The 57671-nt window shown below is 43.9% G+C and carries 55 protein-coding genes, 9 tRNA genes and 1 pseudogene; 61 read left to right on the plus strand and 4 right to left on the minus strand.

Annotation, left to right across the window (positions count from 1 at the left end; translation table 11 throughout):
- The first annotated feature begins 14 nt into the window (after window positions 1-14).
- The 26 genes from O3620_RS07295 (at window position 15) to purH (ending at window position 19632) form a co-directional block, all read left to right on the plus strand.
- Window positions 15-88 (plus strand) — tRNA-Pro (locus O3620_RS07295).
- 5 nt (window positions 89-93) lie between these two features.
- Window positions 94-167 (plus strand) — tRNA-Met (locus tag O3620_RS07300).
- 13 nt (window positions 168-180) lie between these two features.
- Window positions 181-254 (plus strand) — tRNA-Ile (locus tag O3620_RS07305).
- 12 nt (window positions 255-266) lie between these two features.
- Window positions 267-356: transfer RNA gene (locus O3620_RS07310), tRNA-Ser, on the plus strand.
- Window positions 357-375: 19 nt separating this feature from the next.
- Window positions 376-449 (plus strand) — tRNA-Met (locus tag O3620_RS07315).
- A gap of 5 nt (window positions 450-454) precedes the next feature.
- A tRNA-Phe gene (locus O3620_RS07320) sits at window positions 455-527 on the plus strand.
- Between the two features lie 20 nt (window positions 528-547).
- A tRNA-Gly gene (locus tag O3620_RS07325) sits at window positions 548-618 on the plus strand.
- 34 nt (window positions 619-652) lie between these two features.
- Window positions 653-726 (plus strand) — tRNA-Ile (locus O3620_RS07330).
- 9 nt (window positions 727-735) lie between these two features.
- Window positions 736-823, plus strand: a tRNA-Ser gene (locus O3620_RS07335).
- Between the two features lie 72 nt (window positions 824-895).
- The gene (gene mreC / locus O3620_RS07340) at window positions 896-1711 is read left to right on the plus strand and encodes a rod shape-determining protein MreC (RefSeq protein ID WP_371601593.1); all 816 of its coding nucleotides are present in this window, start codon (window positions 896-898) and stop codon (window positions 1709-1711) included.
- Window position 1712: 1 nt separating this feature from the next.
- Window positions 1713-2213, plus strand: coding sequence for a rod shape-determining protein MreD (gene mreD / locus O3620_RS07345; RefSeq protein ID WP_002894318.1), 501 nt, complete (start codon window positions 1713-1715; stop codon window positions 2211-2213).
- Between the two features lie 96 nt (window positions 2214-2309).
- Window positions 2310-3524: a peptidoglycan hydrolase PcsB gene (gene pcsB / locus O3620_RS07350; RefSeq protein ID WP_009660204.1), complete on the plus strand. Its 1215-nt coding sequence runs from the start codon at window positions 2310-2312 to the stop codon at window positions 3522-3524.
- A gap of 124 nt (window positions 3525-3648) precedes the next feature.
- Window positions 3649-4614 (plus strand): ribose-phosphate diphosphokinase, encoded by a 966-nt coding sequence (locus tag O3620_RS07355; protein ID WP_002894321.1) that lies wholly within the window; start codon window positions 3649-3651, stop codon window positions 4612-4614.
- 314 nt (window positions 4615-4928) lie between these two features.
- A complete protein-coding gene (locus tag O3620_RS07360) occupies window positions 4929-5498 on the plus strand; it encodes an LPKTxAVK-anchored surface protein (RefSeq protein WP_002920495.1) in 570 nt (189 codons plus the stop codon).
- 94 nt (window positions 5499-5592) lie between these two features.
- Window positions 5593-6435, plus strand: coding sequence for a class B sortase, LPKTxAVK-specific (srtB, locus tag O3620_RS07365; protein WP_002916811.1), 843 nt, complete (start codon window positions 5593-5595; stop codon window positions 6433-6435).
- 179 nt (window positions 6436-6614) lie between these two features.
- Entirely contained in the window at window positions 6615-7787 is a 1173-nt protein-coding gene (locus tag O3620_RS07370; protein WP_002920494.1) for a pyridoxal phosphate-dependent aminotransferase, read from the plus strand.
- Window positions 7780-8553: a DNA repair protein RecO gene (gene recO / locus O3620_RS07375; protein ID WP_002920493.1), complete on the plus strand. Its 774-nt coding sequence runs from the start codon at window positions 7780-7782 to the stop codon at window positions 8551-8553. Before O3620_RS07370 ends, recO begins: the two co-directional genes overlap by 8 nt.
- Window positions 8554-8558: 5 nt before the next feature.
- Window positions 8559-9557: a phosphate acyltransferase PlsX gene (gene plsX / locus O3620_RS07380; RefSeq protein WP_002920492.1), complete on the plus strand. Its 999-nt coding sequence runs from the start codon at window positions 8559-8561 to the stop codon at window positions 9555-9557.
- 2 nt (window positions 9558-9559) lie between these two features.
- A complete protein-coding gene (locus O3620_RS07385) occupies window positions 9560-9808 on the plus strand; it encodes an acyl carrier protein (RefSeq protein WP_002898839.1) in 249 nt (82 codons plus the stop codon).
- Between the two features lie 153 nt (window positions 9809-9961).
- The gene (purC, locus tag O3620_RS07390) at window positions 9962-10669 is read left to right on the plus strand and encodes a phosphoribosylaminoimidazolesuccinocarboxamide synthase (RefSeq protein WP_002905710.1); all 708 of its coding nucleotides are present in this window, start codon (window positions 9962-9964) and stop codon (window positions 10667-10669) included.
- A gap of 19 nt (window positions 10670-10688) precedes the next feature.
- Window positions 10689-14423 (plus strand): phosphoribosylformylglycinamidine synthase, encoded by a 3735-nt coding sequence (locus O3620_RS07395; RefSeq protein WP_002920490.1) that lies wholly within the window; start codon window positions 10689-10691, stop codon window positions 14421-14423.
- Between the two features lie 98 nt (window positions 14424-14521).
- Window positions 14522-15964: an amidophosphoribosyltransferase gene (gene purF / locus O3620_RS07400; protein WP_002922794.1), complete on the plus strand. Its 1443-nt coding sequence runs from the start codon at window positions 14522-14524 to the stop codon at window positions 15962-15964.
- Between the two features lie 39 nt (window positions 15965-16003).
- Window positions 16004-17026 carry a phosphoribosylformylglycinamidine cyclo-ligase gene (gene purM, locus O3620_RS07405; protein ID WP_002917939.1) on the plus strand — a complete coding sequence of 341 codons (1023 nt, stop codon included), beginning with the start codon at window positions 16004-16006 and terminating at the stop codon, window positions 17024-17026.
- The gene (purN, locus tag O3620_RS07410; RefSeq protein ID WP_002917937.1) at window positions 17023-17574 is read left to right on the plus strand and encodes a phosphoribosylglycinamide formyltransferase; all 552 of its coding nucleotides are present in this window, start codon (window positions 17023-17025) and stop codon (window positions 17572-17574) included. The genes purM and purN overlap by 4 nt, the downstream gene beginning before the upstream one ends.
- Window positions 17575-17618: 44 nt before the next feature.
- Window positions 17619-18083 (plus strand): GNAT family N-acetyltransferase, encoded by a 465-nt coding sequence (locus tag O3620_RS07415; protein WP_002917936.1) that lies wholly within the window; start codon window positions 17619-17621, stop codon window positions 18081-18083.
- A 1-nt stretch (window position 18084) separates the two neighbouring features.
- Window positions 18085-19632, plus strand: coding sequence for a bifunctional phosphoribosylaminoimidazolecarboxamide formyltransferase/IMP cyclohydrolase (gene purH / locus O3620_RS07420; protein ID WP_002917935.1), 1548 nt, complete (start codon window positions 18085-18087; stop codon window positions 19630-19632).
- A 136-nt stretch (window positions 19633-19768) separates the two neighbouring features.
- Here purH and lytF read toward each other — a convergent pair whose 3' ends face one another.
- On the minus strand, window positions 19769-21718 hold the full coding sequence (gene lytF / locus O3620_RS07425; RefSeq protein WP_002917933.1) for a murein hydrolase LytF: 1950 nt from the start codon (window positions 21716-21718) through the stop codon (window positions 19769-19771).
- Between the two features lie 321 nt (window positions 21719-22039).
- On the opposite strand from lytF, the gene purD reads away from it, so the two are divergent.
- The 9 genes from purD to purB all read left to right on the plus strand — a co-directional run bounded on the left by purD (window position 22040) and on the right by purB (window position 30955).
- Window positions 22040-23299 carry a phosphoribosylamine--glycine ligase gene (gene purD / locus O3620_RS07430; protein WP_371601594.1) on the plus strand — a complete coding sequence of 420 codons (1260 nt, stop codon included), beginning with the start codon at window positions 22040-22042 and terminating at the stop codon, window positions 23297-23299.
- Between the two features lie 59 nt (window positions 23300-23358).
- Window positions 23359-24552, plus strand: coding sequence for a hypothetical protein (locus tag O3620_RS07435; protein WP_002894352.1), 1194 nt, complete (start codon window positions 23359-23361; stop codon window positions 24550-24552).
- Window positions 24553-24571: 19 nt separating this feature from the next.
- Window positions 24572-25060, plus strand: a complete 489-nt coding sequence (purE, locus tag O3620_RS07440; RefSeq protein WP_002917921.1) for a 5-(carboxyamino)imidazole ribonucleotide mutase — start codon at window positions 24572-24574, stop codon at window positions 25058-25060.
- A complete protein-coding gene (gene purK, locus O3620_RS07445; protein ID WP_002917919.1) occupies window positions 25047-26141 on the plus strand; it encodes a 5-(carboxyamino)imidazole ribonucleotide synthase in 1095 nt (364 codons plus the stop codon). The genes purE and purK overlap by 14 nt, the downstream gene beginning before the upstream one ends.
- 5 nt (window positions 26142-26146) lie before the next feature.
- Window positions 26147-27403, plus strand: a complete 1257-nt coding sequence (locus O3620_RS07450; protein ID WP_002911344.1) for a DUF262 domain-containing protein — start codon at window positions 26147-26149, stop codon at window positions 27401-27403.
- Complete coding sequence (locus O3620_RS07455) at window positions 27387-28460, plus strand: DUF3696 domain-containing protein (RefSeq protein WP_002911345.1); 1074 nt, start codon at window positions 27387-27389, stop codon at window positions 28458-28460. The genes O3620_RS07450 and O3620_RS07455 overlap by 17 nt, the downstream gene beginning before the upstream one ends.
- Entirely contained in the window at window positions 28460-29167 is a 708-nt protein-coding gene (locus tag O3620_RS07460) for a hypothetical protein (RefSeq protein ID WP_235787843.1), read from the plus strand. Before O3620_RS07455 ends, O3620_RS07460 begins: the two co-directional genes overlap by 1 nt.
- A gap of 28 nt (window positions 29168-29195) precedes the next feature.
- Entirely contained in the window at window positions 29196-29423 is a 228-nt protein-coding gene (locus O3620_RS07465; protein WP_002911347.1) for a hypothetical protein, read from the plus strand.
- Window positions 29424-29659: 236 nt separating this feature from the next.
- Complete coding sequence (gene purB, locus O3620_RS07470) at window positions 29660-30955, plus strand: adenylosuccinate lyase (RefSeq protein WP_002911348.1); 1296 nt, start codon at window positions 29660-29662, stop codon at window positions 30953-30955.
- A gap of 181 nt (window positions 30956-31136) precedes the next feature.
- Here the strand turns inward: purB and O3620_RS07475 are convergent, their stop codons facing one another.
- Complete coding sequence (locus O3620_RS07475) at window positions 31137-31703, minus strand: NAD(P)H-dependent oxidoreductase (protein ID WP_002911349.1); 567 nt, start codon at window positions 31701-31703, stop codon at window positions 31137-31139.
- The gene (locus O3620_RS07480) at window positions 31700-32296 is read right to left on the minus strand and encodes a TetR/AcrR family transcriptional regulator (protein WP_002911350.1); all 597 of its coding nucleotides are present in this window, start codon (window positions 32294-32296) and stop codon (window positions 31700-31702) included. Before O3620_RS07480 ends, O3620_RS07475 begins: the two co-directional genes overlap by 4 nt.
- Window positions 32297-32512: 216 nt before the next feature.
- On the opposite strand from O3620_RS07480, the gene dhaK reads away from it, so the two are divergent.
- From dhaK to dhaM, 3 genes are read left to right on the plus strand one after another with little or no spacing between them, the layout of a single operon-like run.
- Window positions 32513-33502 (plus strand): dihydroxyacetone kinase subunit DhaK, encoded by a 990-nt coding sequence (dhaK, locus tag O3620_RS07485; protein WP_002911351.1) that lies wholly within the window; start codon window positions 32513-32515, stop codon window positions 33500-33502.
- Window positions 33503-33512: 10 nt separating this feature from the next.
- On the plus strand, window positions 33513-34091 hold the full coding sequence (dhaL, locus tag O3620_RS07490) for a dihydroxyacetone kinase subunit DhaL (protein WP_002911352.1): 579 nt from the start codon (window positions 33513-33515) through the stop codon (window positions 34089-34091).
- Window positions 34091-34465 carry a dihydroxyacetone kinase phosphoryl donor subunit DhaM gene (dhaM, locus tag O3620_RS07495; protein ID WP_002894380.1) on the plus strand — a complete coding sequence of 125 codons (375 nt, stop codon included), beginning with the start codon at window positions 34091-34093 and terminating at the stop codon, window positions 34463-34465. The genes dhaL and dhaM overlap by 1 nt, the downstream gene beginning before the upstream one ends.
- A 327-nt stretch (window positions 34466-34792) precedes the next feature.
- Here the strand turns inward: dhaM and O3620_RS07500 are convergent, their stop codons facing one another.
- The gene (locus O3620_RS07500) at window positions 34793-35509 is read right to left on the minus strand and encodes a GntR family transcriptional regulator (protein WP_002901967.1); all 717 of its coding nucleotides are present in this window, start codon (window positions 35507-35509) and stop codon (window positions 34793-34795) included.
- Window positions 35510-35615: 106 nt separating this feature from the next.
- Here O3620_RS07500 and O3620_RS07505 point away from each other — a divergent pair, with 106 nt between their 5' ends.
- From O3620_RS07505 to O3620_RS07615, 23 genes and pseudogenes are all read left to right on the plus strand, one after another.
- Window positions 35616-37436 carry a beta-galactosidase family protein gene (locus O3620_RS07505; protein ID WP_371601595.1) on the plus strand — a complete coding sequence of 607 codons (1821 nt, stop codon included), beginning with the start codon at window positions 35616-35618 and terminating at the stop codon, window positions 37434-37436.
- Entirely contained in the window at window positions 37433-37909 is a 477-nt protein-coding gene (locus O3620_RS07510) for a PTS system mannose/fructose/N-acetylgalactosamine-transporter subunit IIB (protein ID WP_002898809.1), read from the plus strand. Before O3620_RS07505 ends, O3620_RS07510 begins: the two co-directional genes overlap by 4 nt.
- Before the next feature lie 25 nt (window positions 37910-37934).
- A complete protein-coding gene (locus O3620_RS07515) occupies window positions 37935-38840 on the plus strand; it encodes a PTS mannose/fructose/sorbose/N-acetylgalactosamine transporter subunit IIC (RefSeq protein ID WP_268689171.1) in 906 nt (301 codons plus the stop codon).
- Window positions 38827-39651, plus strand: a complete 825-nt coding sequence (locus tag O3620_RS07520; RefSeq protein ID WP_011836304.1) for a PTS system mannose/fructose/sorbose family transporter subunit IID — start codon at window positions 38827-38829, stop codon at window positions 39649-39651. Before O3620_RS07515 ends, O3620_RS07520 begins: the two co-directional genes overlap by 14 nt.
- Before the next feature lie 11 nt (window positions 39652-39662).
- Complete coding sequence (locus O3620_RS07525) at window positions 39663-40067, plus strand: PTS sugar transporter subunit IIA (RefSeq protein WP_002920484.1); 405 nt, start codon at window positions 39663-39665, stop codon at window positions 40065-40067.
- A 311-nt stretch (window positions 40068-40378) separates the two neighbouring features.
- Window positions 40379-41557 carry an SIS domain-containing protein gene (locus tag O3620_RS07530; RefSeq protein ID WP_002920483.1) on the plus strand — a complete coding sequence of 393 codons (1179 nt, stop codon included), beginning with the start codon at window positions 40379-40381 and terminating at the stop codon, window positions 41555-41557.
- A 14-nt stretch (window positions 41558-41571) separates the two neighbouring features.
- Window positions 41572-42609 carry a tagatose-bisphosphate aldolase gene (lacD, locus tag O3620_RS07535; protein ID WP_002920482.1) on the plus strand — a complete coding sequence of 346 codons (1038 nt, stop codon included), beginning with the start codon at window positions 41572-41574 and terminating at the stop codon, window positions 42607-42609.
- Between the two features lie 24 nt (window positions 42610-42633).
- Window positions 42634-43680, plus strand: a complete 1047-nt coding sequence (locus O3620_RS07540) for an aldose epimerase family protein (RefSeq protein ID WP_002911359.1) — start codon at window positions 42634-42636, stop codon at window positions 43678-43680.
- A 556-nt stretch (window positions 43681-44236) separates the two neighbouring features.
- Entirely contained in the window at window positions 44237-45235 is a 999-nt protein-coding gene (gene ruvB / locus O3620_RS07545; RefSeq protein ID WP_002911366.1) for a Holliday junction branch migration DNA helicase RuvB, read from the plus strand.
- On the plus strand, window positions 45232-45801 hold the full coding sequence (locus tag O3620_RS07550) for a nucleotidyltransferase family protein (RefSeq protein ID WP_002911367.1): 570 nt from the start codon (window positions 45232-45234) through the stop codon (window positions 45799-45801). The genes ruvB and O3620_RS07550 overlap by 4 nt, the downstream gene beginning before the upstream one ends.
- A gap of 275 nt (window positions 45802-46076) precedes the next feature.
- Entirely contained in the window at window positions 46077-46499 is a 423-nt protein-coding gene (locus O3620_RS07555) for a low molecular weight protein-tyrosine-phosphatase (protein ID WP_002920481.1), read from the plus strand.
- Complete coding sequence (locus tag O3620_RS07560; RefSeq protein ID WP_002920480.1) at window positions 46492-46917, plus strand: MORN repeat-containing protein; 426 nt, start codon at window positions 46492-46494, stop codon at window positions 46915-46917. The genes O3620_RS07555 and O3620_RS07560 overlap by 8 nt, the downstream gene beginning before the upstream one ends.
- The gene (locus O3620_RS07565; RefSeq protein WP_371601673.1) at window positions 46907-48712 is read left to right on the plus strand and encodes an acyltransferase family protein; all 1806 of its coding nucleotides are present in this window, start codon (window positions 46907-46909) and stop codon (window positions 48710-48712) included. The genes O3620_RS07560 and O3620_RS07565 overlap by 11 nt, the downstream gene beginning before the upstream one ends.
- A gap of 21 nt (window positions 48713-48733) precedes the next feature.
- A complete protein-coding gene (locus O3620_RS07570; protein ID WP_371601596.1) occupies window positions 48734-49006 on the plus strand; it encodes a TIGR04197 family type VII secretion effector in 273 nt (90 codons plus the stop codon).
- A gap of 1 nt (window position 49007) precedes the next feature.
- The gene (locus O3620_RS07575) at window positions 49008-49367 is read left to right on the plus strand and encodes a hypothetical protein (RefSeq protein WP_002922755.1); all 360 of its coding nucleotides are present in this window, start codon (window positions 49008-49010) and stop codon (window positions 49365-49367) included.
- A complete protein-coding gene (locus O3620_RS07580) occupies window positions 49358-50962 on the plus strand; it encodes a virulence protein (protein ID WP_371601597.1) in 1605 nt (534 codons plus the stop codon). Before O3620_RS07575 ends, O3620_RS07580 begins: the two co-directional genes overlap by 10 nt.
- 10 nt (window positions 50963-50972) lie before the next feature.
- Window positions 50973-51581, plus strand: coding sequence for a hypothetical protein (locus O3620_RS07585; protein WP_371601598.1), 609 nt, complete (start codon window positions 50973-50975; stop codon window positions 51579-51581).
- Complete coding sequence (locus O3620_RS07590) at window positions 51578-52210, plus strand: hypothetical protein (protein WP_371601599.1); 633 nt, start codon at window positions 51578-51580, stop codon at window positions 52208-52210. The genes O3620_RS07585 and O3620_RS07590 overlap by 4 nt, the downstream gene beginning before the upstream one ends.
- Window positions 52211-52328: 118 nt before the next feature.
- On the plus strand, window positions 52329-52856 hold the full coding sequence (locus O3620_RS07595) for a hypothetical protein (protein WP_371601600.1): 528 nt from the start codon (window positions 52329-52331) through the stop codon (window positions 52854-52856).
- 159 nt (window positions 52857-53015) lie between these two features.
- Window positions 53016-53633 (plus strand): hypothetical protein, encoded by a 618-nt coding sequence (locus O3620_RS07600; RefSeq protein ID WP_371601601.1) that lies wholly within the window; start codon window positions 53016-53018, stop codon window positions 53631-53633.
- 349 nt (window positions 53634-53982) lie between these two features.
- Complete coding sequence (gene adhE / locus O3620_RS07605; protein ID WP_371601602.1) at window positions 53983-56637, plus strand: bifunctional acetaldehyde-CoA/alcohol dehydrogenase; 2655 nt, start codon at window positions 53983-53985, stop codon at window positions 56635-56637.
- Between the two features lie 81 nt (window positions 56638-56718).
- A pseudogene (locus tag O3620_RS07610) lies at window positions 56719-56823 on the plus strand (shikimate dehydrogenase); the annotation flags it as partial.
- An 82-nt stretch (window positions 56824-56905) separates the two neighbouring features.
- Window positions 56906-57586 (plus strand): DUF6796 family protein, encoded by a 681-nt coding sequence (locus O3620_RS07615; RefSeq protein WP_371601603.1) that lies wholly within the window; start codon window positions 56906-56908, stop codon window positions 57584-57586.
- Window positions 57587-57671 lie beyond the last annotated feature (85 nt).

Raw genomic sequence — 57671 nt, forward strand, 5'->3', positions numbered from 1 at the left:
TAATAACTTAAGTTCGGGAAGTAGCTCAGCTTGGTAGAGTACTTGGTTTGGGACCAAGGTGTCGCAGGTTCGAATCCTGTCTTCCCGATAGATGGCGGTGTAGCTCAGCTGGCTAGAGCGTCCGGTTCATACCCGGGAGGTCGGGGGTTCGATCCCCTTCGCCGCTATAATGATCTTGTCGGACCTTTAGCTCAGCTGGTTAGAGCTCTCGGCTCATAACCGAGTGGTCGTAGGTTCAAGTCCTACAAGGTCCATAGTGTTATCTTGGAGGATTACCCAAGTCCGGCTGAAGGGAACGGTCTTGAAAACCGTCAGGCGTGTAAAAGCGTGCGTGGGTTCGAATCCCACATCCTCCTTAGGGACGAATAGTATTAACGCGGGATGGAGCAGCTAGGTAGCTCGTCGGGCTCATAACCCGAAGGTCGTAGGTTCAAATCCTGCTCCCGCAATAGTTGGCTCGGTAGCTCAGTTGGTAGAGCAATGGATTGAAGCTCCATGTGTCGGCGGTTCGATTCCGTCTCGCGCCATACATTATCATAGTGGTGATGCGGGTGTAGTTTAGTGGTAAAACTACAGCCTTCCAAGCTGTTGTCGCGAGTTCGATTCTCGTCACCCGCTTTGAACGAAAGTTCATACCAAGTTTTTTGAACTTGGGCGCGTAGCTCAGGTGGTTAGAGCGCACGCCTGATAAGCGTGAGGTCGGTGGTTCGAGTCCACTCGTGCCCATTAAATATTGGAGAATTACTCAAGAGGCTGAAGAGGACGGTTTGCTAAATCGTTAGGTCGGGTAACCGGCGCGGGGGTTCGAATCCCCCATTCTCCGTATAATGAGGAGTTTAGCATTTGCTATCTCCTTTTCTTATACTTTCTCGTCCTGTTTAGTGAGGTTTTTCTGATGAATCGATTTAAAAAGTCTAAGTTTTTGATTTCTTTTTTTGTATTAGTTGTTGCAATGACGATACTCATCCTATCTACCTCTTCTAGTTGGTTTGTATCAACTACTTCAAATATTATTTCATTGGTAGATAGACTTGTTGGCTCTCCTTTTGCTTTTGTAGCTGATAAAAAAGAAGAAATGTCAGATTTGATGTCTACTTATAGAGAGAATCAGCAGCTCAAGAAAAATCTTTATGAGGTTGAGGAAAAGGCTGGGAAGGTAGATTCCTTAGAAGATGAGAATGAGCAGTTGCGAAAACTTCTGGAATTTAAAGAGGCTGATAAAAATCAAATACAAATTGCCAGCGAAGTGATTGCCCGTACGCCAGCATCCTGGAAAAATGAGCTGACTATTGACAAGGGGACATCTGATAATGTGACAGATGCTATGCTAGTAGTCGCTAATGGTGGTCTGGTCGGAAGTGTTTCTGAAACTAGTAGTCAGTCTAGCTTGGTTTCTCTACTGACTAACGAGGAAAACTCAACTAAAATTTCTGTTAGAATTCAAACGAAGTCTGGTCCAGTTTATGGGATTATTACGGGTTATGATGAAAAAAACTCTGCTTATATCATCAGTCAGTTAAATAGTGCTGAAGATATAAAAGAGGGAGATGAGGTGGCAACCAGTGGCTTGGGTGCTTATAATGCAGAAAATATTCCTGTCGGTAAGGTACTTTCCATGTCTGAGGCTAAGGATCAGTTAAACAAGATTGTTCTGGTTAAGCCGGCTGCGGATTTGTCGGATATCCGTGCTGTAATGTTGGTAGGGAACTGATATGAGAGATATTAAAGAACATCTTTTGACTCCTATTATTTTATTTTTTGTTTTATTGATCGACGGGCAGATTTCGACTTTTCTGGCTAATATTCTGCCTTTACAATGGCATTTAGTCAGTCATTTTATCTTTATTTTCATGCTTTTTGTTTCCATCAACCTCTCTAGAAACTACAATATTCTCTTATTTTGCTGTTTGGGGTTGATTTATGATGTTTACTATTTTCATACCATCGGTATTGCTCTTATTCTTTTTCCTCTTTTAAGTCTCTTGGTTTGTCAGTCAAGTTCGACTATGCTTTTAAATAAATTTACTCGCTTTTTATCTGTTTTGATTCTTGTATTTTTATTTGAATTAACCAGCTTTGCTTTTGCGGTATTTTTGAATCTTTCTAGTCTGAATTTACAGGATTTTGTTCTTAGCATTTTAGTACCGACTATCCTTCTCAATGGCCTGATATTCCTCATTTTTCAGCCTATTTTCGAAAAAATGTATTTATGATAAACAAGAAATAAAAATGTAATAAAGGCGTAACATATGATACAGCATTTTCTGGTATACTAGTTAATGTCTTATAAGAAGGAGTGTATTATTTTTATGAAGAAAAAACTACTCACATCAATTTTATTGAGTACGGTTATCCTTTCACAAGGAGCTGCACTTGTGAGCGTTAAAGCGGAGACAACTGATGAAAAGATTGCTGCACAAGACAGCAAGATTAATAGTTTGACAGAGCAACAACAATCAGCTCAGGCACAAGTTAACGAGATTCAAGGCCAAGTATCTGCTATTCAAAAGCAACAAGAAGAGCTTAAAGCAGAAAATGAAAAATTGTCTGCTGAATCTGCAAAACTTTCTGCAGAGATTGACGAACTGTCTAAAAATATTGTTGCTCGTAATGAGTCACTTGCAAATCAAGCACGCAGTACTCAAACAAATGGAACTGCTACTAGCTACATCAATACAGTTGTAAATTCTAGCTCTATCACAGAAGCTATTTCTCGTGTAGCAGCTATGAGCGAAATTGTTTCAGCAAATAATAAAATGCTGGAACAACAAAAGAAAGATAAAGAAGTAATTGCTGAAAAGCAAGTTGCGAATAATGAAGCTATCAATACTGTAATTGCTAACCAAGAGAAGTTAGCTGATGATGAGCAAGCTTTGGCAACAAAACAAGCTGAACTGAAAGCAGCTCAGGCAAGTCTTGCAGCTGAAAAAGCGACTGCTGAAAACGAAAAGAATTCTCTTCTTGAAGAAAAAGCAGCAGCTGAAAAAGCAGCAGCTGAAGCGGCAGCTCGTGAAGCAGCTTATAAAGCAGAGCAAGAATCAAAACGTCAAGCAATTGAAGCTTCAGGAAATACTACCCTGCAAGCTCAGGTTCAAGCAGTTGTTAATTCAGCTCCAGCAGCTGAAGCAGCGGCTCCAGCAGCACCTGCAGTAACTCAATCTGTTGCCCGTGCGAATAGACCAGTTTATAGTTCATCTGCATCTTCTTATCCAGTAGGTCAATGTACTTGGGGTGCTAAGACATTAGCTCCTTGGGCTGGCGATTACTGGGGTAATGGCGGACAATGGTCTGCAAGTGCAGCAGCAGCCGGCTTCCGTGTTGGTTCACAGCCAGAAGTTGGAGCGATCGCATGTTGGACTGACGGTGGATACGGACACGTTGCAGTAGTAACAGCTGTTCAATCTACTACAAGCATCCAAGTATCAGAAGCAAACTACCTTGGACAACAATCAATCGGTAACTACCGTGGATGGTTTAATCCAACAACTGCACAAGGTACAGTTTCATATATTTATCCGAACTAATCAGTAAAAAGCGCCTCTGGCGTTTTTTATTTTTAATTGAAAAATCAACTGAAAAAAGTTACAATGGTAGTTGGGAAAAGTTGTAATTGGACAATGAAAGACGATTTAGAATCTGGAGGGAATCATGTCTTTTTCTGATTTAAAACTCTTTGCTCTTTCTTCTAATCAAGAATTAGCGCAGCGTGTTGCTCAAGAGATTGGATTGCCACTTGGGAAATCAACTGTTCGTCAGTTCTCTGATGGAGAGATTCAAGTGAATATTGAAGAATCTATTCGCGGGAAACACGTCTTTATTTTGCAGTCTACCAGTTCGCCAGTCAATGATAATTTGATGGAAATCTTGATTATGGTAGATGCTTTGAAACGGGCTAGTGCTGAATCCATTAATGTTGTCATGCCTTACTATGGCTATGCTCGGCAGGATCGCAAGGCTAGAGCTCGTGAGCCAATTACATCTAAATTAGTTGCTAATATGTTGGAAATTGCTGGTGTGGATCGGATGCTGACTATTGACTTGCACGCAGCGCAAATTCAGGGCTTCTTTGACATTCCAGTGGATCATTTGATGGGTGCACCTTTGATTGCAGATTACTTTGAGCGCCGTAATATGACAGGAGGAGACTATGTGGTAGTCAGTCCTGACCATGGTGGTGTGAGTCGGGCTCGTAAGTTAGCAGAGTTTCTGAAAACCCCGATTGCCATTATTGATAAGCGCCGCAGTGTGGACAAGATGAATAGCAGTGAAGTCATGAACATCATTGGTAAGGTAGAAGGAAAAACTTGTATCCTAATTGATGATATGATTGATACAGCAGGAACTATCTGCCATGCAGCTGACGCTCTCGCTGAAGCAGGGGCTGTAGAAGTCTATGCTAGCTGTACTCATCCAGTCTTGTCTGGTCCTGCTATGGATAATATTCAAAAATCAGCGATTAAAAAATTGGTTGTGCTGGATACGATTTATCTGCCTCAAGAGCGCTTGATTGATAAGATTGAGCAGATTTCAATTGCGCATCTTTTAGGAGAAGCCATTGTCCGTATTCATGAAAAGCGGCCACTGTCACCCTTGTTTGAAATAGGCAAAAAATAATCTGAGATATATGGCTGGGATACTTGATTTCTGGCCTCTTTTTTATTTTATTCCTACTATCTTTTTTAAAAAAAGTCCAACATTCACTTTAAAAGAAAACTCAAATTACTTGATGTTTCAAATATAAATAAATGACCATTTAAATAGTTTGTAAATTGACAATTTGTCTCATCCCTTGGTATTATTTAGTTTTAAAAATTTTTATGTAGTAAAATTCTTGACTTTTTTAAGAGTTCGAACTATACTTAGTAGTAGGTAATATTAGGTAACGGGGAGTTACAATTATTTTTGAAAAGTAACGAGGAGATGAGATAATGAAAAAGGTTTTGCTTTCAAGTGCTGTGGCCATTTCACTTTTCGCGGCTGCTGCACCAGTATTTGCTGAGGGTACAGCCAGTCTTTGGGTTAATGACATTGATAATAATGAAGTTCCCCAAGGCAGTACGGACTCAGAATCTAATAAAGTTATGGATGAATTGCAGGCCTATAGAGATGCACAATCAGCTCTGGATCAGCAAGTTGCTGAAGCTAAGAAAGCTCCGGTTGGCAAAAGTGCTGTGATGGAGGATCAAGCTGGTAACAAAGTTCTTGTTATTGGTGAGGGAGAGTCGGCTAATGCGGATCAGCCTTCAGTGGCACCATCTACTACAGATCCATCTACACCGGCTTATTCGGCAGCACCTTACTCCACAGCCTCTTCATCAGTTCCGACTTTTCCAGCACCGTCTCAATCTTCGGCGGCATCCTCTTCAGCAGCAGGTAAAAAGAAGGCTAAAAAATCAGAAAATAAAGCAAAAAAAACTCCGGAAGCAAAAGAAGAGAATAAGGAAAATGAGGAGAATTCTGAAGAAAAGTCACTTCCTAAGACAAGTGCAGTCAAATAATTTTGTCTTTAATTTGTGCTAACGCCTAAATATCACTGAGCCTTTGTTCGGTGATATTTTTTGTAAAAAATGAAAAATAAAGGATTTTTAGATTATGCAAGAAAAAGATAGGAGTCAAACTTCGAATAAGAAACAGCTCCTTGTTGTTGGCATCTGCCTCCTGCTGATTGTTCTGGTTATTTTTTCTGTTTTTTATTCTTTCCGTTCATCAGCATCAGGTAGCAAGCTTCGAGTTTCGCATCCTAGCAGGATTGAAACGTCAAGCTCATCTGCATCTTCAAGTCAGACAGAAAAGGAATATTTAGCAGAGCGTTTTGCTAAACTGAAGGCTGTCAATTCAGAAACGATAGGCTATGTCTATGCTCCTGGTACACAGTTGGATGAGCCAGTGGTGCAAACGAAAGATAATGCGACTTATCTGCTGAAGACTTTTGAAGGAAAGCAAGAGCCCTATATGGGAGCGGTCTTTATGGATAAGGACAATCATAAAGATTTCAGCGATCGTCTGACTTGGCTTTTCGGGCATGCTCGGGGCAGCAAGGCAGGAGATCATCGCATGTTTAATGATGTCAACTACTATGATCGTCAGGATTATTTTGACAAACATAGGTATGTCGTGATTGAGACTCCTGAGCGTAAGTATTATTATCAAGCTATGGGACTGGTCATCGTGCCGGAAGAGACAGCTTTTTATCGGACGGAGTTTAAGGATGACGAGGACTTTACGACTCAGCTTAGAAATATCTATGAGGCTGCTCGTACTAAGGATCCTAAGATACAGATTAAGGCGAGTGACCGGTATTTGGTTCTCTCAACCTGCCGTGAGGAAGATGATACGATTCGTTCTAACCTTTATTTGCGGCAGATTCCTGATTCAGAACTGCCAGATTTTCTGGCCAAGCATGGCAAGGAATTGACCTATACTCCGACTCGTTGATTGGCCAGTCACGTGAGATGTGGCTATATCCATTATTTGGCAGTAAAGAATTTTAAGGCAAGGAAAAAGGAACTGAGTGCAAGCTTAGTCCTTTTTTCGGCATCGGAAATTATGTAATAGCTTTTGCTATGCTTCTGCATTTATAGTATAATAGTTCTATTGAGCGGCTGGAGGTATGTATGGATTTAAGTAAGAAATTTAATAAAAACTTAGAAAAAATAGAAATTTCGCTGATTCGTCAGTTCGACCAATCAATTTCTGCAATTCCGGGAGTTCTTCGGCTAACCTTAGGGGAGCCGGACTTTACAACACCGGATCATATCAAAGAAGCAGCAAAGGCAGCTATTGATGCTAATCAAAGTCACTACACTGGTATGAGCGGTCTCTTGGAGATGCGTCAGGCGGCCAGCAGCTTTGTGAAAGAAAAGTACAATCTGCACTATCGACCAGAAGATGAGGTCTTGGTCACGATTGGGGCAACAGAGGCCTTGTCGGCTACACTGACAGCCATTCTAGAAGAAGGAGACAAGGTCTTGCTGCCAGCTCCTGCTTATCCAGGCTATGAGCCCATTGTCAATTTAGTAGGGGCGGAGATTGTCGAGATTGATACAACGGCCAATAACTTTGTCCTCACTCCAGAGATGCTGGAAGCGGCTATTTTAGAACAGGGCGAGCAGCTAAAAGCGGTCATTCTCAATTATCCAGCCAATCCGACCGGCGTGACTTATTCGCGGGAGCAGATCAAAGCTCTGGCGGATGTCCTAGGAAAATACCAAGTCTTTGTGGTCTGCGATGAGGTCTATTCTGAGCTGACCTATACAGAGCAGGGACATGTTTCCATCGCGGAGTATCTGCCAGACCAAACCATCGTTATCAACGGCCTGTCTAAGTCTCATGCCATGACTGGCTGGCGGTTGGGCTTTATCTTTGCTCCAGCAGTTTTCACTGCCCAGCTGATTAAGAGCCATCAGTATCTCGTAACAGCGGCCAATACTATGGCTCAGTTTGCAGGCATTGAAGCCCTGACAGTTGGGAAAGATGATGCGGAGCCAATGAAGGCTGAGTATATTCAGCGTCGCGATTATATCATAGAGAAAATGGCTGAGCTAGGCTTTAAGATTATCAAACCAGATGGGGCTTTTTATATTTTTGCTAAGATACCAGACGGTTATAATCAAGATTCTTTCGCCTTTCTGCAGGATTTTGCAGAGAAGAAGGCTGTGGCCTTTATCCCGGGGGCGGCTTTTGGTCAATACGGGGAAGGCTATATCCGTCTGTCCTATGCGGCTAGTATGGAGACGATTCGAGAAGCTCTGAAGCGCCTCAAGGACTACATGGAGGACTATGCTTAAATCTCTAACAAGTCAAGGTCTGGTTCTCTATAACCGCAATTTCCGTGAGGATGATAAGCTGGTCAAGATCTTTACGGAACAGGCTGGCAAGCGTATGTTTTTCGTCAAGCATGCTGGGAAATCTAAGCTAGCACCCGTCATTCAGCCTTTGACTGCGGCGAACTTACTGATGAAAATCAATGATGATGGTCTTAGCTATATCGAGGACTATCAAGATGTGGTCACCTACCATCGCATCAATGAGGATTTATTCATCATGGCCTATGCCAGTTATGTGGCAGCCTTGGCAGATGCCAGTCTTCAGGACAATCAGCCGGATCCGGCGCTCTTTGCTTTTCTGCAGAAAACCCTGGAGCTGATGAATAATGGTCTGGACTATGAGGTGCTGACCAATATCTTTGAGATTCAGATTTTATCACGTTTTGGAGTTTCGCTGAACTTCCATGACTGTGCCTTTTGTCATCGGACAGGTCTGCCTTTTGACTTCTCTTTCAAATATAGCGGAGTCCTTTGCCCTGATCATTACCATCAGGATGAACGGCGCTGTCATCTGAATCCTAATCTTCCTTTTCTGCTGGATCAGTTTCAGGCAGTCCGCTTTAGCGAATTGGAGACCATTTCTTTGAAGCCAGATATTAAAAAGCAGCTGCGGGATTTTATCGATCTGCTCTATGATGAATATGTCGGCATCCATCTCAAATCCAAAAAATTTATAGATTCTCTGGGGGACTGGGGAAGCATTTTAAAAGATAAGAACGAGGAATAAATCGAATGAAAAAAATAGCTGTTGATGCTATGGGAGGGGACAATGCCCCTCAGGCTCTAGTCGAAGGAGTCAATCAAGCAGTACAGGAGTTTTCGGATATTGAAATTCTCCTTTATGGCGATGAGGCGAAAATTAAGCCTTATCTGACTGCTGGTGAGCGGGTCCGCATCATCCACACGGAGGAAAAGATTGACTCGGACGACGAGCCGACCAAGGCCATTCGTCAGAAGAAAGAGGCTAGTATGGTGCTGGCAGCCAAGGCTGTGAAGGCAGGGGAGGCAGATGCCATGCTGTCTGCTGGAAATACTGGAGCGCTTTTGGCGGCAGGTTTCTTTATCGTAGGGCGTATTAAGAACATTGACCGACCGGGTCTCTTATCTACTATGCCAACGGTTGGAGGTCAGGGATTTGATATGCTGGATCTGGGAGCCAATGCTGAAAACACAGCCCATCATTTACACCAGTATGCGACTTTGGGTTCTTTCTATGCTGAAAATGTCCGAGGAATCAAGAAGCCACGGGTGGGGCTCTTGAATAACGGAACAGAAAGCAGCAAGGGCGACCCTCTGCGCAAGGAAGCCTATGAGCTTTTAGCTGGGGATTCAACACTTAACTTTATCGGCAATGTAGAAGCGCGTGATTTGATGGATGATGTGGCGGATGTTGTCGTTGCAGATGGCTTTACTGGTAATGCAGTTCTGAAATCAATTGAAGGAACTGCTATCAGTATCATGGGTCAGCTGAAGAAGTCTATTTTAGGCGGTGGTCTCAAGGCTAAATTGGGAGCTTGGCTGCTCAAGGACAGCCTGCGAGGACTCAAGAATAGTCTGGACTATTCTAGTGCAGGCGGTGCAGTTCTATTTGGCTTGAAAGCGCCTGTTGTCAAAACGCATGGCTCTAGCGATGCTAAGGCTGTTTATAGCACGATTCGTCAGATTCGGACCATGCTGGAAACAGATGTTGTTGGTAAATCGGTCATTGAATTTTCAGATGCAAAGGAGTAACCATGAGCGAAAAAGAAATTTATGCAAAAATTGTCGAAATCATTCAAGAACATGACAGCAGTAAGCTGCATGTCACTCCAGAGTTGAATTTGAAAGAAGAACTGGGAGTGGACTCTGTTGATTTGATGGAATTTATCATCAATCTGGAAGAAGCTTTTGATATTGAGATTCCTGATGAGGATATGGATAACTTCAAAACAATTTCCGATGTGGTGGCTTATATCCATGAGAAACTGAAGAAGCAACATTAAAAATCAAAGATCGGTATCTTCCGGTCTTTTTTCGTATCTTGGAAAGGAAACGATTTCTTTAACTGGATACAGAAAGTTTATACGGAATTTCTTGTAAAATGTATTCAAAGATGATAAAATGAGGGTATAAAACCACGAAAGGCGAATATTAAAATGTCTAATAAGTTATTATATTCGGGAAAAGCTAAGGATATTTTCTCTACAGATGATGAGCAAGTCATTCTGGCACGCTACAAGGACCAGGCAACGGCTTTTAATGGAGTCAAGAAGGAGCAGATTGCTGGTAAAGGAGTGCTCAACAACCAGATTTCATCTTTTATTTTTGAGAAACTCAATGCAGCTGGTGTGGCGACGCATTTCATTGAGAAGGTTTCGGATACAGACCAGTTAAATAAAAAAGTGGAGATTATTCCTTTGGAAGTGGTGCTGCGCAATTACACAGCGGGTTCTTTTTCCAAACGTTTTGGAGTAGAAGAGGGCATCGCGCTTGAAACTCCGATTGTGGAATTTTACTACAAAAATGATGATTTGGATGATCCTTTCATCAATGACGAACATGTGAAATTCTTGAAGATTGCCAGCGATCAAGAAATTGCCTTTTTGAAAGAGGAGACTCGTCGGATTAATGAACTCTTGTCAGACTGGTTCCGCCAAATCGGACTGAAATTGATTGATTTCAAGTTAGAGTTCGGCTTTGACAAAGATGGCAAGATTATTCTGGCAGACGAATTTTCACCAGACAATTGCCGTCTCTGGGATGCGGAAGGCCATCACATGGATAAGGACGTTTTCCGGCGTGGCCTTGGTGAACTGACAGATGTCTATCAGGTTGTTTGGGAAAAATTACAGGCGATTAAGTAAGGGCAGGGTGTGAAAAATCATGGACAAGCGTATTTTTGTAGAGAAGAAGAGCAACTTCGGTGTGAAGTCACAGAGCTTGGTGAGAGAGCTGACGCATAATCTTCAGTTGAAAACATTGTCAGATCTTCGGATGATTCAAGTTTATGATGTCTTTCATCTGGCAGAAGATTTGGTCGCTCGGGCTGAAAAGCATATTTTCTCCGAGCAGGTGACAGATAGATTGCTGACCGAGGAAGAAGTAGATGCTGCACTTGCAGAGACAGCGTTTTTTGCCATCGAAGCGCTGCCGGGTCAGTTTGACCAGCGGGCAGCCAGCTCTCAGGAGGCTCTCTTTTTGCTCGGCTCTGGGACAGATGTTCTGGTGAGGACCGCTCAGCTTTATTTGGTCAATAAAGACATCTCAGACAGCGAGTTGGCAGCAATCAAGAAATACTTGCTGAATCCAGTTGATTCACGCTTTAAAGATATTGAGCAGCCGATCCAGCTGGAGCAATTCTCCGAGTCTGACAAGACCATTCCGGTTCTGGACTTCTTTAAGGACTATACGGAAGCGGACTTTAAGGCCTACAAGCAGGAGCATGGTCTGGCTATGGAAGTGGCAGATTTGCTCTTTATTCAGGACTATTTCAAGTCGATTGGCCGTTTCCCGACGGAGACCGAGCTTAAGGTTTTAGATACTTACTGGTCCGACCACTGTCGACATACGACTTTTGAGACGGAGTTGAAGAAGATTGATTTTTCGGCTTCCAAGTTTGAAAAGCAACTGCAGGCCACTTATGATAAATACTTGGCTATGCGCGATGAGCTGGGACGTGGGGACAAACCGCAGACTCTCATGGATATGGCGACTATTTTTGGGCGCTACGAGCGAGCCAATGGCCGTCTGGATGACATGGAAGTGTCTGATGAAATCAATGCCTGCTCAGTCGAGATTGAAGTGGATGTAGATGGTGTCAAGGAGCCTTGGCTGCTGATGTTTAAAAATGAAACCCACAACCACCCAACAGAAATTGAGCCCTTTGGTGGGGCTGCGACCTGTATCGGCGGAGCCATTCGTGATCCGCTTTCTGGCCGTTCTTACGTTTATCAGGCTATGCGGATTTCTGGTGCGGGCGATATTACTCAGCCGATTTCTGAAACGCGAGCTGGCAAGCTCCCTCAGCAGGTTATTTCTAAAACAGCAGCGCATGGCTATTCTTCTTATGGGAATCAAATTGGCCTAGCAACGACCTATGTCCGTGAGTATTTCCATCCAGGATTTGTAGCCAAGCGGATGGAGCTGGGTGCTGTTGTCGGTGCAGCTCCTAAGGAAAATGTTGTCCGTGAAAAACCAGCAGCAGGTGATGTGGTCATCTTGCTGGGAGGTAAGACAGGCCGTGATGGTGTCGGCGGAGCTACTGGCTCGTCCAAGGTGCAGACAGCTGCGTCTGTGGAGACGGCGGGTGCGGAAGTCCAAAAAGGAAATGCTATTGAGGAGCGCAAGATTCAGCGCCTCTTCCGCGATGGCAATGTGACTCGTCTCATCAAGAAATCCAATGACTTTGGGGCCGGCGGTGTCTGTGTGGCTATTGGCGAATTGGCAGACGGGCTGGAAATTGACCTTGACAAGGTACCGCTCAAATACCAAGGACTTAACGGTACAGAAATCGCTATTTCCGAGTCACAAGAGCGGATGGCAGTAGTGGTTCGTCCAGAAGATGTGGAACAATTTATCGCTGCGGCAGCTAAGGAAAATCTGCTGGCAGTTGTTGTGGCTAAAGTGACAGAAAAGCCAAATCTGATTATGCACTGGAATGGGGAAACCATCGTTGATATTGAGCGGAGTTTTCTGGATACCAATGGTGTGCGCGTGGTTGTGGATGCCAAGGTTGTGGATGCTCAAGTAACATTGCCAGGGCAGGATGTAACTTCTGAAGCAAGTCTGGAACAGGACCTCAAGAGCTTACTCAGCGACCTCAATCATACCAGTCAAAAGGGGCTGCAGACGATCTTTGACAGTTCTGTTGGCCGCTCTACTGTTAATCATCCTATCGGCGGGCGCTACCAAATCACGCCGACTGAGGCTTCTGTGCAGAAACTGCCAGTTGAGCATGGCAAGAATGAGACGGTCTCTGTGATGGCGCAAGGTTACAATCCTTATGTGGCAGCTTGGTCTCCTTACCATGGAGCAGCTTATGCAGTGATTGAAGCGACAGCTCGCTTGGTTGCTGCTGGTTCGGACTGGTCCAAGGCTCGCTTCTCTTATCAGGAATACTTCGAGCGGATGGACAAGCAGGCCGAGCGTTTTGGACAGCCGGTCTCTGCTCTGCTTGGTTCGATTGAAGCCCAGATTCAGCTAGGTTTGCCGTCTATTGGTGGTAAGGATTCCATGAGCGGAACTTTTGAAGAATTGACCGTACCGCCGACCTTGGTAGCTTTTGGAGTGACTACTTCAACTGCTGGGCGCATCCTGTCTCCAGAGTTTAAGGCGGCAGGAGAGTCTATCTACTATTTGCCAGGACAGGTCCTGTCTCAGGATATTGACTTTGACTTAATCAAGAATAACTTTGAAAATTTTGCGGCCATTCAGACCAGGTATCAGATTACAGCCGCCGCCGCTGTTAAATACGGTGGTCTGGCAGAGAGTCTGGCCTTGATGAGCTTTGGTAATCGTATCGGTGCCCAAGTGGATGTTGCTGACTTGCCTTCCGTTTTGCAGGCCCAGTTGGGCGGATTCGTCTTTACCAGTCCGAAGCAGGATATTCCAGGTGCAGTGAAGATCGGTCAGACCAAGTCAGACTTTACACTGATTGTCAATGGTGTCCAGCTTGAGGGAGCAGAGCTTTTGGCAAGCTTTGAAGGCCGACTAGAGTCTATCTACCCGACAGAATTCAAACAGGAAACAGTTATTGAAGAAGTGCCGGCTCTTGTCGCTGATACAGTTATCAAAGCCAAAGAGACAGTAGCGGAGCCGTTGGTTTATATCCCAGTCTTCCCTGGAACCAACTCAGAATACGATTCAGCCAAAGCCTTTGAAGCAGCTGGAGCCAAGGTCAATCTAGTTCCGTTCGTTACTTTGGATGAAGCAGCCATTGTTCAGTCCGTTGACACCATGGTTGACAACATTGACAAGGCAAATATCATCTTCTTTGCAGGCGGCTTCTCTGCTGCAGATGAGCCAGATGGGTCAGCTAAGTTTATTGTCAACATCCTTCTCAACGAGAAGGTTAAGAAAGCCATTGATGCTTTTATCGCTCGCGGCGGTCTCATCATTGGTATCTGTAATGGATTCCAGGCTCTGGTAAAATCCGGTCTTCTTCCTTATGGAAACTTTGAAGAAGCAGGGGCTAGCAGTCCTACTCTCTTTTACAATGATGCCAACCAGCATGTGGCTAAGATGGTTGAAACCCGCATTGCCAATACCAACTCGCCTTGGCTGGCTGGTGTGCAAGTGGGAGATATCCATGCCATTCCGGTTTCACATGGTGAAGGGAAATTTGTCGTGACGGCTGAGGAATTTGCTGAGCTGCGCGATAATGGTCAGATTTGGAGTCAGTATGTAGACTTTGACGGTCAGCCGAGCATGGACAGTAAGTATAATCCAAACGGCTCTCTCTACGCTATCGAAGGAATTATGAGTAAGAACGGCCAAATCATCGGGAAGATGGGGCACTCAGAACGTTATGAAGACGGTCTTTTCCAAAATATTCCAGGTCAGAAAGACCAGAAATTGTTTGAAAGCGCCGTTCGTTATTTCCAAGCGAGTCACGAATAAAGCTGGCTTGCAAGAGCAAGCAATCAAAGAAGGAGTCTGCTTGGCCTGTTAGGCCAGGTTTTCTCCCTTTTACAAGACAAAAGAATTTAGGTAAAACAATGACATACGAAGTAAAGTCACTGAATGAAGAGTGCGGTATTTTTGGAATTTGGGGTCATCCACAGGCGGCTCAGGTCACCTATTTCGGACTCCATAGCCTGCAACACCGCGGTCAAGAAGGAGCTGGCATCCTGTCAAACGACCATGGAAAGCTCAAACGCCACCGCGATTTGGGATTGGTTGCAGAGGTCTTTAAAAACCCAGCAGATTTGGATAATCTGACAGGAGAAGCAGCCATCGGCCACGTCCGCTATGCAACGTCTGGTGGGGCCTCCATCAACAATGTCCAGCCTTTCTTCTTCAGTTTCTATGATATGCAGATGGGCTTGGCGCATAATGGTAATCTGACAAATGCCCATTCACTGAGACGGGAGTTGGAAAAGAAAGGTTCCATCTTTGCCAGCTCGTCTGATACGGAAATTCTCATGCACTTGATTCGCCATAGCGAGCAGGAAAATTTCTTAGATAAGCTTAAGGAATCCTTGAGACGAGTTCAGGGGGGCTTTGCCTATCTCATCATGAGAGAGGAAAAGCTCTACGCCGCGTTGGATCCTAATGGCTTTCGTCCTTTGTCCATCGGCCGCATGAAAAATGGGGCCTGGGTCGTTTCTAGTGAAACCTGTGCTTTTGAAGTGGTGGGTTCCGAATGGGTGCGCGACCTTGAGCCGGGGGAAATCGTGATTATCGATGATGAAGGAGTGACCTACGACAGCTATACGACAGATACCCAGCTGGCTATTTGCTCAATGGAATATGTCTATTTTGCTCGGCCGGACAGCGTCATTCACGGTGTCAATGTTCATGCAGCTCGCAAGCGGATGGGCCGCAGACTGGCTCAGGAATTCCAGCATGAGGCGGATATCGTTGTCGGCGTGCCTAATTCTTCCCTGTCAGCGGCCTCTGGCTTTTCCGAAGAGTCTGGCCTGCCAAATGAAATGGGTCTGATTAAAAATCAATACATCCAACGGACCTTCATCCAGCCGACGCAGGAGTTGCGAGAGCAAGGAGTTCGTATGAAATTATCTGCTGTTTCCAGCATTGTCAAGGGCAAGCGCGTGGTCATGGTGGATGACTCTATCGTGCGGGGAACAACCAGCCGACGCATCGTCCAGCTCTTACGAGATGCAGGAGCTGCTGAAGTCCATGTGGCTATTGGTAGTCCTGAGCTTAAATATCCATGTTTCTACGGCATTGATATCCAGAATCGTCGCGAGCTCATCTCGGCCAATCATACGGTTGATGAGGTCTGTGAGATTATCGGAGCTGACAGCCTGACTTATCTTTCGATTGATGGCTTGATTGATTCTATCGGGATTGAAACAGATGCACCAAATGGCGGTCTCTGTGTTGCTTACTTTGACGGAGACTACCCAACGCCTCTCTATGATTATGAAGAAGAATATCGTAGAAGCTTAGGGGATAAGACCAGTTTTTACAAATAGACGGATGAAGAGCCTCCATTAAGGGAAAGGAATAAACAAATGACAAATAAAAATGCATACGCTCAATCCGGTGTGGATGTTGAAGCGGGTTATGAAGTTGTTGAGCGGATCAAAAAGCATGTGGCACGTACAGAGCGGGCTGGCGTCATGGGGGCGCTGGGTGGCTTTGGCGGCATGTTTGACCTGTCTCAGACGGGGGTCAAGGAACCAGTACTGATTTCTGGTACGGATGGGGTCGGAACCAAGCTCATGCTGGCAATTCAGTATGACAAACACGATACCATTGGGCAGGACTGTGTCGCCATGTGTGTCAATGACATCGTCGCTGCAGGGGCTGAGCCCCTTTACTTCCTGGACTATATTGCCACTGGGAAAAATGAACCAGCAAAGCTAGAGCAAGTTGTTGCTGGTGTGGCTGAAGGCTGCGTTCAGTCTGGAGCTGCTTTGATTGGTGGGGAAACCGCTGAAATGCCTGGCATGTACGGTGAAGATGATTATGATCTGGCTGGTTTTGCTGTTGGTGTGGCTGACAAGTCAGAGATTATTGACGGCTCTAAAGTCGCAGAGGGCGATGTCCTTCTGGGGTTGGCTTCCAGCGGCATCCACTCAAATGGTTACTCACTCGTTCGACGTGTCTTTACAGACTACACTGGTGAGGAAGAACTGCCAGAATTGGAAGGTAAGAAACTCAAGGAAGTCCTGCTTGAGCCGACTCGTATCTATGTCAAGGCTTTGCTGCCGCTGATTAAGGAAAAGCTGGTTCATGGGATTGCCCATATTACCGGTGGCGGTTTTATCGAAAATGTGCCCCGCATGTTTGCCGATGACTTGGCTGCTGAGATTGAAGAAGACAAGATTCCAGTCTTGCCGATTTTTAAGGCCTTAGAAAAATATGGTCACATCAAGCATCAAGAAATGTTTGAAATCTTCAATATGGGGTTAGGGATGATTTTGGCTGTAGCTCCTGAAAATGTGGATCGTGTCAAAGAACTTCTTGACGAGCCTGTTTATGAAGTCGGCCGGATTGTCAAAAAAGAAAATGAAAGTGTCCTTATCAAATGAAAAAAATTGCCGTTTTTGCTTCGGGTAATGGATCAAATTTCCAAGTGATTGCTGAGCAGTTTCCTGTTGAATTTGTCTTTTCAGACCATCGAGATGCCTATGTGCTCGAGCGGGCGGATAAGCTAGGTGTCAAAAGCTATGCCTTTGAGCTTAGAGAGTTTGACAGTAAGGCGGCTTACGAGCAAGCCATTGTGGACCTGCTAGAAGCGCAGCAGATTGACTTGGTTTGCCTAGCAGGCTATATGAAAATCGTTGGGCCGACCTTGCTTAGTGCTTATGAAGGACGTATCATCAATATCCACCCGGCCTATCTGCCTGAATTTCCAGGAGCTCATGGCATTGAGGATGCTTGGCAGGCTGGCGTCTCTGAGAGCGGCGTGACCATTCACTGGGTGGACTCGGGTGTGGACACTGGAAAAATTATCCAGCAAGTGCGCGTGCCACGACTAGCTGATGATACAATTGAAAGTTTTGAAGAACGCATCCATGCCGCCGAGTATCAACTCTATCCTCAAGTGCTGGAGAGTTTAGGGGTAGGGAGAAGGTAAGAAGTAAATCAAGTTTTGATTGTGCAATATTGCTAGGAGAAAAAATGATTGAGCTGAAATTAGTAGATGAGAGCAGCTTTCAGGCAGTGCTGGATTTGAAAATATCTGAAGCTGATGAACGAGCACGTTTCGTGGCTCCAAATGTGCGCTCTTTAGCTGACGCATGGCTCTACCGGAAAAATGAAGATGTGTTTCCGATGGCAATCTATTGGGATGAGCAAGTGGTTGGCTTTCTCCTGCTGGAAATAGACAAGGATGAAGCGGAATACTTTATCTGGCGGATAATGATTGGTCAGCAGTACCAAGGAAGAGGTTATGGTCGAAAAGCCTTGGAAGTTCTGATCAAAGAGGCTCAGATGGATAGAGCTTGCAGTCATATTATCGCAGATTATGTGGTTGGAAATGAAAAAATGAAGCACCTGCTGACTAGTCTGGGTTTTCAGGAAACAGGATTTATAGAAGAAAATAACGAAGTTGCTATGCGCTTGGACCTAAAGAAAGAGGAATAGAATGACGAAAAAAGCCTTAATCAGTGTCTCAGACAAGACTGGCATTGTAGAATTTGCGAAAGAGCTGAAAGCTCTGGGTTGGGATATCATCTCAACTGGTGGTACCAAGGTGGCCTTAGACAATGAAGGAGTGGGCACCATTGCTATAGATGATATGACTGGTTTTCCAGAGATGATGGATGGCCGTGTCAAGACCCTCCACCCAAACATTCATGGAGGTCTCTTGGCTCGTCGGGACTTGGATAGCCACTTGCAAGCGGCCAGGGAAAATCAGATTGAGCTCATTGACTTGGTAGTGGTGAACCTCTATCCTTTTAAAGAAACCATTCTCAAGCCAGGTGTGGAGTATGCGGACGCGGTGGAAAATATTGACATCGGTGGGCCCTCTATGCTTCGCTCTGCGGCTAAAAATCATGCCAGCGTGACAGTTGTTGTAGATCCGGCTGATTATGCTCTTGTTCTGGAAGAGTTGGCAGCAAATGGCCAAACGACCTATGAAACGCGGCAACGTTTGGCAGCCAAGGTTTTCCGTCATACAGCAGCTTATGATGCTTTGATTGCAGATTATTTCACGGATCAGGTGGGCGAAAGCAAGCCTGAAAAGCTGACCTTGACCTATGAACTCAAGCAGCCCATGCGCTACGGGGAAAACCCCCAGCAGGATGCGGATTTCTATCAGACGGCCTTGCCACTGGACTATTCCATCGCTTCCGCCAAGCAGCTGAATGGAAAAGAGTTGTCTTTCAACAACATTCGCGATGCCGATGCGGCCATTCGGATTATTCGAGATTTCAAGGATCGGCCAACTGTTGTGGCGCTAAAACATATGAATCCATGTGGTATCGGTCAGGCAGATGATATCGAGACAGCTTGGGACTATGCCTATGAGTCTGATCCAGTTTCTATTTTTGGTGGGATTGTCGTCCTCAACCGTGAGGTGGATGCTGCGACAGCTGAGAAGATGCACGGTATTTTCCTGGAAATTATCATCGCACCGAGCTACACAGCAGAAGCGCTAGCAATTTTGACCAATAAAAAGAAAAATCTGCGGATTTTGGAGTTGGCTTTTGATGCGCAGGCAGCCTCTGGAGCAGAGAAGGAAGTGACCGGTGTCCTGGGTGGTCTCCTCGTGCAAAACCAAGATGTTATCGAGGAAAATCCAGCTGATTGGCAGGTCGTGACCAAGCGCCAGCCGACCGAGCAGGAGCGCGTGGCTTTGGAATTTGCTTGGAAGTCCGTTAAATATGTCAAATCCAACGGAATCATCATCACCAATGACCGTCAGGTGCTGGGAGTCGGTCCCGGTCAGACTAACCGTGTGGCTTCTGTCAAGATTGCTATTGAGCAAGCTAAAGATCGCCTTGACGGTGCCGCTCTGGCTTCTGACGCCTTCTTCCCTTTTGCGGACAATATTGAAGAAATCGCAGCCGCTGGCATCAAAGCTATCATTCAGCCGGGTGGATCCGTCCGTGATGAGGAGTCTATCGAAGCAGCTGACAAGCATGGCTTGACCATGATATTCACTGGTGTACGGCATTTTAGGCATTAAAAAATAAGAAAAATCCTCGGCTCGAGCCGAGGATTTTTGAGTAGACTTATACTCAATGAAATTCATGAACAAACTAAGCAGGAGTAGTCTGCTCAAAGCACTGGTTTGAAGTGGTTTTGAGGAGTGCGAAAGCGACTTATTTAGGGTAGATATAGGTCAGGCGGCCCCAGTAGGAAGCAGTTGGGTCAAACCAGCCACGGAAGTTGCTGATGTACTGCTTGCCGAGGTAGTTAGACTCTTGAATCTGGATGCGGGTATTGGATTCGACATGAGTCACAACACCAACATGGCCGTAGCCACCGTCATCCCAGCAGGCGATGGCACCAACCTCAGGTGTACTGCCGGTACGGAATCCAGCTCTTCTGGCACTAGCTGCCCATTGACCGCCGTTGCCCCAGTAATTTCCTGCCCAAGGAGCTAGAGCCTTGGCTCCCCAAGTACATTGACCGACAGGATAAGTTGTCGCATTAGCAGCGGCATAGTTTGGCTGAATATTAGCTGATTGAATGCTTGATTTCTCAACCTGATAGCTAGTTCCAGTCAGACCAGTCAGTTGTCCCGCTTTTCTACGATAGACATGGGTATGGAATAGACCGCTCCCCTTGTGATTCTGAGTATCTACGGTAAACTTGTATGTTCCATTGCCGACCTTATTTGCAGTATACCATTTGATATCATCTTGCCCATTGACTTCTGACCAAGTTGGCAGAATAATATCGCCATCTCCGTAGGCGTCTGTCACTGTCACCTCATAGCGATTAGCCTCAGTTTTCCTGACTGCAACCTTGGCTTGGATTTGGTCGGTAGACATTGAGACGGCATCTGCTGCGTAGCTACGCTCACTGCCGTCCTTATAGGTGACATACACATGGTTGTTATAGGTTCCAGACAAAGCCTGGTGATTACGGATATCAAAGGTTGCGCTGAAGGAGCCATCTCCGTTAGGAGTGGCTGCATACCATTTAAGATTGCTCTGATTGCTAGTGCTCCAAATTGGCACCCGGACAGATTGAATAGGTTTAGATAAGCTAGTTTCGGTAGTTTTCACGGTGTAGGTCCCTTGTTTGGGATTGATATTTTCCACCGTAAAAAGAGGTTTCTGTTCCTCGTCCGAAGGTAATTTTCCGCTGTCAACTTGAACTGTTGTTCCTGCTATACCAGTTGATTCCGGTTGAACATAGCTTTGGCCGTAAAGGTGGATATTGTAAGTCCCAGTGTCGTAGTTATGCTTTCTGAGTTCCACCCGAGCGCTGTAGCTGCCATCCGGATTTTTGCTTGCTTCGTACCATTGTAAATCATCTTGCCCTTTCTTATCAGACCAAGTTGGAAGAACAATTCGATGCATGGTGTCAGGTACGTTTTTGACAGTAATTTCCATGATACCTGTTTGAGGGAACCTGGTTTCGATTATCGGTTTCGGATTTTCAAGATGGAACGTAGTGCCAGATTGGAAAATCATTTTTCCGTTTACATTTTCATAAGTGTCAACGAAGTATCGTCCATAACCACGATGTTTGGAAAGATTAAATTCAGTTGATTCTTCTCCTGCGTCATACCACTGAAGGTCGTCGCTGCCTTTTTCCTCTGACCAGACAGCATGGACAATCTTTGAGTGAATTTGGTCTTTGTTGCGGGAAAAACTAATGCGTCCTGTACCTCCTGAGACGTATGCATTCGTTTTACTAGCTGGTTTATCTACATGAAAGGTAGCAGCATTTAGAGCTACCAAGCGCTCTCCTATCCGTATGTATGTATGAACATGAAACGTACCATATCCTGGATGGTTTCTTAAGTCAATGTCAGTGATGGGTGTTTGTGGTGTATCATACCATTTCAAATCATCTTGTCCGTTTTCTTCAGACCAAACAGCATGAGCAATAAGATAAGGTTCTTGAGCTTGAGAACGGGTATAACTAATAGAGGCTGTACGATCGTTCACAGTCACATCGACATTGCTGGCACGATCAGTAGGGCCTAGAATTTTGACTTCAGATTCAGGCGTTTCGGTTGCATGAACTGTTGAGTGGCTCGCAAAGAGACCTAGGACAGCTCCAGATAATAAAAACAGTTTTTGATATTTCTTCATAAAACTCCTTTGTGAGAATGGTTTTGGATGGGCCCACCTGTATTATTCGGAAAACTTATTTGAAAATGATAGTAAATTTGACAAGCCCTGAATATTTTTTGTCTAAATTAGGTACAATCCACTCAAAAAGGAGAAGACTGAAGACAACAATAATTACGGCAATCATTATAGAAGAGATATTCTTTTTCCCATTAGAATGGAATAAAACGAACGATTGTGATATAATTTAGATAAATAATTCGTAAAAATGCGGTGATTTTTACGTGATGTGTTAGCTCGGTGCGTAAGCACCTATGATATGAACATAGAGGTATCTCAGTTATGAAGCTTTTGGTTGTTGGTTCAGGCGGTCGTGAGCATGCGATTGCCAAGAAGTTATTGGAATCTCAGGGTGTGGAGCAGGTGTTTGTCGCTCCTGGAAATGATGGCATGACCTTGGATGGGTTGGATTTGGTGAATATTGGAATTTCCGAACATTCCAAACTAATTGAATTTGCCAAGGAGAATGATGTTGCTTGGTCTTTTATCGGTCCAGATGATGCGCTGGCAGCTGGAATTGTAGATGGTTTTAACCAAGCTGGGCTCAAGGCTTTCGGCCCATCTCGTTTAGCAGCGGAGCTGGAGTGGTCCAAGGATTTTGCCAAGGAAATCATGGTTAAATACGGTGTTCCGACAGCAGCCTATGGCACATTTTCTGACTTTGAGGAAGCTAAAGCCTACATTGAAAAGCAGGGAGCACCTATCGTGGTCAAGGCGGACGGCTTGGCTCTGGGCAAGGGTGTGGTCGTCGCAGAGACCGTGGAGCAGGCAGTCGAAGCAGCTCACGATATGCTCTTGGACAATAAGTTCGGCGACAGCGGTGCGCGTGTGGTGATCGAAGAGTTCCTGGACGGCGAGGAGTTCTCCCTTTTTGCCTTTGTCAATGGCGGTAAGTTTTACATTCTTCCGACGGCCCAAGACCATAAGCGGGCCTACGATGGGGACAAGGGTCCTAACACAGGCGGTATGGGAGCCTATGCGCCAGTTCCTCACCTGCCAAAAAGTGTGGTGGTTCAGTCGGTTGAGACGATTATCAAGCCGGTTCTCAAAGGCATGATAGCTGAGGGGCGTCCTTATCTTGGTGTGCTCTATGCTGGGCTGATTCTGACAGCCGATGGCCCCAAGGTTATCGAGTTCAACTCGCGCTTTGGCGATCCAGAGACTCAGATTATCCTGCCCCGTCTGACGTCTGATTTTGCGCAGAATATCACGGACATCTTGGACAAGAAAGAGCCTACTATCACTTGGATGGATGAGGGCGTGACACTTGGAGTGGTTGTCGCCTCAGAGGGCTACCCGCTGGACTATGAGAAAGGCCTGCCTCTGCCAGAGAAGACAGACGGCGACATTATCACCTACTATGCTGGGGCGAAGTTTGCGGAAAATAGCAGAGCTCTGCTGTCGAATGGCGGCCGAGTGTACATGCTGGTCACCACAGCAGATACCGTCTCAGCTGCGCAGGAAAAAATCTACGACCAACTAAAAAAACAAAACACAACAGGCCTCTTTTACCGAACGGATATCGGAAGCAAGGCTTTGTAAATCAAATCTATGAAACTTTTAGCCGTGAGGCTTAAAAATAGACTTCAGGTGTTTGAAAAATGAAAAATAGGTTGCTATTTTTAGAAGGTTCAAGCTTGACCTCACGAGAAACTTCGACAGTCTTGTTGAAAGAAGGCTATAAAATTGATGTGTTATCTCCTAGAAGATTTTCCATTGCATACTTCAGTCGTCTAACCCATAGAGTTCCGATAGTTGATGTGAATCGTTTTCCTGTAGATTATCTGAGACAGGTTAGTCAGTTGCTTCATAAAACCAATTACAAGGCCATTTTGCCAACACATGAAGAAGGCTGGTTATTGGCAAATGGGAAACAATTTTTGCCTCAATCGCTACCAATCGCCCTTGCTGATAAAGAGCAGTTTAAAAAGTTGGCTGGAAAGATTGCTTTTGCTGAGACTGCGGATTTATTAGGACTTCCCACACCTAAGTGGGAGTACGTGAAAGATGTAGACTCTATCCTGCTAGACTATCCTTATTGGCTGAAAGCAGATTATGGTACTGCCGGTCGCTCGGTTTATAAGATTTCAAGTAAGAAAGATTTGGCTGAAGTGACGAGCAAATTAACAGCGAGTGATGAGGAATGGATGGTTCAGCAAGACATAGTTGGAGACTATGGTCAGGTTCAAGCAGTGTTTGATCATGGAGAATTACTCGCAGTGCATTCTAGCGTAAAAGTAGGTTCTGGCGCGGGTGGTTCAGCTGCGGCAAGATTAAGCATAGAATCTAAAAGAACGAGAGAGCATGTTGAAAAATTAGGACAATATATACAATGGCATGGTTGCCTAACCCTAGATTTTATACGTAGGGGAGACCAATTTTACTATATAGAGTGTAACCCTAGAATGGTAGAGCCTGCTAACGCCTATAAAGCAGGAGTTAATTTTCCAAAAATCATGATAGAACTAGCCAGTCACAGCTACGCTAAATCTGAGGTCATTCTTGGTCAAGCAGGCGTTGAGACGCATAGTCTGATGGCTTTGATTATTGGAACAGCTGAGAAGACGAAAAGTAGAAGAAAAATATTGCAGACAATAAAGTACTGGCTTTTAAGACGTGATAGTGAAGAAGTGTTGACACCTGTCTGGAAGGATTTGCCGAGCATTATACCTCTTGTGACAATTATACTTCGTTTATTGATAAAACCTAAGAGCGTTGAAAATCTGGTTAATCAGACTGTTCAACATTATAGTGTTGAATCAGCTACTGTAAAAAATATTGAGCAAAAGAATTAGTTTATTCAGAGGAGAAAATATGAAACCAATTATTTCCATCATCATGGGCTCCAAATCTGACTGGGCAACCATGAAAAAAACCGCCGAAGTCTTAGACCGCTTCGGTGTAGCCTACGAAAAGAAAGTTGTCTCTGCCCATCGCACGCCGGACCTCATGTTTCAGCATGCCGAAGAAGCTCGCAGTCGTGGCATCAAGGTTATCATAGCTGGTGCTGGTGGCGCAGCCCATTTGCCAGGAATGGTAGCAGCAAAAACCACTCTGCCAGTCATCGGTGTACCCGTCAAATCACGCGCTCTTAGTGGAGTGGATTCGCTCTACTCTATCGTACAGATGCCGGGTGGTGTACCAGTAGCAACTATGGCCATTGGGGAAGCAGGAGCAACAAATGCGGCTCTCTTTGCCCTCCGCCTTCTTTCAGTGGAGGATCAGGCTATTGCGACAGCTTTGGCAGATTTTGCTGAAGAACAAGGAAAAATCGCTGAGGAGTCTAGCAATGAGCTCATCTAAAACAATCGGAATCATCGGTGGCGGTCAGCTGGGACAGATGATGGCCATTTCTGCCATCTACATGGGGCACAAGGTCATCGCGCTGGATCCTGCGGCGGACTGTCCGGCCTCTCGTGTGGCAGAGATTATCGTGGCGCCTTATAATGACGTGGACGCCCTTCGTCAGCTGGCTGAACGTTGCGATGTCCTCACCTATGAGTTTGAGAATGTTGATGCTGACGGTTTGGATGCCGTTATCAAGGATGGTCAGCTCCCTCAAGGGACGGACCTGCTCCGCATTTCGCAAAATCGCATTTTTGAAAAGGACTTTCTCTCAAACAAGGCCCAAGTCACCGTGGCACCCTATAAGGTCGTGACTTTTAGCCAAGACTTAGCAGATATTGACCTGTCGAAAAACTATGTTCTCAAAACGGCGACTGGTGGCTACGATGGCCATGGGCAAAAGGTCATTCGCTCAGAAGCAGACTTGGAAGAAGCTTATGCGTTAGCCGACTCAGCAGACTGCGTTTTGGAAGAATTTGTCAATTTTGACCTTGAAATTTCCGTCATCGTATCTGGAAATGGCAAGGACGTGACGGTTTTCCCAGTTCAGGAAAATATCCACCGCAACAATATCCTGTCTAAGACCATCGTGCCAGCCCGCATTTCAGAAAGTTTGGCTGACAAGGCCAAAGCTATGGCAGTGCGAATCGCAGATCAGCTTAACTTGTCTGGAACCCTTTGCGTGGAAATGTTTGCGACAGCTGACGACATCATCGTCAACGAAATCGCGCCACGTCCACATAACTCAGGGCACTATTCGATTGAAGCTTGTGATTTCTCCCAGTTTGATACGCATATTCTCGGTGTTCTCGGAGCACCGTTGCCAGCTATCCACTTACATGCGCCAGCTGTCATGCTCAACGTACTCGGCCAGCATGTCGAGGCCGCTGAGAAATATGTCACAGAAAATCCAAGCGCCCACCTCCACCTGTATGGTAAAATAGAAGCGAAGCACAACCGCAAGATGGGACATGTGACTTTGTTTAGTGATGAGCCGGATGCAGTTGAGGAGTTTTTACAAAAATATGAAATAAGGTGAGTTGTATGTTGTCTAAGGTTGAGATTGATAAGTTATTAGATAAGGTTAAAAAATATCAAATTAAAAGTGTTATCAATAGAATAGATATTGAAAATGAAATTGCATCTTTAGAATTAGATGTTGATATCTTTGAAATCGAAAAAAAATTAGAAGAACAGGGAATATCCATTAGTAATGACGAGGTTGATGAGGATGGAGAATCTGTTCAAATAGAGGTTCCTTTCAATCCAGAAAAGATAGACATTGTAATGGATAGAATAGTATGTATTAATTTGATAAATAGATTAAAAAATAATGCTATCGAATTAGCATCAGAGTTTCAAAGAAAGGCTGGACTTTGGAATGCTGAACAAAAGAGTAGATTGATTGAATCTATTTTATTAAATATTCCTCTTCCTGCTTTTTATTTTGATTCTTCGAATAAAGAAAAGTGGCTAGTGATAGATGGTTTGCAGAGGCTATCGACTATAAATGAATTTGTTGTTCAAGAAAAATTTAGATTAACAAATTTAGAATTTTTAAAAGACTGGGAAGGGAGATTATTCTCTGAACTTCCATACAGTATGCGCTCAACAATTGAAGAGACTAACTTTAATGTGTACTTTGTGAGAAAAAACACTCCGGAAAATGTTAAATATAATATTTTTAAGAGGATAAATACTGGAGGATTGATTTTAACAGCACAAGAAATTCGAAATGCTCTGTATCAAGGTAAAGCAACAGTATTTTTATCAAAAATGTCACAAAATAATAATTTTTTAACTGCAACTTCAAATAGTATAAAAACGAATCGGATGCTTGACCGTGAATTTTGTTTACGTTATATTGCTTTTACAAAGTTATCTTTGAAAAATTATAATAATTCGATTGATGAATTTTTGATTTTAGCAATGAAATTACTTAATGATTCTTCTGATGAACAATTAGATGAATATTATAAAGAATTTCAACAATCTATGAAAATTATTTATAATATTTTTGGTAGGTTCAGTTTTAGAAAACTACGATATGATAATAGGAGAACTCCTATAAATAAAGCAATTTTTGAAGGATGGGCACATATTGTTAGTAGTTTAGACGAATCTAGTCAAAATAAATTGGTTCAAAATAAGGAAATTTTGATAAATAAATTCACGGAGAGTTGTGAAGAAGATGCAAAGTTTGTAAATTATATAAAAGCTAATGATAAAAATTCAATTATAAAGCGTTTAAATACGATTTGTTCAATCGTCGAAGAGGTTTTAAATGAAGACAATCCATAAAGTTTCTTTAAAACATTTTAAATGTTTTAAAAAAAAAGAATTCAACCTAAAGAATCTTAATGTTCTTACGGGGATTAATAGTTCAGGTAAATCAACTTTGATTCAATCTTTGCTCATCTTAAGACAGAGTTTTGATGCAAGAATGATAGAAAGTGGTTTATTATTAAATTCAACTTTAATTGATTTAGGAACCATACAAGACGTTAGATATGATGGAATCATAGAAAAAGATCCTAATATTCAAATCAATATTCAATTTGGTGACGTAAATATGGAGAACGATTATATAGGTTCTGAGTCGGAGAGTGATTTCATGAAATCAGCTAACCCTATTCACATTCCTGATGATTGTAATCTTTTTTCGGATGGTTTCAATTACATTTCTTCTGATAGAATCGGTCCTCAGAAAATCTACAGTAAATCATATAGTGTAGTAAAAGAAAATAGAAGCGTTGGTTTACACGGAGAATTATTTGCTCATATGTATCAGTTGAATAAAGAAGAATCAACGATTTTAGCTGATACTTTAGAGAATGATCTTTCTAGATGGCTTTCTGAAATAAGTCCAGGTTTCTCAATTGATACATTAACTGACTCAAAAAGTAGTCAAGTGATTGAATTAACATTTAATGCTGGAAACAATAGACAACGTTATAAATCTATAAATGTTGGCTTTGGGCTTAGTTATATAGCTCCAGTAATTGTAGCATTGTTAATGTCTAAAAAAGGCGATTTACTTATTATTGAATCACCGGAAGCCCATCTTCACCCTAAAGGTCAAAGGAAGATGGGAGAGTTATTGGCAAAAATCAGTGAAAAAGGTGTTCAAGTTATTGTAGAAACCCATAGTGACCATGTTATAAATGGGATTCGCTTAGCAGTGAAAAATAAACAAATTTCGAAAGAAAATGTTAATTTTATGTATTTTTATAGAGATAGTGAAGTGCATGAGGTAGATTATATAGAGGTACTCAATGATGGGCAATTATCGCATTGGCCAGATGGCTTCTTTGATGAATGGGATAATGCATTGTTTGATCTTTTGAGGAGAGAATGATGGAAATTTTATTTCATGATAAAAGTTTTCCTGAGTCTGAACTCACGATAGATATTTATAGCTTTTCAACAAGCTTAGAAAAATTATATTATTTACAGCAGGAGTTACTGAAAATAATACATAAAGAAAAATGCTATGTGTCAACTAAACAATGTAAAGATAACGCTTGTTCAATAATGACTTATCTATTTGCTGAACAGCGGAAAGTAAAGAAAAACATAAATCGTGATATTCTCCGCGCCACTCAAATAATGATTAGTAAAAATATTGAATACATAGATAAGGAAGAATTTAATGCTCGAGTTATTTATAATCAAGCAATTATTACTAATGGATATATAGATGAATTAAGTGCAGATATTGTTAATATCAATAATAATGATTTAAAAAATATATCTAATACTGAGCAATTTAAACAAAATAAGTTTTATTTACCGATAAGAATTTATGAATCAAATCCCAAACATGATATTTCCCAATTAGGTCACTTAAAAGGGAAAGGGGTAGTCTCTATTATGGATTTAGGGGATGGTGACGCTCAAATTGTTTTGAATAAAGCAATTCCTGATGGACAAAAACTTTATGGTTATCATGATGGAAAATTTTATGAATTTCAATGTCACAAAGATAATTGTTGGCATGGGTATTGTCCACATGATGGAATTCCAGAAAATATACAGAGACAGCTGACAGATTCGGAAAGATGATAGAATCAAAAATTTGAGGTGAATAGAGATGAGCAATTTTATAGAGACTTTTCAAGAGCGAATGAGAGCAAATAGACAACTTTTGATTGATGATGCGGTCAATAGAGAGCGGCAAAATTGTATTTTCATTTCTGCAAAGATGCTTTTGGAAGCAAAGGTGGATGAAGAGAAAATAGTATTACTTTTACAAAAGTATTGGGATTTACGTCCGAGTGAAGTAAGAGATTATATTAATTTTACAAAGAACAGGGGATAAACTGAATAAGTTAAGAAGGAACAAAAGTAGTTGTAATAATTTAACTGAATACGGGCTACGGACTTCCTTAAAACTTAAACTAAAAAATTGACAACAAGAAAGGAGAAGAGGGAGGGTTCAAGCATTTGAACTCGGGCTAAAAGCGTCGGGAAAAAGATAGACTTCCTAGTGTGTAGACATACAGAGTCAGTCTCCTATTTTTCTTTCGCTTTCTAGACGCCCTCTGTATCATAATCATGATCAACCGTTACTCTCGCCCTGAAATGGCGAACATTTGGACTGAGGAAAATAAGTACAAGGCTTGGCTGGAGGTAGAGATTCTGGCTGATGAGGCTTGGGCTGAGCTGGGTGAGATTCCCAAGGAAGATGTGGCCTTGATTCGTGAGAAGGCCGGCTTTGATATTGACCGCATTTTAGAGATTGAGCAGGAGACGCGCCACGATGTGGTGGCCTTCACGCGGGCGGTTTCTGAGACACTGGGTGAGGAGCGCAAGTGGGTGCATTATGGTCTTACCTCAACCGACGTGGTAGATACAGCCTACGGCTACCTCTACAAGCAGGCTAATGACATCATTCGTGAGGATCTGCGTCGCTTCACCGACATCATTGCGGAGCGGGCACGGGAGCACAAGTTCACCATCATGATGGGACGGACCCACGGGGTGCATGCGGAGCCGACGACTTTCGGTCTTAAGCTCGCGACTTGGTACAGTGAAATGAAGCGCAATATCGAGCGTTTCGAGATTGCGGCTGCGGGTGTGGAAGCTGGGAAAATCTCTGGTGCGGTTGGGAACTTTGCTAACATTCCGCCATTTGTAGAAAGCTATGTCTGTGAGAAATTAGGCATCCGTCCGCAGGAGATTTCGACTCAAGTTCTGCCACGTGACCTCCACGCTGAATACTTCTCGGCTTTAGCCTTGATTGCGACATCTATCGAGCGCATGGCGACCGAAATCCGTGGTTTGCAAAAGTCTGAGCAGCGCGAAGTGGAAGAGTTCTTTGCCAAGGGTCAAAAGGGTTCATCTGCTATGCCTCACAAGCGCAACCCTATCGGCTCTGAAAATATGACTGGTCTGGCGCGGGTCATTCGTGGTCACATGGTGACAGCCTTCGAGAATGTCTCTCTCTGGCATGAGCGTGATATTTCCCACTCATCAGCTGAGCGAATTATCGCACCGGACACGACCATCCTCATCGACTACATGCTCAACCGCTTTGGGAATATCGTCAAGAACCTGACCGTCTTCCCAGAAAATATGAAGCGCAACATGAACTCAACCTTTGGTCTTATCTTCAGCCAGCGGGCTATGTTGACCTTGATTGAAAAAGGCATGACGCGGGAGCAGGCTTATGACTTGGTGCAGCCAAAGACTGCCCAGTCTTGGGACAATCAAGTAGACTTCAAGCCTCTGCTCGAAGCAGATCCAGAAGTCACTTTCCGTCTGACTCAAGAAGAGATTGATGAAATCTTCAACCCAGTTTACTACACCAAGCGCGTGGATGAAATCTTCAAGCGCGTGGGGCTGGATTAAACATAAAAACGAGCCTGGGCAAAAAGTCCAGGCTTTTGAAAATAAATTAGAAAAAATAGATGGCGCAGTGGTTGATTGGCATCTTCCTTCGCTTTTTAAGCTCCAAAGATGACCTAATCAACTGGGAAGACGAACTTTTTTAACTTGTTTGAAGTTCTTTCCCACTCCCGTTTTCTTTATCTTAAATTTGACTGGCCAGCTGTCCGATTTTTTTGAGCATTTCTTGGCGTTGTTGGTCTGTTTTGCGTTCTACTCCGTTGAGCTCGGTCAGTTGGACTGGAGAAATTCCACAAAGTTTCAAGATTTGATTTTTAAGTACCTTGCCGTAGTCTTGGACAAAAGGCAGGGCAAAACCTGGTGTATTATGGCTGACGATAATCCAGCCGGACTTGCCTTGCAGGTGGCCTTGCATGCCGATTTTCTTATAAGAGTAGGCGAAGTCAGCCGCGAAGACACGGTCAATAAAGCCTTTGAGAACGGCCGGCATACCGCTCCACCAGATAGGGAAAATGAAAATCAGGTGGTCTGCCCAAGTAATCAAATCCCTGTATTTTGCCATTTCGGGATCTTTGTGCAGGTCACGGCGTCTATGTTCTTGGTCAAAGCGCAAGATTGGATCAAAATTTTCAGCATACAAGTCCAAGGTTTTTACCTCATGCTTCTTAGAAAGGTTGCTTTGAACTTCTTTGAGAATAGCAGCATTGAAGCCTGTTGGGCTGGGGTGGGTGTAAATAATCAAGGTTTTCATGATCGTTCTCCTTTGATATAAATATCAAGCATGTGCTCAATCGTGCTTTGGATGGCTTGAGGATCAAGGTCTTGGCCGATAGGACTGTTGGTCAGAACAGCTAGACCCGTGATAAAGCTCCAAAAGTGAAAAAGACTTTCCGCTTCGCTATTGCTAAAATTTTCCTCCTTGCGAAGCTTTAAAACAAGCTCCTTAAATTTATCAAATCCAGGCAAGTCCGACTCCAAGAGAATGGTGTCCTGCGTCACCTTCATATATTTAAAAGGGAATTTGATAAAGAGAGCTTCGAAAAAATGAGGGTAGGTCTTAGCAAAAATAATGAAATTAAGTCCAAGCTGGGTCAGTTGATCACGCGCAGAACCTGTCGCATCAATGTTTTCATTGATTTCCTGATTGAGAAAGAGCGAAAGCTGGGTCAAAACCACCTTGAGGTAGCCTTCCTTGCTCTCAAAATGGCGGTAAGGGCTGCCGTGAGTTACACCGCAGGCCTTGGCAACAGTCCTGAGCGAAAGCTGTTCAATTCCGTGTTTTCCGATTTCGTCAATCCCTGTTTGGATGAGTTGTTCTTTCAGCTGGGCAGTATTTCGTTTCATGTATCTCCTCCAAAAGTATACACTGTCTACTTATCTATATCTAGTATACGCTGTCTACTTTTTCTTGTCAAGTAATTTGATGCTTTCCTCTAGTCTAGGATGTAGCAGAATTTGCTTTCGGTAAGATAAAATGTTAAAATAATATCAAAATGATAGCGCTTTCTTTTTAGGGTAAATTGCTCATTTTAGAGAAACGCTAAGAAACGGAGGACATCTATGAAGAAAATTATCAACGATCCAACAGCGGTTGTAGACGAGATGCTGGAGGGCTTGGCCTATATTCACAGCGATTTGGTTTATCGGGTGGAGGGCTTTGATATCATTGCCCGCAAGAGTGAGAAGACAGGCAAGGTTGGCCTGATTTCTGGCGGTGGCAGTGGTCATGAGCCTTCCCATGCTGGCTTTGTCGGTGAGGGCATGCTGTCGGCTGCTATCTGCGGAGCGGTCTTTACTTCGCCAACACCTGACCAAGTCTTGCAGGCTATCAAGGAAGCGGATGAGGGGGCTGGGGTCTTCATGGTTATCAAGAATTACTCCGGTGACATCATGAACTTTGAAATGGCTCAGGAAATGGCTGAGATGGAAGGGATTGAGGTGGCTAGTGTCGTCGTAGATGACGATATCGCAGTGGAAGACAGCCTCTATACTCAAGGTCGCCGTGGAGTGGCAGGTACCATTCTTGTCCATAAGATTCTAGGGGATGCGGCGCGTGCAGGCAAATCTCTGACTGAAATCAAGGCTCTGGCTGATGAGCTGGTCAAAAGTATTCACACAGTCGGCTTGGCTCTGAGCGGGGCAACCGTACCGGAAGTCGGCAAGCCTGGTTTTGTTTTGGCTGATGATGAGATAGAGTTTGGCATTGGCATCCATGGTGAGCCTGGCTATCGCAAGGAAAAGATGCAGCCGTCTAAGGACTTAGCCAAAGAATTGGTCGAAAAGCTCAGTCAGTCTGTTGAGCTCAAATCTGGCAAGAAAATTGGTATCCTCATCAATGGTATGGGTGCAACACCGCTCATGGAGCAGTATGTCTTTGCGGCCGATGTAGCAAATCTTCTGGCAGATGTTGGAGTCGAAGTTGTCTATAAAAAGCTGGGTAATTACATGACCTCCATTGATATGGCAGGGATTTCTCTGACCTTTATCGAGCTGGATCAGCCAGACTGGCTGACAGCTCTCAACAGTCCTGTCACGACAGCCGCTTGGTAAGGAGGTGCTTATGGACGCAGCAAGAGCAAAAAAATGGATGCAGTTGTTCAACGAGAAGATCCAGGACCAGAAAGCCTATCTGTCTGATCTCGACACTCCCATCGGCGACGGAGATCACGGTGGCAATATGGCCAGGGGAATGGCAGCAGCAGTAGAGAGTTTAGCTGCTAAGGACTTTGCTAGTGCGGCTGAGGTTTTTCAGGCTGTTTCCATGCAGCTGATTAGTAAGGTCGGTGGTGCTTCCGGCCCTCTCTATGGCTCGGCCTTCATGGGCATGGCCAAGGCCGAAAAAGACGGCAAAGACTTGTCAGAAGTCATCCAAGCTGGGCTGGACATGATTCAGAAGCGGGGCAAGGCTGTGCCGGGTGAGAAGACCATGGTGGATGTCTGGTCGGAGATTCCTCTTTCTCTGCAGTCTGGAGACTTGACGCGTGAAAAGATTGGTTCCCTAGTGGAAGCGACCAAAGATTTGAAAGCGACCAAGGGGCGGGCTTCCTATGTCGGTGAGCGCTCTATCGGTCATATTGATCCCGGTTCGGCTTCATCTGGTCTCCTCTTTGAGGCTCTTTTAGAAACGGAGGCAGGCTGATGGCAGATACTGGCATTCTTATCGTTTCCCATTCCAAAAACCTGGCCCAAGGCTTGTTTGACCTCATTTCGCAGGTGGCGGTAGATGTGGCCATCAGCTATGTGGGCGGGTTGGACGACGGCAGCATCGGGACCAGCTTTGAAGGGATTCAGGCAGCTTTAGATGCCAATGACAAGGACACTATTTTGGCCTTTTTCGATCTGGGCTCAGCTCGGATGAATCTAGAAATGGTCGCAGACTTTTCTGACAAGGAAATCATTATCAACAATGTTCCTTTGGTAGAGGGAGCCTATACGGCTGCTGCTCTTCTTCAGGCTGGGGCAGATTTGCCTAATGTTTTGCTTCAGGTCCGTGAATTAGAAATAAAGAAATAGCAGGTTTTCTAAAGACTTGATGAACGATTTCATTTGCAAAATAAGGAACATTTTATATCAAAAAGCTGGAATTCAATCCCAGCTTTTTTGCTTTATCACTGTACCAATTTCAGGGGAACAGCCAGTATTTCTTATTTCTTTCTTCTTTAAATTGATTAAAAATAGGACAAATTTATAGCCTGCGTTTAATTTTTGACACTATTCGCCTTTTAATGAACAAAAGTTCTTAGAATGGATTGCAAATTGGTATAGATAGACTTATAATAGATATAAGTACACAAGATGAAAGAAAAAACGACAGCCGATTAGAAGCCATCGTTTTTAATCTTAGTGGTCCCGATTGCAGGAAATGAACTTAATCTTGAAGAAGTCACCGCGTTTGTAAGTTTCGCTGTACTCTAAGATCTGTCCTGTGCTTTCTAGCTGGGTAATCTTCACCTGATGAACGGTCGGGAAGTTGGTATCAACTTCCAGTACTTTCGCAACATCTTTTGGTGTTGGGAAGACAATTTCATTGGTTTCTTCAAAATGCTCATCATTCATATGAATGTGGTAGTCAGTTTTGAAGCGGTTGTAGATTGAGCTATAATAGTCCATATCTGGATAATTCGGATTGATGTACTGCTCAGGGATATAGGTTTGGTGATAGATATAGATTTTATCGCCAGTCCGTCTGACCCGGTCAATCTTATAGTAGAACTGCGTTGGTGCTAGTTCTAGCTTATCCAAGATTTTCAGGTCATTCCCACGCTTGATGGAGAGAACAGTCACCTTATCTTTTTGGATAGGGAAGGTCTCAACGTCAGAAAATTCCACCAGCTTGTGCTTTCTTGCACGTGAAACGAAGGTCCCCTTGCCTTGTTGGCGGATGATGTAACCATCATTGGCCAGTTCATTCAAAGCGCGGACAACAGTAATGGAGCTGACATTAAACATCTGAATCAGCTCAGCCTCTGTGTAAAACTTATCGCCATTTTCAAATTTGCCAGAAATGATTTGCTGCTTGAGCTCATCTTTGATTTGTTGGTATTTTGGAATAGCCATTTTGTTCACCTCTCTTTTTTTACTTTTCTTACTTAAGATTTTAACATATTTTTAAAAAAAATGTTGACATTTATGCAAAAATTTATTATATTAATATTAATAAGAGATGAAAGCGGTTTTATACCTGAGGGAACATCAGATGGCAAGATTCAAAATTGGTCATTCCTTCTGTTTGGATAATCGGGAGTTTAAGATTTTATCGGGAGCCATTCACTATTTTCGGGTACAGCCTGAGGACTGGTATCATTCCCTTTATAATCTCAAAGCTCTGGGCTTTAATACAGTGGAGACCTATCTTCCCTGGAATATGCACGAACCTCAAAAAGGTGTTTTTGACTTCCAAGGGATTTTAGATATTGAGGCATTTTTACAGACTGCTCAGGATTTGGGACTTTATGCCATTATCCGCCCTTCGCCTTTTATCTGCGCGGAGTGGGAGTTCGGTGGTCTGCCGGCCTGGCTGCTCAATGAGAATATGCGCATCCGCTCATCAGACGAGGCCTTTCTGCAGGCCGTGGCCAGCTATTATGACGAGCTGCTGCCGCGACTGACTCCAAGGCTTCTGGACAATGGGGGAAATATCCTCATGATGCAGGTGGAAAATGAGTACGGTTCTTATGGGGAAGACAAGGCCTACTTAAGAGCAATCAGACAGCTCATGGAAGAACGTGGTGTCATCTGTCCGCTCTTTACTTCAGATGGACCTTGGCGGGCTACGCTTCAAGCTGGTACGCTGATTGATGACGATGTCTTTGTGACAGGAAATTTCGGCTCCAAGGCAGATTACAATTTTGCCCAGATGCAGGAATTCTTTGATGAGCATGGCAAAAAGTGGCCGCTCATGTGTATGGAGTTCTGGGATGGCTGGTTCAATCGCTGGAAAGAGCCTGTCATTAAGCGAGATCCAGACGAACTGGCTCAAGCTGTTCACGAAGTGCTCCAGCAAGGCTCAATCAATCTCTATATGTTTCATGGCGGTACCAACTTTGGCTTCATGAACGGCTGTTCGGCCAGAGGTGTCATTGACCTGCCACAGGTAACTTCTTATGACTATGATGCTCTACTCGATGAGCGAGGCAATCCGACGGACAAGTACTATGCAGTCCAGAGGATGCTGAAAGAGTATTATCCAGAGTATCCGCAGATGGAGCCGCTGGTGAAAGAGTCTTTTGAGCTTAGGAATATCCCGCTCAGTCAGAAAGTCAGTCTCTTTGAGACATTGCCTGACTTGGCTCAGCCTATCGAAAGTCTCTATCCGATGAAGATGGAGGAACTGGGGCAAAATGTCGGCTACCTGCTCTATCGGACTTGGGCTAGTTGGGATGCTGATCAGGAAAGACTCCGTGTCATTGACGGCCGCGACCGTATGCAGCTCTATGTGGACGGTCAGCACATTGCCACCCAGTACCAGACAGAAATCGGTCAGGATATCATGGTGGACGGCCAGAAAAAGGCGGAGCACCAGCTGGACATTCTGATGGAAAATATGGGCCGTGTCAATTATGGGCATAAGCTACTGGCAGATACCCAGCAGAAAGGGATTCGTACCGGTGTCTGCAAGGATCTGCACTTCCTGCTTGACTGGCAGCATTATCCATTGCCGCTGGATCATCCAGAAAAGATTGACTTTTCAAAAGGGTGGCAGGAAAAGCAACCAGCTTTCTACGCTTTTGATTTTAAAATGAAAGCGCTTAAAGATACTTATCTGGATCTGTCCGACTTTGGCAAGGGCGTCGTCTTTGTCAACGGTGTCAGCATTGGCCGCTTCTGGAATGTCGGACCGACCTTATCGCTTTATATCCCGCACAGCCTGCTCAGAGAAGGCGACAATCGCATCATTATCTTTGAGACAGAAGGGGTATACAGCGAAACCATTCACTTAGTTAACCAACCTACATTTAAAACAATAAAGGGGGAAAATCTATGACAATAGTAGGTGCACGTATCGATGGACGTTTAATCCATGGACAGGTAGCCAATCTTTGGACTACCAAGCTCAACATTTCACGCATTATGGTGATTGACGATGAGGTGGCTGAAAATGCTATCGAAAAGAGCGGACTCAAGCTCGCAACGCCAGCTGGTGTGAAACTCAGTGTCTTGCCGATTGCTAAGGCAGCAGAAAATATCTTGGCCGGCAAGTATGATTCACAGCGACTCTTGATTGTCGCTCGCAAGCCAGACCGCTTCCTGCGGTTGGTTGAAGCTGGTGTTCCGCTGGAAACGCTGAACGTCGGCAATATGTCTCAGTCAGACGAAACTCGCTCCATTACCCGCTCTATCAACGTAGTAGATGCAGATGTTGAAGCCTTTCACAAGCTGCACGAAAAAGGAGTCAAACTGACCGCGCAAATGGTTCCCAACGATCCGGTTGAGGACTTCATGAAGTTATTAAAATAAGACAAAATTTTAGGAGGACATTGTTATGATACAATGGTGGCAAATTTTACTACTCACTTTGTACTCAGCTTATCAAATCTGTGATGAGTTGACCATCGTTTCTTCAGCAGGATCCCCTGTATTTGCTGGTTTCATTACTGGCTTGATTATGGGGAAACCAGTGACCGGTTTGTTTATTGGTGGTAGCCTGCAATTGTTTGTTCTTGGTGTAGGAACATTTGGTGGAGCTTCTCGTATTGACGCAACATCAGGTGCCGTTTTGGCGACAGCCTTCTCCGTAGCACAAGGCATTAAGCCAGAGTTGGCTATCGCGACAATCGCAGTACCGGTAGCAACTTTGCTAACTTACTTTGATATCTTAGGTCGTATGACAACGACTTATTTCGCGCACCGTGTGGATGCAGCAGTTGAACGCTTCGACTATAAAGGTATTGAACGCAACTATCTCTTAGGTGCCCTTCCTTGGGCTCTGTCTCGTGCCCTCCCAGTCTTTCTGGCTCTGGCATTTGGTGGAGCATTTGTACAAGCGATAGTAGATGGTGTTGCTGGTGTGAAATGGCTGGCTGCAGGTTTGACACTGGCTGGTCGTATGTTACCAGGACTCGGATTTGCTATCTTGCTTCGTTACCTTCCAGTTAAACGTAATCTTCACTACTTAGCTCTTGGTTTTGGCTTGACTGCCATGCTGACTGTTCTTTACTCAAATATTCAAACTTTGGGTGGGGCTGTATCTAGTATTGTTGGAACTCTTCCAAAAGATGCTGCGATCACATTTGCCAACAACTTCAAAGGCTTGTCTATGATTGGTGTAGCTATCTTTGGTATCTTCCTTGCAGTACAGCATTTCAAATACAGCCAAAGAACAGTAGTTGCTGCTCCAGCTGCTAGCACAAACTCAGAAAGTGAGGAAATTGAAGATGACGAACTCTAATTATAAATTAACAAAAGAAGATTTTAAACAAATCAATAAACGCAGCTTGTTCACTTTCCAATTAGGCTGGAACTACGAGCGGATGCAAGGGTCAGGTTATCTCTACATGCTCTTGCCTCAGCTGCGCAAAATGTACGGAGATGGCACTCCAGAATTGAAAGAAATGATGAAATTGCATACGCAATTCTTCAATACATCACCTTTCTTCCACACCATTATTGCAGGTTTTGACCTAGCTATGGAAGAAAAAGACGGTGTTAAATCAAAAGATGCGGTCAATGGTATCAAGACAGGTCTTATGGGGCCATTTGCTCCTCTTGGAGACTCTATCTTTGGCTCTCTTGTGCCAGCCATCATGGGATCTATCGCTGCTACCATGGCTATCGCAGGCCAGCCTTGGGGAATTTTCCTTTGGATTGCTGTAGCAGTTGCTTATGATATTTTCCGTTGGAAACAGTTAGAATTTGCCTACAAAGAAGGGGTCAATCTCATTACCAACATGCAAAGCACTTTAACAGCTCTTGTTGAAGCGGCTTCTGTATTGGGTATCTTTATGGTGGGTGGTTTGATTGCTACTATGATCAACTTTGAAGTATCCTGGGTATGGAACATCGGTGAAAAAGCTATTGATTTCCAAGACATGATGAATCTGATTTTCCCACGTTTGATTCCAGCGGTCTTTACAGGCTTTATCTTCTGGCTCTTGGGCAAGAAAGGAATGAACTCTACTAAGGCTATCTTCATTATCATTATCATGGCAGTAAGCTTCTCTGCTATCGGCTACTTCCTGCTGGGACAAGTACCAGAGTAATGGAGTGATTTATGAGTAAGAAATTAGTTTTAGTCAGCCACGGCCGCTTTTGTGAAGAACTGAAAACAACTACGGAAATGATTATGGGGCCTCAGGAAGACATCCATGCAGTAGCCCTGCTTCCGGAGGAAGGTCCAGAAGATTTTGCAGCTAAATTCTTAGAAACGGTCAAAGACTTTGAGGATTACTTGGTTTTTGCGGATCTCTTGGGGGGCACTCCTTGTAATGTAGTCAGCCGCTTCATTATGGAGGGACAGGATATCGAGCTTTATGCGGGGGTCAATCTGCCCATGGTCATTGAGTTTATCAATGCATCTTTGACAGGAGCAGAAGTCAGCTATCCATTCAAGGCAGCAGAGAATATTGTTAAGGTCAATGATGTTCTAGCTGGCCTAATGGATGATGAAGATGAATAAAAGCTTGAACAATCACTTCTAGTTAGATCAAATCCTTGCGCTGTCAGCAGATGGGAGACTGCTGATAGGTAAGGCCAAGCCACAGTGGATGATTCAAGCATATTGGTCTAAGAGGAATTTGGGAGATGCCTCTTGACCTAAGGAAATGGATGGTTCAGCATTGCAAAATGCAGTCGCTGTCTGGTTTGAAAAAGCTTGTTAAAAGTATATTTCAAGTCTAGCCATCGTTGCGGGGGTGGGACAGCGAGCCGAAAATCTTAGATTTTCTGGATTTCTGTCTCGCTCCCTCTTTTTTCAAATAATGGAAAGGAATGAGAAAGAGAATGTTAGATTATTCACAGGAAGAATTGCAGCGTCTGGGGGCTGACATCACAACGAGAGAAATCTATCAGCAGCCTGAGGTCTGGCAGGAAGCCTTTGACAGTTACAAGGCTCAGGCCGCAGACATCGCTGCTTTTCTGAAAAAAATCGAGGACAAACATGACTATATCAAGGTCATTTTTGCTGGAGCTGGCTCATCAGCCTATGTCGGAGATACTTTGACGCCTTATTTCAGGCAGATGTATGATGAGCGTAAATGGAATTTCAACGCTATTGCGACGACAGATATCGTTGCCAATCCCTTGGTGCATCTGAAGAGCGAAGTGCCTACAGTGCTGGTTTCCTTTGCCCGCAGCGGAAATTCCCCAGAAAGTGTAGCGACTGTGGACTTGGCCAAGCAGCTGGTGGATGACTTGTACCAGATTACCATTACCTGTGCTGCCCAAGGCAAGCTGGCCCAGCAGGCCCAAGGTGATAAAAGGAATCTTTTGCTCCTGCAGCCAGAAGCTTCTAATGATGCTGGCTTTGCCATGACTTCTAGCTTCAGCTCCATGATGCTGACAGCCCTTCTGGTCTTTGATCGGGCTAATCTAGCTCAGAAAGAAGCCAAGGTTGCGGCTCTGATTCAGCTCAGTCAAGATGTTTTGGGACGTTTTGCAGATGTGCAGCAGCTGGTTGATTTGGATTTCAGGCGGGTCATTTATCTGGGAGCAGGGCCTTTCTTTGGTCTGGCGCATGAAGCCCAGCTTAAGATTTTAGAGCTGACAGCCGGCCAAATTGCGACCATGTACGAAAGCCCAGTCGGTTTCCGGCATGGACCTAAGTCGCTGATTAACCAAGACACAATCGTTCTGGTCTTTGGCTCGACAGATGCTTATACCAAGTCTTACGATTTAGACTTGGTGCGGGAAGTGGCTGGTGACGGGATTGTCCGCAGACTAGTCTTGCTGACTGACCGGGAGGAGCAGTTGGAAGGAGTCGAGCAAGTAGTGCTAAGTACCCAAGAGCCTCTGGGAGATAGCTATCGCATCTTCCCTTACATCGTTTACGCTCAGCTCTTTGCTCTCCTGTCCTCGCTCAAGGTCAAGAACCGTCCAGACACACCGTCTCCGACAGGAACAGTCAATCGTGTAGTACAGGGAGTTATCATTCACCCTCTTGGGAAATAAGAAAAGGAAAAGTTATGGAGAAATTACAAATCAGCCACAAAAAAGTGAGCCATTTGAAAAACCTATCAGACGAGCAGGGGATTATCGGGGCTTTGGCTATTGACCAGCGTGGTTCGCTCAAGAAAATGCTGGCCAGCGGAGAAGATGCGCTATCTGGTGACCAAGCTCTGGTTCAGTTTAAAGAATTAATCTCCAGTCAGCTGACGCCCTATGCCAGCTCCATTCTGTTGGATCCAGAGTTCGGTCTGCCGGCAGCCGAGCTGCGGGATGCGTCCTGCGGGCTGATAGTGGCCTACGAGAAGACTGGCTATGATGTGTCAGCCGAGGGCCGCCTACCGGACTTGCTTCCTAACTGGTCAGCTAGTCGCATCCGAGACATGGGCGCAGATGCCGTCAAGGTCTTGATTTACTATGATGTAGACGACAAACCGGAAATCAACGACATCAAGCAGGCCTGGGTTGAGCGCGTGGGCAGTGAATGCTTAGCTGAGGATATTCCCTATTTTCTGGAGATTCTGACCTATGATGCTAAGAGTGACAGTGTTTTGGACGCTAACTATGCCAAGCTTAAGCCGCATAAGGTCAACGAGGCAGTTAAGCTCTTTTCAGTTCCCCGTTATCATGTAGACGTCTTAAAGGTTGAAGTGCCGGTCAATATGAACTTTGTCGAGGGCTTCACCAAAGAAGGAGTTGAGCCAGTCTACAGCGTGACGGAAGCCCAAGTTTTCTTTAAAGAACAGTCAGATGCGACGCACTTGCCTTTCATCTTCCTCAGCGCTGGTGTCAGTGCCGAGCTTTTCCAAGAAACGTTGCGACTAGCCCATGAAGCGGGCTCACAGTTTAACGGAGTTCTGTGCGGACGGGCTACCTGGAAGGATGCGGTTTCTGTCTTTGCCCAAGAGGGAGCTGAAGCAGCTCAAGCGTGGCTGGACGAGACGGGCCGTCAGAATATCGAGGATCTTAATCAAGTCTTGCGCCAAACAGCGGTGTCTTGGGTGGACAAGCTTGACCTGCCTTTTGAAGACAGAACTTGGCAAGTTCGTGATTTTTAACAGGATAGATAAAAGAGGTTTGGTATGAAATCTTACCGAGAATCCATTTTTGGAAAGCTGGGCGGTCAGGAGATTCTGGCTTATACTTTTGAAAACGATCTAGGTTATCGTCTGATAGTCATGAACTACGGAGCAACCGTCATCAAGTATGTCACTCCTGATAAAAATAATCACTTTGACAATATCGTCGTTGGCTTTGATCAGTTTGAGGACTATATTGGGAACAGTCCCAAGCATGGAGCCAGTATTGGTCCGGTGGCCGGACGTATTGCCGGAGCAGCTTTTGAGCTGAATGGTCAGATCTTTCAGCTAGAGGCCAATAATGGCTTAAACTGCAACCATAGTGGCTCCAGCGGCTGGGACAGTAGCGTTTTTGAAGTAGAGGAAGTCAGTAATGACGGACTTACCTTTTATACCGAGCGGACTGACGGAACTGGCGGTTTTCCTGGCAATCTGAAAATCTGGGTTTCCTATACCCTGACAGAGAAGGGCGAGCTGGAAATCTCTTATCAGGTACAGACTGATCAGGATACCTTGGTCAATCCGACCAACCACAGCTATTTCAACCTGTCTGGTCTTTTCAATCAGCCCATTGATGACCATATCCTGCAGCTCAATACTGATGGTGTCTATCCTATCGCAGCTGACGGCCTTCCTGAAAAAAAGGCTGATGCAGAGCGCGACTTTGTTAAGAAGCTGACCAAGGGCGCTTCCCTTAAAGAAATTTTTGATGCGCCTGACGAGCAAATCCAGCTGGTATCTGGCTTGGATCATCCCTTTGATCTAAACCCAAGCCGAAACCAGGCAGGTACGCTCTATCATCCAGCATCGGGCCGCCGCCTGACTATTGAGACTCAGGCGCCCTGCCTAGTGATTTATTCAGCGAATTGCGTGAATGATTCTATTCGGTTTGACGGACAGCCTATGATTCAGCATAATGGCTTGGCTCTGGAAGCTCAGGCCCTGCCGGATGCCATTCACAGTAGCCAGCAGTCAGATGTCATTCTCAAGGCCGGTCAGATTTTTACCAGCAGGACAGTGTATTTTGCTGATGTACCAGCAACTTTATAAAGAAACAATCGCGAAAGAGCACAGAAAACGGCAGTACCTCCTTCTGCCGTTTTTCTTTGTCCAGTTTTCAGCGACTATGTTTTCAGTAGCTAATCTTAAGCAAGGAAAGAGCCTCCACAATCAAAAGCAAAATTTTTTTTGCTAACTGAATTTTACTTTAAGTTTTTCTTAAGCTAAGGGCAGTATACTATGAGTATCAAATGAAGCCCCCTAACTTTGTTTGATAATCCTAAACTTTTTCATAATAATCTCCCATAAAGGCCACCCAATCCGGTGGTCTTTTTTTGCTCAAATTTTAGAATAAGACAGGATGTTTATCGGATTGTAACTCAAATGTTAAATTTTAAAGGATACGTTATACAAAGTTAAGGTTTCTTTAAGTTAGGGCCATTATACTATGAGTATCAAATGAAGACCTCCTAACTTTATTTGATAGAAATCCTAAACTTTTTCATAATAATCTCCCATAAAGGCCACCCAATCCGGTGGTCTTTTTTTGTGTTCAGACGCGAATTAGATTTGCTTCCTCGGCTTTATTTTCTGCTATAATAGTTCTATGAGTAGAATTTTAGATAATGAATTAATGGGCGATGAGGAATTAGTGGAGCGCACCTTGCGTCCCCGGTATTTACAGGAGTATATCGGTCAGGACAAGGTCAAGAACCAGCTGAAGATTTTTATTGAAGCGGCTAAGCTAAGGGATGAGGCGCTGGACCACACCCTGCTTTTTGGCCCTCCGGGTCTGGGGAAGACGACCATGGCCTTTGTCATTGCCAATGAACTAGGCGTTAATCTCAAGCAAACTTCAGGTCCGGTGATTGAAAAGTCCGGTGATTTGGTTGCAATCTTAAATGACCTTGAGCCGGGGGATGTCCTCTTCATAGATGAGATTCACCGCTTGCCAATGGCAGTAGAGGAAGTGCTGTACAGCGCTATGGAAGACTTTTACATCGACATTATGATTGGCTCAGGCGAGACCAGTCGCAGCGTCCATCTGGATTTACCGCCTTTCACTCTGATTGGGGCGACCACTCGGGCAGGCATGCTGTCCAATCCTCTGCGGGCTCGCTTTGGAATTACTGGTCACATGGAGTATTATGAAGCTGGCGACCTGACTGAAATCGTTGAGCGGACGGCAGAAATTTTTGAGATGGATATTACCCACGAGGCTGCGAAGGAGCTGGCTCTGCGTAGCCGAGGCACACCGCGGATTGCCAACCGTTTGCTCAAGCGGGTGCGGGACTATGCGCAGATTATGGGCAATGGCCTGATTGATGATAAGATAACCGACCAAGCTCTCTCCATGCTGGATGTGGACCAGGAAGGTCTGGATTACGTGGACCAGAAGATTTTGAAGACTATGATTGAGGTCTACGGTGGCGGTCCAGTGGGGCTGGGTACCCTCTCGGTCAATATTGCTGAGGAGCGTGAAACAGTAGAGGATATGTATGAGCCTTACCTGATTCAGAAAGGCTTTGTCATGCGGACACGGACTGGGCGCGTGGCTACTCGCAAAGCTTATGAGCATCTAGGATATGAGTATATGAAGGAATGATGACAGAAAAGGAGATTTTAGACCGACTAGGTCAAGATCCAGACATCCGAGCGATTTTGGAAATTATTCGCAGTCTGGAGCTCAAGGATTCTTGGCTAGCGGCCGGATGTGTGAGGAATTTTATCTGGAATATGCTGTCAGAGCGACCAGGTTTTGACTCAGAGACGGATGTAGATGTCATATTCTTTGATCCGACTTATGCTGAGGCAGAGACGATAGGGCTGGAAGCCAAGCTCAAGGCAGACTGGCCACAGTATCGATGGGAGCTCAGAAATCAAGCCTATATGCACCGCCATAGTCCTGGAACGGCACCTTATAAAAATGCTTGCGAAGCCATGAGTAAGTATCCTGAGCGCTGCACGGCTATCGGACTGCGCTTGCTGGCAAATGATAAACTGGAACTTTTTGCTCCCTATGGTTTGGAGGATATCTTAAACTTTCAGGTCAGACCGACTCCTCATTTTCTTGAAAATAAGGAGCGCCAGCGTGTCTATGCTCAACGCTTGGCTAAGAAGAATTGGCAGAAACGCTGGCCTCAGCTGGAATGCCACTATCCCAATAAATAAGTAAAAATTAAGAGTAAAATGTTTAAGTTATTTTAAGGAAGTTTTAAGGAATGGATATTATACTATAACCAAGTTAAGAAATTAACTTAACTCCTAAAACTTTTTTCTTTTTAAAAAATAATCTCCCTACAAAAAGCCACCAAACGGTGGTTTTTTGCTATTTTCAGACATGAGAGGGGCAGGGCTTGCCAGTTTTCAACGAGAATCAGGAAACTGTAAACGATTCAGAACTAGTTTTTGCCATTATTTTGTTATAATAGATAGCGAGGTATTCTATGAAGAAAATTGTATTTGTATGTTTGGGCAATATCTGCCGCAGTCCGATGGCAGAGTTTGTCATGAAGAGTTTAACAGACCATCTGAAAATCGAGAGCCGGGCAACCTCAAGCTGGGAGCACGGCAATCCCATTCATCGGGGAACACAGGCTATTTTTAAGAAATATGCCATTTCTTATGATAGAAACAAGACTTCTCAGCAGATTTCGGCAGCGGATTTTGCGGATTTTGACTACGTCATTGGTATGGATGAAAGCAATGTCCGAGATTTGAAGCGGATGGCGCCTGAAGATTTTCAGCATAAAATTTATCAGTTTGAAGAAGAAAGTGTGCCGGATCCTTGGTACACAGGAGATTTTGACCAAACCTATGATTTGGTCTTGGCTGGCTGCAAGAAGTGGCTAGAGCGTTTGGATGGATAGGAATATGGATAAGGTAAAAGAATTTTACGATAAATACAAGGTCTATCTGACCCGGCAGAATTTAGAACTCTTGGCTGTAACGGTCATTGTACTGTCAGCAATTCTGGTCTTTACTTCGGGGATTCCTGGTAAGGGCATTTTAACGCTGGATCAGGGCAAGATCAAGTATGACGGGACCTTGGTTCGCGGGAAGATGAACGGTCAGGGGACTATGACTTTTCAAAATGGGGACAGTTATAGCGGTCAATTTCGCAATGGCATCTTTGACGGCAAAGGGACCTTTACCTCGCAGGCTGGCTGGAAATATGAAGGGGACTTCAGCAAGGGCCAGGCCGATGGACAAGGAAAGCTAACGACAGAAGGCAATGTCGTTTATGAAGGAACGTTTAAACAAGGAATTTATCAAAATGCGCATTAAATGGTTTTCGCTCGTCAGAATCACGGGGCTGCTTCTAGTTCTGCTTTATCATTACTTCCAGGGCGTTTTCCCTGGCGGTTTTATTGGCGTGGATATCTTCTTTACCTTTTCTGGCTTCTTGATTACCGCTCTGCTTATTGACGAGTTTGCCAAGAAGAAAGAAATCGATATCCAAGGCTTTTTCAAACGGCGTTTTTATCGGATTGTGCCGCCTCTGGTCTTTATGATTTTGGTCGTTATGCCCTTTACTTTCTTAATCCGTAAGGATTTTGTGGCTGGGATTGGGACGCAGATTGCGGCTGCTTTGGGCTTTGTGACCAACTTTTATGAAATGCTCTCAGGTGGCAGTTATGAGAGTCAGTTTGTGCCGCACATCTTGATTCACACTTGGAGTCTGGCTTTAGAAGTGCACTATTATGTTCTGTGGGGATTGGCAGCTTGGGGCTTGGGCAAGGTTGCCAAGTCAACAGCCCGCTATCGCGGTATGATTGCGCTGGTTTCTGCAGGTCTCTTTTTAGTCAGCTTTGTATCAATGTTTGCTGGCGCTTTGACCACTAAGAATTTCTCTGATATTTATTTCTCAAGTTTGACCCACGTCTTTCCTTTCTTTGCAGGAAGCATCCTAGCAACCTTATCTGGCGTCGGCCATGTCAGCAGTCGCTTTAAGATGCTGGAGGAGAAGCTGACTCTTAAGCAAGTGTTAGGAATTATGGGGGGCAGCGCAGCTGTTTTGCTTTTGCTCAGCTTCCTACTCAAGTTTGACAATCTTTGGACCTACCTGGTAGGATTCTTGACTTCGACTATTTTGGCCTGTCTGATGATTTTGGCTGCCAGGATGCTGCATGATAAGCTCCCTGATGTGAAGGAACCTAGCCTTATCAACTTTATCGCGGATACTAGCTATGGTGTTTATCTCTTCCACTGGCCATTCTATATTATTTTTACCCAGCTGATGGGGAATGGCTTGGCTGTTCTCTTGACCACGTTGCTGTCTCTTACTTTTGCAGCCTTGTCTTTCTATATCTTGGAGCCAACTCTGGCTGGTCGTCAGCCGGTTATCATGGGCACCAAGATGGACCTATCGTCTCTTACCAGACCAATCTTTTACAGCATGATTCCGCTGACTTTGATTATGTTCTTTATCTCGGTGACAGCACCAAATGTCGGAGCTTTTGAGGAGAGTTTGATTGTCAATGCTCTGAATCAAGCCGACACTAAGATGCAGACAACTCGCAGTCAGGTTGATCAGTCCAAGGCGACAGAGTACAATGTGGCGGACGGGATTACCATGATTGGTGACTCGGTTGCCCTACGCTCAAGCGAACAATTGCAGCAGATCTTGCCAGGAATCGAGCTAGACACGGTTGTTAGTCGCAGTTTGAGCACAGGCTTGGAGGTCTACAAGACAGATATTGCTAATAGGGTGCTGAAGAAGCAGGTTGTCCTAGCTCTCGGGACCAATTCGTCTGGTTACTCGAATGAACTTTTGGATGAATATGTTTCCAGCCTACCTAAGGGTCATCAACTGATTCTCGTGACTCCTTATGACGGTCGCTCAGAGGGCGGTGTTTTAGCCCAGCAGCGGGAGTATGAACTGGAATTAGCCAAAAAGTACGACTATGTCTTTGTGGCTGACTGGCATCAAACTGCTATCGAAAATCCGCAGATTTGGGAAGGGACAGACTATGTCCACTTTGGCTCGAACTCAGAGTCTATCATTGAGGGGGGGACTCTCTATGCCAATACCATTAAGCAAGCTATAGATGAAGCAAATTCTGGCAATGTGAAACCATAAATTCCAAAAGGAGAAGCAACAATGGGACAAATTAAATCAAGCGCCATTTCAGCTGGCTCTGCTATCAGCGAGCTCGTTGGAGTTGATACTAGTAATGCACAAAATCAACAAGTCGAATTTTCCTATACAACAGGGATTGCTGGGATGGAAGCTGGCCGTCAGGCCTGCAATCAAATGCTGCAGGCTGTCGGTGACTTCAGCTCTGCTGTTCTGACTCAGGCCAATAAATTTCCAGAAATTGCTGCAAAAATTGAGAAACGAGATATTGAGGAAGCCAAGCGCTGGGAGAGTTGAGATGAAGGCGGATAAAAGCGAAAAAGAACGTCAGGCACTTTATGAAAAAATTCTCAAAGTTGACCAAAAAGAAGACGAATTTATGACTATGAAACGTCAATACGAGATTTCCCTGGCGAATTTTGCGACGGATTTCCAATACTTGACGACCCGAATGGAACATCTACTTTATGAGCACCCTCAAAGTTCTGCTGCCCTCAGTCGTGATTTATCAGAAACTCAGTATCTTAACCGACAGGTTAAGAACTATGTGGATGTTCAGATGGATGAACTTGGAAAGCTCAGTCGTCAAACAAGAAAGACTATGGAAGAAGAGCGAGAAAAACTGACCAAAGAAAGGAATAGTTTGCCATGGGAGTAAAATATAGTGCAGCAGATTCAGCCCAGCTTATCCAAGCGATGACCAGCAACCTTCAAGTAGCCAATCAGGTGACCGATCGTCTATCTAGTGGTTGCGACCATCTGATTGCCTCTTTGGATTCGGGTGAGTTGCAGGGAGCGGCTTACACAGCGGGGAAAGGCTTATTTACTGATATTATCATCCCGGCTATCAAGAAGCTGCAAGAGGCTATTGATGATATTCAGGGAGAGCTTGCTTCCTATAAAAGTGCTGATTCCGAGGTGGCTGGATATGGCGAATTGGACTTGGATCTACTGAAGGAACAGCTGAAAATAAAAAATGAGCAACTGGCAAAAGTAGAAAAGCAGATTGCAGATAATCAAGATTTTTTCCGTAATGCAGGAGCTCTGCTGACAGGTAAGTTGGGAGACCTTTTATCTCAGACATCTGCTTTAATGGAAGTTGAAACTCAACTAAATATCGGTATTCGAGAAATTCAAGAAAAAATAGACAAACTGGAATGGTTTGTGGATCAGGTGTCCCAGTATTTCACAGATAGTCTGCAGGTTTTGGGTTTAGCTATCCAAGGAGCGACGCAGCTTAGTCAGGTATTGGTAGACAGTGAGGGTAATTACTCTACTGATGGCATAGATATGAGTTGGTCTACTAAGATGAAGGCTCAAGAGATTCAGACTATTTCGAAGAAAAAATATCTAGAGCCTAAAGAACGATTGATTCAAGAAGCTTCTCGGAATATGATGCTATCGGATGAAGGGGATGCCTATTATCGTAGTCAACTCAAGGAAAAGTTAAAGGGGAAACCGCGTTCAGAATGGGATAAGATTGTTGATGATTATAACCATACTCTAAAGATTGACAATGAAGGCAATATAATTGATATTTTTGATTTTAGAGCTTATAAGGATCGTCATTATCAAAAAGATGATAACTTTTCTGTACTAAAAAATGGAAAGTATGATAGTGCTTATACGAGAATGGTCAATGAAAAATACCAAGAACTTATTCAAGAAAATTTTGAAGCTAATTCTGTTGACTTGGCTAAGGGAGTAGTAGAAATTTTAGCTGGTCTTGGTATTTATGCTGGTACTTCTCTAGGAGCAGCTTTTGCTTTGGAGTGGGCTCCACTAACTGGAGGTGGCTCGGCGCTAGTAGCAGCAGCAGCTGTAGAAGCAGGGTATATTACTGCAGAAGGCCTAGTTGTAGATGGGACTTTGTCAGTTGCTAGAACTCTTTATGAAATTGATACAGCGAATTTAGGAGTTACCCTCAGTGCAGCTAGTAACTATAACAGCTGGCAGGCCAATAAACCGACGAGTAAGACTTTTGGGAAAAAGGTTTCTGGACGAGTTAATGGTAAAAAAGTGGATAACATTCGTGTAGATGCTGAGCCGCATAGTCGCAAAATTCAAGTTCAGTCAGGGAGTGGAAAATCAAGTTATCGTCTTGACATAGATATCGAGGTTTCAAGAATTTCAAGTAGACAGGATATTGTAGACTGGGTTAACAGTCAATCTCAATTAAATGGTCTTAGTAAAGGAGCAAAAGAAGAAGTTATCAAAAATATGTGGAAAGCTTTTAAATGGTTAACGCAATAAGGAGTGAAAAATGAAAATATACATCAAAGGCGATTATACAAAAAAGATACCTTATGGTTATCTAGAGCTTGCTGGTAAAATGTGGTTTCCAGAAGAAAAGCAAGTATCGTACTCAAATGCTGGAGACAATGAGCAACTACAAGAAGATTTTTTCTCAAATTTATCATTGAGGAAAAGTACTGCGGATAAGAGATGGTCTAGTGTCCCCTTAAAGGAAGGGGTACGAAGTCTCTTTTCACATATTGAGGAATGTATTGAAATCAATTTTGAAGATGCATTTGCTACAGATTTTAACGAAAAGGGAGACTGTCTCCGAATTTTAACCAGCCATCTGGAAGTTTTGACAGTTGATAAACGAGCCATGTATATTATGGCGCTTGAGATTGCAAAGGTGATTGATGGTCAAATTAGTGAGGATGGGAAGGTTAGCTGGTTGACAATTGAGGAGTTTAAAAGAAAACATGAGGCTATTCTATCTCTAACTTTTGAAGAAGCAAATGAACTAAGTTTGACAGAAATTCAAACGATGGATGTTGTAGACGATCCTCTTTGGGAGGAAGAAGCTACTCGTCGAAAAGAATACATACTAGCACATGGAGGCGATATCTCAGATTTATGAGACTATATATCAAAGGCGATTATACTAAAGAAATTCCGTTTGATTACTTAGAACTAGCGAAAAGGATGTGGTTTGAATCTTATAGAGACAAAGCTCTCTCTCTTTCCTATTCTGGATATCCTGAAATAGTGGAAGATAACGATTTGGCCACTCATCTCAAACTAAATAAGCAAGAATGTGATGAGCGCTGGTCTGAAGTACCTATTCAAGAAGGGATAAAATATCGTTTTTATTCACAAATTGATGAATATTTGAATTTAGATTATGAAGATGCTTATGTAACAGATTTTCGCGAAAATGGAGACAGTTTACGTTTGGCCTCTACCCATCTTGAACTGCTCACTCTTGATAAAAGAGCGTTCTATATCATGGCCATTGAGATTGCCACAATCTTTAATGGACAAATTAGTGAAGATGATAAGAAAACATGGCTAACAATTAAGGAATTCGAGGAAAAACACCAAGATATCTTATCTCTGACCTTTGATGAAGCAAATGAGATGAGTTTGGAAGAAATTCAAACTATTGACGCTATTGACGATCCTATCTGGGAAGAATTGGATCGGAAACGTGAAGAATACATCAAAATCCATGGTGAACGTGTTTATGACGATGAGGAAGATGAGTGAGACTATACCTTAAAGGCGATTATACCAAAGAAATTCCGTTTGATTACTTGGAACTAGCGAAAAGGATGTGGTTTGAGGAAAAAGATGGAATTGATGCATACAAGAAGGAGAATAAAGAATGATAACTTCAATAGTTTTTATTACTTCTCTAGTATTGCTTTTCCGTCATTTTAAAAGCAGGAAATCACGGATTATTATTGCGTTATTATATAGTTTGTTTCTTATATGGTATGTTCAAGCAGTTTTGAATTACGGTAAATTCACTTTGCAGCCTGGTCAAAGCATAGAGCTTGGAGTGCATCCTAATGCAGACCAACTGGAATATAGTTCTGAGTTGATTTTAAAAAAGAACGATGATAAAAAAATCAAATTAACAGGTATTGAAGTTTGGAGCGAAAAAAATTCTAGAATTTACTATTATGTTAAGGAACAGTATATCTCTCAATCATTTTATGAAAATGGTGAAACGAATGCTAAAAAACTATCTAATAATCAAAAAAATATTCACCTGGAGAAAGATGGAATTGTAGTTAATTATACTAATAAAAAAATCTTTGATGTTACTAAAAGTAAACCGTATAATATCACTATCACTAATATTGACGATAAACCCGCTCAATTTGAAGCCCGAGTGGTGGATAGATGAAGTAGAGTAGGAAATCGAAAAGTGAACCTACGTGTAGATTGAGAGCCAAGCAGTCGTACTAATAGCCGACTAAAAAATCTTGATACAAGTACAAAGGAAGAGATAATCAATAGGATTTTTAAGGGTTGTCGAAATTATTACGGAAACTAGGTGAACAATATGCGACTATACATCAAAGGCAATTATGCTAAAAAAATAACCTTCACGACAAGAGAGCTTGTTTGGAAAATGTGGTTTAAAGAATGGAATGGCCATTTGATTACTACTTCTAATGTGGGTGATGATGAGATGCTACAAGACGATTTCTTTTTTGGAGTTCAATTTGATAAATGGCGGTTTAATGATAAACGATGGAATCATATACCATACGACAAGAGCAATCCTTGGAATTCGTATTCTGATGAAAATATTCAGTTGGAATTTGAAAATGATTTTATTACGGATGGGAGAAAGCGTGGAGAAAATCTTAGGATTGCTACGACACATACGGACATTTTAATGGTTGATAAACGTGCTATGTATATCATGGCAGTCGAGGTGGCTTCTGCTATTGATGGGCAGATTAGTGAGGATGACAAAGAGACCTGGATTGATGTAGAGACTTTTAAGGAGTTGCACAAGGACGTCTTATCACTAACCTACGATCAAGCAACTGATATCAGTGTGGAGGAACTGAAAAGTATGAAACCTGTAGAGGATCCCTTGTGGGATGAAGAAGAACTACTTCATGAAGAGTACATCAAAATCCATGGTGAACGTGTTTATGATGACGATTGAGATTATCATTAAAAATAGAAATTAAGGTTCATCTTTTAGATGCTTAAAGGATAGCTCGGTTCATCCGAGCTTTTTATATCTAAGCTAAGAAAGCGCTTTCATATATTATGTGAAAGTAAAAGTATGTGAAATCTCTAAAAAATAAAAAATTTTTTCACAATAACTAAAAGAATAGGCTGTAAAATAAGCGAATTTGTTATGTATTTCACAAATTAATAGAGAAAAGTTTGTGAATGTTAAGTGAAAGTGTTTACAAAAATCATTAAATGGGTTATAATTGAATTGTGAAATATTTAACAAAGGTTAGTGTTCTTCGTCTAACCTAAGGCAAAACCATTGGAGGAATAGAATGGCTGAAAAGAAGAAAACGGTAGAACAAGAAGACAAGGCTTTGGCAGCGCAAAAGCATGTCGACGAATTGGTGCAAAAAGGTCTGGTTGCACTCGAGGAAATGAGAAGGCTGAATCAGGAACAGGTGGACTACATCGTAGCCAAGGCCTCTGTAGCAGCTTTGGATGCCCACGGTGAGTTGGCTCTGCACGCTTATGAAGAAACGGGCCGTGGAGTTTTTGAAGATAAGGCAACGAAAAACCTTTTCGCCTGTGAACACGTTGTGAATAATATGCGCCATACGAAGACAGTTGGTGTTATTGAAGAAGATGATGTGACTGGACTGACCTTGATTGCAGAGCCAGTGGGTGTTGTCTGCGGAATTACTCCAACAACCAACCCGACTTCAACAGCGATTTTCAAATCTTTGATTTCCTTGAAGACTCGTAATCCGATCATCTTTGCTTTCCACCCATCAGCTCAAGAATCTTCTGCTCATGCAGCACAAATCGTGCGTGATGCAGCGATTGCAGCAGGTGCGCCTGAAAACTGTGTACAGTGGATTACAGCGCCATCTATGGAAGCAACTTCTGCACTCATGAACCACGAAGGAATCGCAACAATCCTTGCGACAGGTGGTAACGCAATGGTGAAGGCAGCTTATTCATGTGGTAAGCCAGCTCTTGGGGTTGGTGCCGGAAACGTACCAGCTTATGTGGAAAAATCCGCTAATATCCGTCAAGCAGCGCATGATATCGTTATGTCTAAGTCCTTTGACAATGGTATGGTCTGTGCTTCTGAGCAAGCGGTTATCATTGACAAGGAAGTTTATGATGAATTTGTAGCAGAGTTCAAATCTTATCATACCTACTTTGTAAATAAGAAAGAAAAAGCTCTGTTGGAAGAATTCTGCTTCGGTGCTAAAGCAAACAGCAAAAACTGTGCCGGTGCTAAGCTCAATCCGGATATCGTTGGTAAGCCAGCTACTTGGATTGCAGAGCAGGCAGGCTTCAGCGTGCCAGAAGATACGAATATCTTGGCTGCAGAGTGTAAAGAAGTTGGTGAAAAGGAGCCATTGACACGTGAAAAACTGTCACCTGTCATCGCTGTTCTCAAGTCTGAATCTCGTGAAGACGGTGTTGAAAAGGCCCGTCAAATGGTAGAATTCCATGGTCTTGGTCACTCAGCTGCTATCCATACAGCGGATGAAGAATTGACCAAGGAATTTGGTAAGGCTGTTCGTGCCATCCGTGTTATTTGCAACTCACCTTCTACTTTCGGCGGTATCGGGGATGTTTATAATGCCTTCCTGCCATCACTGACTCTGGGCTGTGGATCTTATGGTCGCAACTCAGTTGGTGATAACGTTAGTGCTGTGAATCTCTTGAACATCAAAAAAGTAGGAAGACGTAGAAATAATATGCAATGGATGAAACTCCCTTCAAAAACTTACTTCGAGCGTGACTCTATCCAATACCTGCAAAAATGTCGCGATGTGGAACGTGTCATGATTGTAACAGACCATGCTATGGTAGAGCTTGGTTTCCTAGATCGTATCATCGAACAACTCGATCTTCGTCGTAATAAGGTTGTTTACCAAATCTTTGCAGACGTAGAACCAGATCCAGATATCACAACCGTTGAACGTGGTACAGAGATTATGCGTACCTTCAAACCTGATACAATCATCGCGCTTGGTGGCGGTTCACCAATGGACGCAGCTAAAGTCATGTGGCTCTTCTATGAGCAACCAGAAGTGGATTTCCGTGACCTTGTTCAAAAATTCATGGATATCCGTAAACGTGCCTTCAAATTCCCATTGCTTGGTAAGAAGACTAAGTTTATCGCAATCCCTACAACATCTGGTACAGGTTCAGAAGTAACACCGTTTGCCGTTATCTCTGATAAGGCTAACAACCGCAAGTACCCAATCGCTGACTACTCTCTGACTCCAACTGTAGCCATCGTAGACCCAGCTCTGGTACTGACTGTTCCAGGATTTGTCGCAGCAGACACTGGTATGGACGTGCTGACTCACGCAACAGAAGCTTATGTATCTCAGATGGCAAGCGACTTTACGGATGGTTTGGCTCTCCAAGCGATCAAACTAGTCTTTGAAAACCTGGAAAGCTCTGTTAAGAACGCAGACTTCCACTCTCGCGAAAAGATGCACAACGCCTCTACTATCGCTGGTATGGCCTTTGCCAATGCCTTCCTGGGAATTTCCCACTCTATGGCCCATAAGATTGGTGCTCAGTTCCACACAATCCACGGTCGTACCAATGCGATCTTGCTGCCATACGTAATCCGCTACAACGGTACACGTCCAGCTAAGACAGCGACATGGCCTAAGTACAACTACTACCGTGCGGATGAGAAATACCAAGACATCGCTCGCATACTCGGCTTGCCAGCATCTACTCCAGAAGAAGGTGTTGAATCATTTGCGAAAGCTGTTTATGAACTGGGAGAACGTGTCGGTATCGAAATGAACTTCAAGGCTCAAGGTATTGACGAAAAAGAATGGAAAGAACATTCACGCGAATTGGCCTTCCTTGCCTATGAAGACCAATGTTCTCCAGCCAACCCACGTCTTCCAATGGTTGACCACATGCAGGAAATCATCGAAGACGCTTACTATGGCTACAAGGAACGCCCAGGACGCCGCAAATAAGCGAGTAGCTTCCTCAATAAAAAATAAGACAGTCTGTCGGTCATCCCCTACCCTTTGGTGGGGGATTTTTCTATGTGTCTTAGCGAGGCAAGACCATTGGTCGAAGCCAAGCTTAGAGACATTGATGCTGAGGAGCGGAGCGACGTGAGCGCTAGGTTTCTTAACGGAAGGAGCTTGCTGGGGTAAAAAGACGTAAACCTTCTAACTACTTGTGGTTGAGTGAACTTTTGTGCTAAGATAAGGGGACAATGGAAAAAAGGAGAGCAATGTGATTTTTTTATCTTTGTGGGCTGGGCTGCTGAGTGGTCTTTGCTGGTTATTGGGGGATATTCTGCTGGTTGGCTTTGAGGTAGACAAGGAAAACTATGCCTCTTTTACGGATCAGAGTCGGATTGGCAATAAGAAGCTGGCTATGCTGATGCTGTCTGGCTCTGTCGGTCGGCTGCGTCTGGGCGCTCTGGTGGCTAACTTCTCAATCCCTCTTATATTAGTCTCGCTTTATGCTCTCTTTGGTTTGACAAATAAGGGCTTGTGGGCCTATCTGTCAATAGCCTTGTTAGGAATTGGATTTGCTCTGTCGCCGGTGGCACATGTGGCCTTTTACTACGTTGGGATCATCAGCAAAAAGGCTTATAAACGAAGCAACGGACAGGTCTGCTCAGACGAAGACAGCGAGCTTATCAATGAAGCAGTCCTCTTTCTAGATATAACCTGGCGAACAGCTATCGCCCTGACCGGTCTAGGCTGGCTCGTTTACTCACTGCTAATAGTTACCGGTCAGACAATATTGCCTGCTTATCTGGGGCTGCTGACTCCTTTACCTCTCAGTCTGTTGACTATCTTACTGGTAGAAAAGCTGAGAATCGGACGCCCCTACCTTAACGGAGCTGGCCTAAACATAGGATTTAGTTTGTTCTATTTACTGCTTCTGCTTCATTTAGGTTCTTAGGAGGTGAATCGGTAAAATTTCAGAAAAAACAGAAAATCTATATATTAACCTATTGAAATTTTCCTCTTTCTATGGTACGATGAAA

Origin of the sequence: Streptococcus sp. 27098_8_134 (genome assembly GCF_041431675.1) — a bacterium.
Lineage (GTDB): Bacteria > Bacillota > Bacilli > Lactobacillales > Streptococcaceae > Streptococcus > Streptococcus sanguinis_R.

Coding starts and splice junctions, on each gene's coding strand:
- mreC (WP_371601593.1), top strand. CDS start 896: ATGAATCGATTTAAAAAGTCTAAGTTTTTGATTTCTTTTTTTGTATTA.
- mreD (WP_002894318.1), top strand. CDS start 1,713: ATGAGAGATATTAAAGAACATCTTTTGACTCCTATTATTTTATTTTTT.
- pcsB (WP_009660204.1), top strand. CDS start 2,310: ATGAAGAAAAAACTACTCACATCAATTTTATTGAGTACGGTTATCCTT.
- O3620_RS07355 (WP_002894321.1), top strand. CDS start 3,649: ATGTCTTTTTCTGATTTAAAACTCTTTGCTCTTTCTTCTAATCAAGAA.
- O3620_RS07360 (WP_002920495.1), top strand. CDS start 4,929: ATGAAAAAGGTTTTGCTTTCAAGTGCTGTGGCCATTTCACTTTTCGCG.
- srtB (WP_002916811.1), top strand. CDS start 5,593: ATGCAAGAAAAAGATAGGAGTCAAACTTCGAATAAGAAACAGCTCCTT.
- O3620_RS07370 (WP_002920494.1), top strand. CDS start 6,615: ATGGATTTAAGTAAGAAATTTAATAAAAACTTAGAAAAAATAGAAATT.
- recO (WP_002920493.1), top strand. CDS start 7,780: ATGCTTAAATCTCTAACAAGTCAAGGTCTGGTTCTCTATAACCGCAAT.
- plsX (WP_002920492.1), top strand. CDS start 8,559: ATGAAAAAAATAGCTGTTGATGCTATGGGAGGGGACAATGCCCCTCAG.
- O3620_RS07385 (WP_002898839.1), top strand. CDS start 9,560: ATGAGCGAAAAAGAAATTTATGCAAAAATTGTCGAAATCATTCAAGAA.
- purC (WP_002905710.1), top strand. CDS start 9,962: ATGTCTAATAAGTTATTATATTCGGGAAAAGCTAAGGATATTTTCTCT.
- O3620_RS07395 (WP_002920490.1), top strand. CDS start 10,689: ATGGACAAGCGTATTTTTGTAGAGAAGAAGAGCAACTTCGGTGTGAAG.
- purF (WP_002922794.1), top strand. CDS start 14,522: ATGACATACGAAGTAAAGTCACTGAATGAAGAGTGCGGTATTTTTGGA.
- purM (WP_002917939.1), top strand. CDS start 16,004: ATGACAAATAAAAATGCATACGCTCAATCCGGTGTGGATGTTGAAGCG.
- purN (WP_002917937.1), top strand. CDS start 17,023: ATGAAAAAAATTGCCGTTTTTGCTTCGGGTAATGGATCAAATTTCCAA.
- O3620_RS07415 (WP_002917936.1), top strand. CDS start 17,619: ATGATTGAGCTGAAATTAGTAGATGAGAGCAGCTTTCAGGCAGTGCTG.
- purH (WP_002917935.1), top strand. CDS start 18,085: ATGACGAAAAAAGCCTTAATCAGTGTCTCAGACAAGACTGGCATTGTA.
- lytF (WP_002917933.1), bottom strand. CDS start 21,718: ATGAAGAAATATCAAAAACTGTTTTTATTATCTGGAGCTGTCCTAGGT.
- purD (WP_371601594.1), top strand. CDS start 22,040: ATGAAGCTTTTGGTTGTTGGTTCAGGCGGTCGTGAGCATGCGATTGCC.
- O3620_RS07435 (WP_002894352.1), top strand. CDS start 23,359: ATGAAAAATAGGTTGCTATTTTTAGAAGGTTCAAGCTTGACCTCACGA.
- purE (WP_002917921.1), top strand. CDS start 24,572: ATGAAACCAATTATTTCCATCATCATGGGCTCCAAATCTGACTGGGCA.
- purK (WP_002917919.1), top strand. CDS start 25,047: ATGAGCTCATCTAAAACAATCGGAATCATCGGTGGCGGTCAGCTGGGA.
- O3620_RS07450 (WP_002911344.1), top strand. CDS start 26,147: ATGTTGTCTAAGGTTGAGATTGATAAGTTATTAGATAAGGTTAAAAAA.
- O3620_RS07455 (WP_002911345.1), top strand. CDS start 27,387: ATGAAGACAATCCATAAAGTTTCTTTAAAACATTTTAAATGTTTTAAA.
- O3620_RS07460 (WP_235787843.1), top strand. CDS start 28,460: ATGGAAATTTTATTTCATGATAAAAGTTTTCCTGAGTCTGAACTCACG.
- O3620_RS07465 (WP_002911347.1), top strand. CDS start 29,196: ATGAGCAATTTTATAGAGACTTTTCAAGAGCGAATGAGAGCAAATAGA.
- purB (WP_002911348.1), top strand. CDS start 29,660: ATGATCAACCGTTACTCTCGCCCTGAAATGGCGAACATTTGGACTGAG.
- O3620_RS07475 (WP_002911349.1), bottom strand. CDS start 31,703: ATGAAAACCTTGATTATTTACACCCACCCCAGCCCAACAGGCTTCAAT.
- O3620_RS07480 (WP_002911350.1), bottom strand. CDS start 32,296: ATGAAACGAAATACTGCCCAGCTGAAAGAACAACTCATCCAAACAGGG.
- dhaK (WP_002911351.1), top strand. CDS start 32,513: ATGAAGAAAATTATCAACGATCCAACAGCGGTTGTAGACGAGATGCTG.
- dhaL (WP_002911352.1), top strand. CDS start 33,513: ATGGACGCAGCAAGAGCAAAAAAATGGATGCAGTTGTTCAACGAGAAG.
- dhaM (WP_002894380.1), top strand. CDS start 34,091: ATGGCAGATACTGGCATTCTTATCGTTTCCCATTCCAAAAACCTGGCC.
- O3620_RS07500 (WP_002901967.1), bottom strand. CDS start 35,509: ATGGCTATTCCAAAATACCAACAAATCAAAGATGAGCTCAAGCAGCAA.
- O3620_RS07505 (WP_371601595.1), top strand. CDS start 35,616: ATGAAAGCGGTTTTATACCTGAGGGAACATCAGATGGCAAGATTCAAA.
- O3620_RS07510 (WP_002898809.1), top strand. CDS start 37,433: ATGACAATAGTAGGTGCACGTATCGATGGACGTTTAATCCATGGACAG.
- O3620_RS07515 (WP_268689171.1), top strand. CDS start 37,935: ATGATACAATGGTGGCAAATTTTACTACTCACTTTGTACTCAGCTTAT.
- O3620_RS07520 (WP_011836304.1), top strand. CDS start 38,827: ATGACGAACTCTAATTATAAATTAACAAAAGAAGATTTTAAACAAATC.
- O3620_RS07525 (WP_002920484.1), top strand. CDS start 39,663: ATGAGTAAGAAATTAGTTTTAGTCAGCCACGGCCGCTTTTGTGAAGAA.
- O3620_RS07530 (WP_002920483.1), top strand. CDS start 40,379: ATGAGAAAGAGAATGTTAGATTATTCACAGGAAGAATTGCAGCGTCTG.
- lacD (WP_002920482.1), top strand. CDS start 41,572: ATGGAGAAATTACAAATCAGCCACAAAAAAGTGAGCCATTTGAAAAAC.
- O3620_RS07540 (WP_002911359.1), top strand. CDS start 42,634: ATGAAATCTTACCGAGAATCCATTTTTGGAAAGCTGGGCGGTCAGGAG.
- ruvB (WP_002911366.1), top strand. CDS start 44,237: ATGAGTAGAATTTTAGATAATGAATTAATGGGCGATGAGGAATTAGTG.
- O3620_RS07550 (WP_002911367.1), top strand. CDS start 45,232: ATGATGACAGAAAAGGAGATTTTAGACCGACTAGGTCAAGATCCAGAC.
- O3620_RS07555 (WP_002920481.1), top strand. CDS start 46,077: ATGAAGAAAATTGTATTTGTATGTTTGGGCAATATCTGCCGCAGTCCG.
- O3620_RS07560 (WP_002920480.1), top strand. CDS start 46,492: ATGGATAGGAATATGGATAAGGTAAAAGAATTTTACGATAAATACAAG.
- O3620_RS07565 (WP_371601673.1), top strand. CDS start 46,907: ATGCGCATTAAATGGTTTTCGCTCGTCAGAATCACGGGGCTGCTTCTA.
- O3620_RS07570 (WP_371601596.1), top strand. CDS start 48,734: ATGGGACAAATTAAATCAAGCGCCATTTCAGCTGGCTCTGCTATCAGC.
- O3620_RS07575 (WP_002922755.1), top strand. CDS start 49,008: ATGAAGGCGGATAAAAGCGAAAAAGAACGTCAGGCACTTTATGAAAAA.
- O3620_RS07580 (WP_371601597.1), top strand. CDS start 49,358: ATGGGAGTAAAATATAGTGCAGCAGATTCAGCCCAGCTTATCCAAGCG.
- O3620_RS07585 (WP_371601598.1), top strand. CDS start 50,973: ATGAAAATATACATCAAAGGCGATTATACAAAAAAGATACCTTATGGT.
- O3620_RS07590 (WP_371601599.1), top strand. CDS start 51,578: ATGAGACTATATATCAAAGGCGATTATACTAAAGAAATTCCGTTTGAT.
- O3620_RS07595 (WP_371601600.1), top strand. CDS start 52,329: ATGATAACTTCAATAGTTTTTATTACTTCTCTAGTATTGCTTTTCCGT.
- O3620_RS07600 (WP_371601601.1), top strand. CDS start 53,016: ATGCGACTATACATCAAAGGCAATTATGCTAAAAAAATAACCTTCACG.
- adhE (WP_371601602.1), top strand. CDS start 53,983: ATGGCTGAAAAGAAGAAAACGGTAGAACAAGAAGACAAGGCTTTGGCA.